This window comes from Leptospira bandrabouensis (genome assembly GCF_004770905.1).
Taxonomy (GTDB): Bacteria; Spirochaetota; Leptospiria; order Leptospirales; family Leptospiraceae; genus Leptospira_A; species Leptospira_A bandrabouensis.
Window position 1 is genome coordinate 57,672 of sequence record NZ_RQHT01000001.1, and the last position, 53,087, is coordinate 110,758.

Consider the following 53,087-nt stretch of genomic DNA (forward strand, 5'->3'; position numbering starts at 1 on the left):
CTCAATTTGCCATTTCTTGGAAATCATGTCGATTTCTATAGTGTAGGAACCAATGACCTTTTACAATACCTTTTGGCAGTAGAACGTAACAACCACTTGGTGGGTGATCTTTACAATCCTTGGCAGGTTGTCTTTTTATTGTTATTAAAAAACATAGCCGATGTAGCCAATGCCCAGAAAAAACCCATTAGCATTTGTGGGGAAATTGGTAGTGATCCTATGTTTACCGCCGTTCTTATTGGTCTTGGATTTAGAGATTTGAGTTCTGCCCTGCCACTGATGCGAGAAGTAGCAGAAAAGGTACAAGAAATATCTTCTTGGAAAGCAAAACTTCTCGCCGAACAAGTGATTGGTCTTGCAGGCGAAGAAAAATTCGAAGAAATTGAAGCCTTAGTTTTAGAAACGAAAGGATAGATACATATTATACATTACAACTCAGATGTTTTTAGATCGATCCAAATCAATGATCCTTACGATTCACTTCATTTTATGATGTGAGGATGGTTTTATCTTCTTCCTTACTTTTTAGTAAACCTAAGATAGATTTCTTTTTTAAAGAATAAATGGCATATAAAACGAAAGCACCAAAAAAAGAACAAATTACAAAGAATCCATAAAAGTTTTTCATACTTCCCCATTGGTTTTGGTACCCTGACAAAATCCCCGCCGCGTAATGACCAAAGGCATTCGATAAAAACCAAATCCCCATAAGGAGAGAGGCATATTGTGTTGGAGCCATTTGACTGACAAAGGACAATCCTACCGGAGAAAGACAAAGTTCGCTTAAAGTATTCCAAAAATAGACAAAAACCAAAAATAGAATAGAAACAGAAACCCCAGTTTCTGCGTATCCTGCAGCCACTACCATCACAAGAAATCCAATACCCAGTAGTACCAAACTCAAAACAAACTTAAGAACAGGATTGGGGTTTTGATTCTTTTTAGAGAGAGTCGTCCAAATCAAAGAAACAATGGGACCTAAAAGCAGAATAAACAAAGGATTAATTGACTGTAATACGGAAGCTGGAATTTCAAATCCAAACAAATATCGATCGGTGTTTCTCAAAGCAAATAAGTTAAGAGAAGTCCCCATTTGTTCAAACGCCATCCAAAAGAAAATACTAAAAAAAGAAAGTAAAACAATGAGTAAGATTTTTGATTTTGTTTTCGGATCTACCGAACTTGGATGGACAGAGTTTACCTTATGATTTTGTTTTAGCCAAATCGATTCTGGCAATCGTCTACTTCCAAAATAAAATACGATCATTCCCATCGCCATTCCAACACCAGCCGATAAAAAACCTAAATGCCAATCTACCCTTTCCCCTAAACTACCGCAAATGATAGGACCAAGTAGGCCTCCCAAATTGATCCCCATATAAAAAATAGTGAATCCACTATCTCTTAAATTTGGTTTTTCATCGTACAATCTTCCAAAGATCGTAGACATATTGGGTTTAAAAAATCCATTTCCTAATGCGAGTAAAACAAGTCCTAAATAAAAAAAATAAATACCAGAAAAGGCCAGAGAGATATGCCCACATAACATTAAAAAACTACCTAAATAAATGGAAAATCGATAACTAAAGAACCTGTCGGTTAAGTATCCTCCAAAAACGGGCGTTAGGTAAACAAAACTAGTATAAAACGCATAAACGGCTCCCGCATCTGCATCCGAAAATCCAAGTGAATTTACCAGATACAAAACAAGGAGAGCCCGCATCCCATAGTAACTCAAACGTTCCCACATTTCTGTGAGAAATAGTGGTGTGATCCCTTTTGGGTGAGTATTTAAGTGGATTTCGTTCTGCTTTTCCAAATGGTTTCCTCATTTCCAGTAGAAAAATTCGCAAACCGAGCCGCAACAAAAAGATAATCAGAAAGACGATTGAGATAAATTCTTAAATCAGTATGGATTTCTCCACCAGATTCAATGTAAACAAGTAAGTCTCGTTCCAATCTACGACAAATGGTACGAGCAATATGCAAACTGCTAGCAAGAGAACTTCCCCCCGGTAAAATAAAAAACTTAATTTCGGGAAGCACTTCCATTAGCCGATCAATTTCCTTTTCTAAACTTTCCACATCCGATCGCAAAACAACAGTTCCTTCCTTAGATTCTTTTGGTACGTAACCGGCAAGTTCCGATCCAATCTCAAAAAGAAAACTTTGAATGCCTTTTAAGTAATTTAAAAATGTTGGTTCGAGTTTTAAGTCCTTCGCAAAAGAAAGAGCAAGGCCAATGGTGCTATTCAATTCGTCACAACTTCCGTAGAGATCCACTCTCCTATCTGTTTTGGAAACTTTGATGCCGGAGGCCAGGTAGGTTTGCCCACCATCTCCGAATTTGGTGTAGATTTTCAATTTCCCACTCCTTTAGAGCTTAAATTTTCTTTACAGACCTCAGTTTTCTGGTATAGAATCATCTGGAAAGGCAAAATTCATGGAAGAACCAAGGGCAGGCAACCCCTTCTCTTCTCGATGGAAACGGACTCCTGGGCAGTGATTTTTACTTTTCTCCGCATGTAGGGAAACAGGCGGGTCATGGACACACAGGAGGGTGTGACAATGATTATCAATCACAACATCAGCGCGCTTGTGGCAAAACGAGCGCTCACAAACACGGGCCGTGACATGGACAAGTCCATGGAACACCTAGCGACCGGTATGCGAGTCAATAGACCTGGGGACGATTCCTTGGGATTCGCAGTGTCCGAAAAATTAAGATCACAAATTCGTGGCCTTGGCCAAGCAGAACGAAATACCCAGGATGGTATGTCGTTCCTTCAAGTCACCGAAGGATCTTTAGACCAAGTAAACTCTATCTTACAGAGGTTACGTGAACTTTCCGTTCAATCTTCCAACGGAATATATTCTAACGAAGACAGAAAACTCGTCCAGTTAGAAGTATCCCAACTTGTTGAAGAAGTGGAGAGGATCGGAACTTCTGCAGAGTTTAACAAAATCAAACCGTTGGATGGAAGGTTTTCTCGATCTTCCAAAAATCCAATGACTTTGCAAGTGGGTGCAAACGGAACAGAGAAAATAGAACTCTACATCAATACGATGACGAGTTCTTCTTTGAAACTAAAAACAGCTGGAAGTAAGTTGACACTATCAACTCCAAACAAAGCTTCCGACTCACTGCAAGTCCTGGATGATGCCATCACCAAAGTCAACCGTTTGCGGTCTGACCTCGGTGCCTATTACAATCGATTGGATTTAACATTGAAATCACTGAGTAACAACTACGTGAACATTGTTTCTGCCGAATCGCAAGTAAGAGATGCTGATATGGCTACGGAAATGGTAGAATATTCCAAAAACCAAATCCTAGCCAAATCGGGAGTGGCGATGCTTGCCCAAGCAAATCTAAGACCGGAATCCGTAGTAAAACTCCTCACGGACAGATACTAATTCCGATAAAAAAAGAAACAGAAATCCTCCTTGCAAACAGGGAGGATTTCTTCAGAATTTGTCCTTATACTTAGTAGAGAGTGTAAGCGAGGACAATCACTTTGAAACAAATCATCTCCGGAATTCTTTCCCTATCATTACTTTCCACAATCTCTTGTGGACTTTCCGACAACACAAAAAGACTAATCTTAAGTACGTCCATTGGATGTGGTGTAGGTCTTGCTCTTGGTGCTGTTTATGATGAGGCACAACGTAAAAAAGATACAAAAGACAAAAAGAACGATATCCAAAGACAAATTAAATCCTCTCTAGCAATGGAAAAGAAAAAACCACAAAACAAAGGTAAGATTGTGGGTCTTGGTGCCGGTTGTTTGGCAGGACTTGGAACAGGTTTTTATCTCAATACCATGTATGACAACATGGCTGAAGAAATGAAAAAACAAGGAATCACTCTTACAAAAACGGAAAAAGGTGGAGAAACTGTGGCTCTCACTGCTTCTATGGACGGGGGAATTGCCTTTGAAGATGGAAAGGCAGACCTGAAAGGAAAAGGAAAGGAAAATATTGATAAATTAGCAGAAGCGCTAGCAGCTTACCCTGAAACTAAAATCAATATCTCTGGACATGCCAACCGCACAGGAGCAGAAGATTTAAACCAAAAATTATCACAAGACCGTGCGATCACTGCCAAAAATGCAATCACTGAAAATGGTGTCGAAAGCAAACGAATTGGATCGGTGCAAGGTCTTGGTTCTACAACACCGCTAAAAGGTGTGGATCCAAAAGACGGATCGAACCGCCGTGTGGAAGTAGAAATCGTTCCTGCAAGCTAAGCAAAGTAAGACATAAAAAAGGGACAATCTGTCCCCTTTTTCTAACGATAGAAAAGCCTACAATGTTTGTAGGCTTTTTTGTTTTCAATTAGTTCAAAACCTATTTACATACCGAATCCAGGAAAACCACCCATAGCCTGCATTTGTTTGGCGGCTCCCGCTTGGGCATCCTGTAAAGCCTTTGTGTAAGCTTCCTGAATGGATTTTTCTAGCAGGTTTTTGTCTTTTTTCTCAATCAATTCATCTTCTATTTGGATGGATTTCATCTGGAATTTTCCATCCAAAGTGACAGAAAGGAGTTTGTTTTTTGAAATTCCCACGAAATTGAGGCCCGCAAGTTCCTTTTCCATCGTTTTCACCTGCGACCGCATCTTTTTCATCTGTTTGAGCATATCAAACTTGTTTCCACCCGCTCCACCGAACATAATCACCTCTTTTCCATTCAGGATTTTTTTTCTTTAAAAGAAGGCAAATATAAAACTTACCAATGTCGATACTGTAAATATGATCCATCCAAATTCTCCATACAAACGAATCTGGGATCTTTTTGTTTTTATTTGTATTACCTATTTTGCCGTCGAAGTCCCCATCCGCCTCGTCTTTCATTATAAACTTTCAGCAGGTGTGAACTACTTAGAAAGGGGGATCCAAATTGTATTTGGAATTGATGTCCTGCTCAATTTTAACACCGCCATCTTAAAAGACAGACTTCTCATTCAAAACCGAAAGATAGTTTCTAAAACCTATTTACGTTCCTGGTTCTTGATTGATTTTTTATCAGCCTTTCCTTTTGACCTATTTGGTGGATTTTTTTTCAGGTACTTTGGTGTTACCGATAGTTTAAAAATTCTGCGGTTACTTCGTTCTGTTCGAGTGTTTGAACTTTTTAAATCTCTCCGAATGCTAGCTCTCGGGTCCGATTCTGATGAGCGTTTTAAATTGATAGAAGTCATCAATCCAATGACCTTTCGATTGATATTTTTTGTGTATTGGACAAGTCTTTTTGCTCATTGGGTTGCTTGTGGTTGGATCTACTTAGGACCTGATTTTTTACCTGATAAAGATATGGTCACAAGATATGTTCGTGCACTGTATTGGTCAGTTACTACGCTGACAACCATTGGATACGGAGACATTACACCTGTTACTAATATACAAACCGTTTATACTATGGGTGTCATGATCTTAGGAGTGGGTATTTACGGATACGTTATTGGTAACATTGCTACTTTGTTATCTAATTTAGATATTTCGAGAGTTACTTTCCAAGAAAAATTAAATACAATTAATACATTTATAAAATATAAAAAGTTACCTCCACACCTTGCCAATCGAATCCGTTCCTATTATGTAAATCTTTGGGAAAACAAACACGGGATTGACGAATCCGAAATTTGGGACCAACTTCCATCGGGTATTAAAATTGATGTATCCTTATTCTTACATAACCATTTAATTTCAGTTGTTCCCTTTTTTAAAAATGCACCAGAAGAATTAAAAAGAGAAGTGGTTTTGGAATTAAGACCTGCATTTTATATGAAAGGCGATATTATCTTTAGAGAAGGTGATGTTCCTCATAATATGTATTTTCTTTCGAAAGGTCATGTGGAAGTGATTAAGGAAAAAACAGGAGAAATCCTTGCGACACTCAATTCAGGATCATTTTTTGGAGAAATGAGTTTAATCGATGATTCTTTAAGAACGGCAACCATCAAAGCAGGTTCCTATTGCGATGTGTATACTTTAGGAAAAGACAGGTTTGCGGAGATTTTAAAACACCATCCTGGGTTTGCCAAACACATCCAAACAATCGCAGAAGAACGTAAAAAAAACCAAAGCTCAAAAACACATTATCCAGAATGATCGAACACAATGGTATTTATTGTCTAAATATCAGTTAGCCATCCATTATTAATACCAATTAAGGTTTCATAGTTAGAATCGAATTCTCGGGGTCCACCAAAGCAATCGATTCATCTGCTAACAAATCAAAGGCGTGCCAAGCATTGCTGTCTTTCTTTAAACTTTCTTGTTTTTCCGTTTTCGTTTTGATGGTTTCTGATTTTGGAATTTCAGCCAAACAAGGAATCTCTTCAATTTGTTTTAATTTATCCAGTAAGTCTCTATGTTTTTTGGATGGACCAAACCACGAAGGAACAAAGGCAATTTTTTTCTTTTGGCTAAAAATGGTTTCTGTTTGCGTGATTTCATCCAAAAGTAAATTCACAGCGCGGATGGTCCATTTGCTCGGAGTCACAGGAATTAGAATCAACTCAGAATTATAAATAGCGGTCGTCAGTTCGTGTTTGGCAGAACCAGGAGTATCAATGATTACAAACTTATATTTGTTTCGTACTTCTTCTAATGCTCTTTTGAACTGTAGAGAAAGACTTGCCGAATCTGGATTGTATTTGGTGAGTTTAGCTAGACTTAACGTGGATGGCAGTACGTCGAATTGTTTGGTTTCCCTAATGCAGTCAGTGATTTTTTTCATACCAAGAAGGACACTCATCACACTTGTTTCTTCTAGTTGAGTTAAATCCAAATCCGGTAAACAATAGTCAGTCAAATCACCTTGCATATCCATATCTACCACTAAGGTTTTTCCTCGTCTGGCTAAGGCACAGGCTAAGTGGGCGGCTGTAGTGGATTTCCCACTTCCTCCCTTGATATTGGAAACAGAGATAACCTTCATGGGGCATAGAATGCTCTGAATTCCCCAATTGACCACTGATTTTTTTTTGAATTTTCCTTGGAATGGACTTCGGTTACCTTAATTTGGGTTTAGTTATGGCATTTACAATTCGATTCCGTGTTTGGGACAAACAAGAAAAAGAATTCACTCAAAAAGGATTTAGTTTAACCCTAGATGGGAAACTTTTAAAGTTTGGGCAACCTATCTCGAACGAAGATAATTATGTAGTTAATACTTTTACCGGACTAAAAGACAAATACGACAAAGATCTATATGAAGAGGACATCATTGAACACACAGTTGCCAAAGGTGGAAACCTTACACAACATACAGGTGTTATTCGTTACAACAACGAACATGGAGCCTTTTATTTAGAAAACGGACCTCCTCTATTACAATTGTTTTCCATACGAAAAGTGGGAAATCCCTACGAAAATCCCGTCTTATATGATTTGTATTTAAAAAGTAAATCTTGAGATTTCTATTTTTAACTTTCACATCCCTATTTTTAATATCTTTTCCTCTAAGAGCAGGTCTTTTAGAGGATTATTGGAAGGCCATCCAAAATACCAAAGAGAAATTTGATATTGAAGACCATAGTCCCAAACGGTTTAGTTTTCGGTTGGGAGGTGAAATTCCAGGAGTCTTACATAAAGAATCTCTAAACCATGAAATCTTTTGGTTTTGCCAAAAATACATTGATAAATACCACGCAAACTACCCTTACCCAAGATATAAAGATGACATTAGATCTCACCTAACTGATTTATACGGAGATCCATCTCAAAATTTTTTAAGTGGGAAGTTATCCTTTTCCTGTTTTTCTGGTTGGAAAGAAGGAAGTTCCCTTTTAAAACTCTCGTTTTTTATGAATGATGATGAGTTTAATCCTTATCGTTGGGATTATTACGATTCCAAAGGACAATTGTTTTTAACCGAAGAAGATGAAACAAAAAATGGGAAAAAAGATAGTTTCACTTATTATTCACATTCTGGTTGTCCCAAAGAAATCACAAAAGACAAAAACGATTTTGGTGCCATAGATGAATGGTGGTATTATAAAAACTGCCAACTGGTTCGTATTGAATATGATGCTAACGAAAACGGATTTCGGGAACGAATTTGCCATTATGAAAATGGAAAAGAATCGTATTGCGAAGGTGTGGGCGAAAAAGAAGAAAGAGAAGCCATCCAACTAGAAAATAATCAAAAATTCCAAGAAGCACTTTCGTATTATCGAAAATCGTTAAAGGAATATAAAAAAGAAGTTCCGAATGGAACCTCTCGAACCTGTTCCCTATTAAAAAAAATTGCCAACATAGAATACAATGAAAGAGATTTTGTTTCATTTACAAAAACATTAGATGAATTTTTTTCCTACCGTGCTTGTGAATCTGATTCCTTGGACGTATTAATTTATAAATCTTATTATTATTTATATGTACTTGGTGACTATAAAACGGCAAAAGATAGTTATCAGAAAACATCAGAAATTTATAGAAAAACCAATGGGGAAATTAGTCCTGAAATTCTTTTGAACTTAGCTTATGCACAATTTATGGACAAAGATCCTTACTCTTGTTTAGCCAGTTTAGACAAACTCAATAGCCGAAGACTCACAGCCTATCCGCGATTTTTTCTCTTCTATTACCGGGGTTCCTGTGAACTTAGTCTTGGTCGTTTTGAGGATGCCTACACAAACTTAAAACGAGCACAGATTTTGGGTGGTGAACGAGAATTTTTGCCAGTGGTATACTACAAATTAGGAAGGGCTTCGTTTGCTACCAATAGGGAACAAGAAGGAAACCTTTGGACTCACCAAGCACTTTTATATGATTTTGAATTATTTGAAAAAATGGAATCAGATCCTCTATTTGCTAACTTCTTTGAATCAGCCAACGGGAAATCGCACAAAAGAAAATATTACTTGAACAAACAAAAAAAACAATAAAATTCAGCTCCTACGGAGACTAAAACAATCAATGAAAAATTTTACGACGCTGAATGATGTTTTTTATTATGCGAATCGAGCATACGGAACCAAAGAAATGTTCTTTGGAAAAGATGCAGGAAAAAACTTTTTGGGTCGTACGTTTTCGGATATCTTTCATAAAGCAGAAAACCTCGCTTTATCTCTGTTACAAATGGGTTTACAACCAGGGGATAGAATTGGACTTATGGCTGACAACAGAACCGAATGGGCAATTGCAGACATAGCCACTCTGTTAAACGGTGCAGTGAATGTACCAAGAGGGTCCGATTCCACACCGCAAGAAATTGAATACATTCTAAGCCACTCCGAAAGTAAATACTGCTTTGTAGAACATGAGAAATTATATGAATCTTTAAAACCTGTCCTTTCCAATACAAAAGTAGAAAAAGTAATTATTTTAGATCCAGGATTTCGCTCTAGTGACAATCTCGCCGTTCCCATGGATACATTGATTAAAGAGGGAGAATCATTTAGAAAAAATCTTCCTTCCTTGGAACTTCGATCCAAACAAGTGAAACCAGATGATTTATTTACCATCATTTATACTTCAGGAACCACGGGAATGCCAAAAGGTGTGATGCTCACTCACCAAAACATGGTATACAATGTGGTTATAGTTCCGCCCCGTGTTGGATTAAAAACATCCGATAGAACTCTATCGATCCTTCCTGTATGGCATATTTTTGAACGTGCCATTGATTATGCAATTATTGCGGAAGGTGCATCCATTGCTTATACGAACATTAGGGATCTAAGAGACGATTTCCAAAAAATAAAACCAACCTTTATGGCTTCGGCTCCGAGACTTTGGGAAAACCTCTATCTGGGCATCAAACAAAAGTTAGAAAAAGCACCGGAAAACAAACGTAAACTTTTTGATTTTGCCTATGATGTCTGCAAAAAATTTAAAGACGGACAAGACTACCTTGCGGGAAACAAACTCCTAACAAAAGAAGAGTCTCCCTTTGAAAGAGCAAAAAATACGGCCCTATCGCTTGGATATGTATTCAATCTATTTTTACTCGCAAAAGTTTTAGATGGACTGGTATTTTCAAAAATAAGAGATGTACTTGGTGGTCACCTAACGGGTACTATTTCCGGTGGAGGTGCCCTCCCCGCTCATGTGGATGAGTTTTTTAACGTAATTGGAATTCCTGTGTATGAAGGTTACGGAATGACAGAATGTGCACCAATTATCTCTGTTAGGTCTGTTGGGAAAGTAGTCCAAGGCTCTGTGGGAAAATGGCCGGATGGAACGGCAGTGAAAATTGTGAATGAACAAGGCGAATCGGTTCCGAAAGGAAAAATGGGAATCATTCATATCAAAGGCCCACAGGTAATGAAGGGATATTATAAAAATGAAGAAGCAACTTCCAAAGCCATTCACGACGGTTGGATGAATACTGGGGATTTAGGATTCATTTCCTTTAACGACACTTTGTCTGTGCGAGGAAGAGTCAAAGACACCATCGTGTTACTCGGAGGAGAAAACGTAGAACCTGTCCCTATCGAAAATTTACTTTTGGAAAATCCTCTCATCAACCAAGTAATCGTTGTTGGACAAGATCAAAAGTCCTTAACGGCTCTCCTTTGGCCTGATAAAGACAGAATGAAAGAAGTAGGACTGCAAACAAAAGAGGGTGAGGACCTAAACCAAAACAAAGACGTCAGACTCTACTACCAAAACCTTATCAAAAAACAGATCTCCTCTGAAAATGGATTTAAATCTTTTGAAAAACTTTCTGACTTTCGTTTTTTGCCAAAGCCAATGGAAGTGGGCGAAGAACTGACGAATCTTTTCAAAATGAAAAGAAACGTCATTCACGATAAATACAAAGATCTTATCAAATCAATGTATAATTAAAGAGAATCTAAAATAGTACCAAGAACTTCTCCCAATTCTTTAGAAAGATGGGGGAGGTTCTGGAGTTTCATTAGTTCCCTTTTTGCCATTTTCGGTAGGTCTCCCTTTTGTTTAGATACAGGTGAAAATAATTTAGTTAAAGCTGCGGCCATTTGCGGATTGATTTCATTGAGAACGCCTATCCTTTCTGCAATAAAAACGTAACCACTCCCATCTTCTTTATGAAAACTCAATGGATTTCTCGCCAAACTAAAATACAAGGAACGGACTTTATTAGGATTACGTACATTAAACTGGGGATGTTTTTCTAATGTTTCTGCCACTTGAGTGCGATCCTCTCCAGAACTTACTTGAGCAGCAAACCATACATCTAAAACCAAATTGTCCTTTTTCCACTTTTCAAAAAAAGAATGAACTGCGTTTTCTTTCTCCTTCGATTCAATTTCTAAAAGATATCTCATGGCAGAAACTTCTTCACTCATATGTTTTGCTTCTCTTTGTTCCATAACTGCCAATTTTTCAAACCTTTTAGATGGATCGTATAACAAGTAATAAAGAGCCGTGTTTTTTAATTTTCGTTTCCCAATTTCTTCTTTGGTTTGGATGGGGATGGTTTTTCTGTTTTCCTCAAGTAAAATTTGGAAATTTTTGGTGAAGGTAGTGGCAATCGTTTGAAGGGCCCAAACTCTTAGTGTTTGAATTTTGGTAAATTCATAACAATTCAGATTTTCACTGATTTGTGTTAAACCTGGAAAGGATAGATAAAAACTCAGATACGTTTTTTCCCAGTTTTGGGTAAAAGATTCTGCAATCGTTTCTAAAATTTGTGAAAAGTTTTCTTCCTTACCAGAATTAAGAGACTTACGAAACCAATCGAAGATTAAATTTTGAAAGGCAAAAAACCTTGCCACACCATCTGTTTCTACCCTTGCTAATGTTTTAATTTCTTCTTCGGATTGGTTGTAATCCAAACGCACCGGACTCGAAAGGGATCGAAATAAAGAAATGATTGGTTTTGTTCCTATCGTATCTAAAGCAGGAACTTTTATTTGATCCCTTTCTCCAGACATTATCCTTTTATCTTCTGAAATAAGGTTTCCATGCAGATCAAAAACAGCGAAAGAATTTGAAAATACCAAAGGATATTCTCCCGCGCCTGTATCAATGAGATCAAAATTCCATTCATTTGATTCTTTTGTGTAACTTTCTTTTACAGAAATCAATGGAGTTCCCTTTCGGTGATACCAATTACGAAGGTAAGGAATGGATTTACCGATTACCTCTTCCATGGAAGAAATATATTCTTCATAAGTTACTCCCTGACCATCATACTTAGTAAGGTAATGTTTTAATCCTTTTTTAAAATTTTCTCTACCAAGAAGTTCCGAAATCAAACGAATGACTTCGGCTCCTTTTTCATAAACTGTCACAGTATAAAAATTATTCATCTCCTTATAGGATTTAGGAAGGATGGGGTGTGACATGGGACCTTGGTCTTCTGGAAATTGAAATTCTTTCAAAAATAATACATCTTTGATTCGTTTGACAGCGGGATCTGTCATATCCTCCGTAAACCATTGGTCACGAAATACAGTGAGACCTTCTTTGAGTGTTAGATTGAACCAATTTCTAAGAGTAACACGGTTTCCTGTCCAGTTATGAAAATATTCATGAGCAATCACGGCAAGAATGGATTCAAAACTTTCATCCGTTGCTGATTTTTTATCAGCTAATACCAATTTTGCGTTAAATAAATTTAGACCTTTATTTTCCATCGCACCCATGTTAAAATCTTCAACGGCAACGATCATAAATAGATCCAAATCATACTCTAATCCGAAAGTGTCCTCATCCCATTTCATTGCTTTTTTTAATGAATCAAAAGCAAATCCAACTTTCTCTTCGTTTCCTTTTTCTACAAAAATCTTAAGAGTAATCTCTCTACCTGATTTCGTTTGAAAGGAATCTTTGGTCTCAATTAGTTCGCCGGCAACGAGTGCAAAAAGATAAGATGGTTTTGGAAAAGGATCTTCCCAGATGACTTCTCGTTTACTGTCTCCCATTTGGTTTTCACCCACAAAGTTTCCATTGGACAACATCACTGGAAATAGTGATTTCTCGCCGGCAATGGTGACACGAAACCGCATCATATTGTCAGGTCTATCGATCGAATAAACGATTTTACGAAATCCTTCGGGTTCGTTTTGGGTACAAAGCATAGATCCCGATTTGTACAAACCTTCGAGTGAAGTATTTTTTGCCGGACAAATCCGGTTTTCTACAGTGAGTTGAAATTCTTTCTTCGGAGGGTGGGAAATAAGAATCCCTGAATCCGTAACTTGGTATTCGTTTGGGTCAAGAATAGCCCCATCCATTCGGAGAGATAAAAACTCTAAAGATTCGCCATAAAGAAATAGTGGTTCAATGGTTTCGGCTTGAAGGATTACATCATATTCGGCTCTGACAACTGTCAGGTGCAAATCTAAATCAAATCGTAAATTGACTTTGGGAGTAAGCCATGGGCAAGGTTTGTAGTCTTCTAATTTGTGGACGAGAGAGGAGGATGAGGATGAGGTCATCCTCCTTCTTTATAGGATGACCTATCCCGGAAAAGTGAATTTTAGTTCTGTTTCTCTTTTCTTTTATCCTCGGCAAAGGTAACCTTTAAATTCCTTCCATCGACAGGTTGTCCATTCATCTGGGTTACCGCCTCTTCCGCTTCTTCTGGATTCGCATAGGTGATGAAAGCAAAACCTCTAAAATTTCCAGTTTCCCGATCATGAATCATTTTCAGATCTTGAATTACTCCGTAAACGGAGAAAATCTGGCGTATATTTTCTTCCTTAAGGGAAAATTTTAAATTTCCCACATAAATTTTGTTAGAAACCATTCCTGTCCTCGTAAAACACAATGCACGCCCCAATGTCCTGGGAGCCGGGTCGATTAGATACAATGGAAAGAAAATGTCAACATCAAATATTTCTTGCATATTCTGAAAGATAACAATTTATTTAAAACGCTTCCCAGGTATCCTCTTGAACGAAAAACCCTATATCTTATGTATCGATGACGAATTCTTCATTCTTTGGAATCTAAAGGAACAATTAAAGAAAGTCTTTGGGTCCAGTTTTACCATCGAAACTGCTGAAAGCGCGGAAACAGCAAAAGAAATTATGAAAGAAATTGCGGGCACCTCCGCAGACCTAGCCGTTGTGATCTGTGATCATGTGATGCCTGGTCAAAAAGGTGATGAATTCCTCATTGAAATGCAGGAGAGCCATCCTCGAACTAAAAAAATAATGCTGACAGGTCAGGCACCGGCCCAGGCGATTGGAAATGCCCTAAACCACGGTTGTTTGTATCGTTACCTTTCGAAACCTTGGGATGCGCACGATTTAGAACTAACCATCAAACAAGCCATTGACGCTTATTTCCAAGAAAAGTCCTTAGAAGAAAAAAATAAGGAACTGGCAGACAATCTTTATTTTCACAGAGATACCAAGTATCCTAATTTTGAATCTTTGGTGAAACAATTAAAAGCGGAAGGAGATCCTAACAAAAACCATTCTATTGTACTCATTAAAGTTGTTAGTTTCCCAATCATCATCAAAACATTCGGTATCGAAGTTTACAGAAAGCTGTTTAAAAAATTATTACAGCTGCTCACCGTTCATTTGCAAAACGAAGAAAAAGTTTTTCATATTGATTCCGATGAAATTGCCGTTTTATCCGATCTCCCCGAACCAAGCTTAGTAGAAAAGATCCGGAGTTTTTGTATGATTTTAAAATCGGATGATTTGGTTTTGGATGGAGTGGGATTTCATTTGGATTGTCGTTATTCTTCGGCCGCAGGGCAAGAGGATTGTTTTTACAAAGCAAAACTTGCCTTATTTCGAGCAGAAGCACAAGGATCTTCTGATTTTGTCTCTTATACAGATGAACATTCCATAGACAATCATCTACAGAACTTTCAACTCAGTCAAAAAATTCAATCGGCTATCACAAAAAAACAAATTGTTCCCTACTTCCAAGGTATTGTGGACAACCAAACAAAACAAATTAGAAAATTTGAATGTTTAGCAAGAATCAAAGATAGAGATGCCATCCTAACTCCAGATTCCTTTCTAAATTTAGCAAGAGTTACAGGAAGCATTCGTATGATTGGTTTGCAGATGATCGATGAATCCATGAACTTTTTTTCTGATAAACAATTTGATTTTTCGATTAACCTAACAGAATCAGAATTAGAATACAAAAGTTTTAGCAAATGGGTAGAATCAAGGTTATCACATTACAAAATTGACCCAAGCCGAGTTACCTTTGAAATTTTGGAAGATATAAGTTTTTCAGAAAACAAATATAGTTTATCCACCATTCGTGACCTAAAGAACATTGGTTGTGAAATTGCCATTGATGACTTTGGTGTCCAGTATTCAAACCTTGCCCGTTTGTTAGAATTCGAACCTGATTATTTAAAAATTGATGGCCAATTTATTAAAAACCTACCGGAAAACAAAACCGCATATCTCCTTGTACAAGGGATTGTAGAACTGGCGCGAGGAATTGGTGCCAAAGTGGTAGCAGAATTTGTGGATCGCCCTGCCATTCAGGATATGATTGAAACCTTGGGAATTGAATATTCCCAAGGATATCTGTTTATGAAACCTTCGCCTGCTCTTCCGACAGCGGCTAATTTACAGTTGTAAGGTGACTCCGAAATTAACCTGACGAAACGGTCCTGGTTGGATTCCTTCCGGCAAACGCGAAGAAATGTACTTTCGATCTTGTAGGTTTTTTCCAGAAAGAAACACCGACCAATTGTCTTTTTTGTAGCCAATGTTTGCATTTACTAATTCGTATGCAGGAATTTCTCCGTCTAACCCGGAAACATCAGATTTAATACCAACATAATTCAAAATCGTTCTATTATTTGCTGTGGTACCTGCCGTATCATACCAACTCACAGTTTTAGAATTTTCTAAATCGTGAAATTGTTTTGAAAAATATTGCCATTCCACTCTAACATAAAATCCAGTGCTTCGGCTTGAGATTCCAAGTGAAAGTGTAAGGATATCTCTTGAAACATAAGGAAGGCGGTTTCCATTTGTGTCTACATGTGCGAATGGATTGGAATCACCCTTGGACCAGGCACCAAGGTTATAAGTATATTGGTTTGATTTAGCTTCTGTCCTTGTGTAAATAATATCTAAAGGAATTTGATAGTCTAACTTCCAAAATTGTCCAAAGTCAAAAGTCATATTGGTTTCCACACCACGGTGAATGGATCTACCTGCATTCACAGGCCTTGACCCTAAGTTTCCACCAGCTGCAGAACTATTGATGATTTGGTCTTCGAAGTTTAATAGATAACCAACCAATTGACCACTGAAATATTCGGTAATATCTCCCCTAACACCCGTTTCATAGTTCCAAGAACGTTCTGGCTTTAATACTAAATCTTCTGCTGTAGGTGAAATGGCAGATTCATACCGAGGCGGTGAAAATCCTCTATGAACACCCGTAAACCAAGTCATATTCTTGGCAAAATCCAAAGTAGTTCCAAAACCAGGTAGGACAATTTGGTTTTTAGCTGTGGCAGTTTTATCTAACTGCACAGTAGGATTGGTTCCCGAAAAATAATCAAATGTAGCTGGATCAAAATCTCTTCTTGCACGATTGATAGAGCGTGTTTGCGTAAAGGACTCATATCGCACCCCAGGGATTACAGAAAATTTTTCTGTTAGGCGGATCCTATCCTGCAAATAAACAGAAACTGCTTTTGCAGACCTTCTTTCATCATCTCGAAGTTCTCCACTATTAGCCAAACTTGTTTGAGATTGTAATAAAACAGCAGGCGTTGATCCCACTCCATTCGGATAGATTACAAAATCAGGGGTCGTTGGACCATTCAAAAGTTGTACTTTTGCCATATCTAAATGGTAACGTGTTCCCAAATCAATTTCGTGTTTGATTGAACCTGTTTCGATTTCAGTTTGTAATTTGGTTTCGATGCCGGCAAACTTATAGGTTCTGTCTCTATGAGCGTTAGTTCCCCTCATCCAAATGGTGTCCCCTGGTCTATCTGTATAAGGTTCTCCATCATAGGTCGCAAGTGTGTCTGTTGGTTTGGTGCTCCCCCGTGAATTTCTTGAATAATTCTGTCTTGCCCAGTTCCTTTCAGTATAGGCTGAATACACACGAGTGATGAGTTTTGTTTTTTCGGAAAGGCTCCACTCATGTCCTATGGAAAAACTATAACGTTCAATGGTTCTTTTATCATTTTGTGCCGGGTTGTCTTTAGGATTGTTTTGAAACATTCCGGTAGTCAGACCAACATAGGTGGCTTGGGATTCTTGTTGGTGGAATCCTACTTTAGTAGTAAGGTTATGTTTTTCATTTAATTGGTGTATGGTTTTCAAATTGGCTTCATTGACAAAGTAACCTTGGTTGGCACGAAACCCATCTCCCTGTTTTCTAAGTACGTTAACGTCAAATCCAGTATTACCAAAGGTTCCCCCGTAGTTTACCATTTGGCTGAAATAAGCATTTTCACCCCCTATGGTTTGAATATTTAATGTAGGATCTTTAGGAGGACGTCTAGTGATAAAGTTTACCACTCCGCCAATGGTAGATGGTCCAAAAAGAATGGAACCGGAACCCTTTACCACTTCAATTCGTTCCATTCTTTCAATTGAAGGAGTATAATACATCTCTGGTTCCCCATAGGGGTTTAGCGATGTAAAGAGTCCATCTTCTAAAATAAGAACCTTTCTGGATACTTCTCCGCTCACACCACGAAACCCTAAATTCATAGTAAGACCTGCAGGATCTTGGTACCGAATGTTGGCTCCTGGTACTCGGCGTAAAACTTCCATATTGTCAGTGGGTCTTGTTTCTTCTAAAAACTTTTTAGTGATGATAGTGGCAGAACCGGGAATTCTTTTTAGATCTTTTTTATCCCCAATCACTCGAATTTCTGCTTTCTTCCATTTCGGATCCTCTGGATTCTCTTCTGGAATTTCTTGTGTTTCCTTAGGTGTTTGATCTTGCGATTCTGAATTTGGTTTCGTGTTTGCTTCTTGTGCCTGTAACTGTATGGTTTCAGGAACGGCAATAAGGGCTAGGACCAAAATACAACTGAGAAGTAGTTTCATTTTCATATAATTTTAATACTGAGACTAGAATTCATTTAAATAGATGGGGAACAACTGAAATTTGAGACAAGGAAGCTTTATGAATCCAAAAAAACGCTATTTAGACCACAGATCCAAAAATACAAAACTAGCCCACCGAATCTTATTTTGTTTTGACCTGCTTGCCCTGGCAGTCCTGATTCCTGTCCTCTATGTTTCTGGACTTTTAGAAGAAGATCCTTTGGTTCTAGTTTTTGCATTGGGAATGATGGTTATCTTTTTTGTTTCTCCTCATCTCCTACTCTATATTTTTTTAAAACCGAAATGGTCAGACTTTGATACAAATAAGTGTCTTGTCCAACTTGGTGAAAATAAACAAATTCTTAGAACCATTCCATTTGATTCGATCAAGTTCATTTCTTTATCAGAATATACTTATACTGTGAATACTAAAAACGGATCTAGAACAATCACAGTCTTTACCGTATTAGGTCATTTAGATGGGGAATCTTTACCTCTAGCGGAATCTACAAACTACCCAGAGATTCGGATCATAAGTGAAACCATCGCAAAATTATTACAAACTTCTATTCAAAACGAATCGAAAGAAATGATCTCCTATACAGACCTTGACCTACCGATTCACAAAAGAAAAAGGCCAAAAGAAATATTGGAATCTGAATTCACCTTTAATCCCCATTCAAAAATCTCAGCCCAAAAAACGAATTCAGAGAGCCTCCTTAAATCCAAATACCAACCAAAAATTTTTGTATTTGTTGGAATCTCAGTAAGTTTTGCGCTCACTCTGATCATTCATTTTGTTTTAGGTTCTGCTTTAGAACTTTCCATAGATTCCTGGCAAACATTTCCTCCCAATAATATCCAATTGGGATTTTTAATAGTTTCCTTATTTTTTGGATTTTTCCCCATTACTTACGTTTGGTGGAATTATAAAAAAAGAAAAGAAATTCGAATCACAAAAGATACAATCTTTTGGAATGACAAAACATACCGATTTCAAGAATGGGAAGAAATTTTACTCAAAGAAAATGTATTATATATTGTGAATGATTCAGAAACCAAAAAACATTCCTTATTTTTCTTTTGTACACCTGGAGATTATTCGACAGTGTATCATTGGATATTAAAAGAAATTGTCTTTTGGTCGGGAGAGAGTGCGGACTTTAGTAGGTTTTAAATTAGTGGGTGAATCAAACCTTACGATTCTTCTGTTTGGAAAAGTAAGGTTTGTTTTTTTGTTCCTTCGAACGAAAAGGAGAATTACTGACCAGGAACGGCTGGCACTTCTTTTTTCTTTTTATCCTTAGAAAGTAATCCCTTTAGTTTTTCTTGGGTCTCTGGATCTTGGAGTTTTTCTTTTCCCATTTGGATCGCTTTTTGGCCTTCTTCCGAATTGGCTTTTTCAATGATTTTACTCATTAAACCTGGTTCATCCGTTGATCCCTCTTTGGACTCTGCACTCGCACAACTAAGCGAAAACAGTAGAATGATAGCAATTAAGATGGTTTGGTGTTTCATTTTCATTTTTTCCATAACAGGAGGACTTTAAGTACAAAAAATCAATTCGTCAATGGAAAAACAAAATCGTTTGTAGAAAACAAGGCAGTCTCTAAAACCATTCCTGGATCAACATTACAAACAAATGCCAAAGGATCATTCATGAATCAAAAATCGATGGATCAGGATACAGCACAATTAGAGGCTTTAGGACTGAGGTCCGAGTTTGACCGCAGTATGAGTTTTTGGGAAAATTTTTCCTTGGGATTCACTTATCTTTCACCGGTTGTGGGTGTGTATTCCGTATTTGCCCTAGCCATCCAAGCCGGTGGACCTCCCATGATTTGGAACTACCTTCTCGTTGGTTTTGGCCAATTTTTAGTTTGTTTGGTATTTGGTGAAATTGTTTCCCAGTATCCTATCTCGGGTGGGATTTATCCGTGGTCCCTTCGTTTGGTGGGAGAACGTTGGGCTTGGATGTCGGCTTGGGTGTATGCCTGGGCATTATTTACAACTGTGGCTGCGGTAAGTGTGGGTGGAGCACCATTTCTAAGCCAACTGATCGGAATCGAATTTGGGAATTCTGGATTTATTTGGATCGCCATTCTGATGATTCTTATATCTACAATTTTAAATTTAAGTGGAACAAGACTCCTTGCTCAAGTTGCATTCTTTGGATTTTTATGTGAACTGATTGGTGCAGTTGTTGTTGGTGGTTATTTATTATTTTTTGCAAAGGTAAATTCAGTGTCTATCCTTTGGAATACTTTTTCTTTTGGCGAAGGTGTGAATTATTTTCCAGCTTTCCTTGCTTCCTCTGTGGCAGCTATGTTTTGTTATTATGGATTTGAAGCTTGTGGTGATGTTGCCGAAGAGACACCAAATGCAGGTTCTGCGATTCCAAAGTCCATGCGAATGACAATCTATATTGGCGGTGGTGCCGCCACCTTTGTATGTTTAGCACTCTTACTTGCCGTTCCTAATATTGATAAAGCCATTTCAGGGGAGGATAGTGATCCTGTCACCACTACCCTCGTTTCTGCAATGGGAATGACTGGTTATCGTATAGTCATTATAGTTGTAATGATTTCTTTTTTGTCTTGTTTACTCAGTCTGCAAGCCGCCGCTAGTCGCCTTTTGTTTTCTTTTGCAAGGGACGGAATGATTTTTGGAAGCAAATACTTAAATCATCTTTCCAAAGCAAACAAAGTTCCAGTAAATGCTCTCGTGATCACAGGGCTTATCCCTATTTTAATTGCAAGTATGGGTCATTGGTTACAAGATGCAGTCACTACCATCATTAGTTTTGCTTCTGCTGGAATTTATATTGCCTTCCAAATGGTAGTCATTGCTGCCTTATATGCCCGGTATCAAGGTTGGAAACCATCTGGTTCCTTTACATTAGGGAAACTCGGTGTTTGGATCAATGTTTTGGCTTTGTTTTACGGAGTAACAGCAGTTGCTAATATGGTTTGGCCTAGAACTCCCGAAGAACCCTGGTATATCAATTACGGAATGATTTTTACAACTTTCATAGTAATCTCTACGGGGATGTTGTATCTATTAATCAAAAAACCTCATTTACAGAGGAAAATTTCTTAAACATAACTTTTATAAAGTTCCAATTTGATTTGGGAAAGAACCTATTCTCTTTCCCAAACTAAGAACTCACCACAGGCAATTTCTTCCTTTAAAACAATACGGAATCCAGCCAAAAAACTTCCACCAAACCCATGAAATGTGATTAGTTTTGTTCCTGAATTTAATTGGTAGAGTTTCCTTTTTAGGATTTCTAAATCTTTTAAAAACTGATTTGCCGATTTAATTTTCGTAGAATCGATAGAATGACTTCCCTTCATAGTTTCATACAAAGGATTAAAACAGTAATAATGAGAGTGACCATAAGGAAATTCATCTAAAAAATTTATATTTTTGAAATTCACTTCTGGTGTATTCCAAAGTGCTTTCAATGACAGAGACAAATCCACTAACTCTTCTCTATCTTCTAATCCCAAAATATTTATAGATCGATTTGCTAATATTGAAAGGTAAATACAAAACTTACCAACTCCCGAACCTAAATCCACAAGAGAAGTAACTTCTTTTTCTAAGGAAAGATATTTCCAAGTCCTTTCAATGACAGGAATGGGAGTCCATTGGAATGAAGATAGTGACTGGAATTTTTTCGGAAGATAAGAATCCCAAAGTTCATCTGTCATTGGAACCCCTACGTCCATTTTCTTTCCTTTGTAAAAAAATTGGTTTCTCATTTTATTCCATTATGTTAAAACTTTGGTTTATGGACCAAAAGATACAGTATTTGAACCAAATGATCGAAATCATCGATAATAAAGTTACGATTTTTAAGAAAAACAAGTCCAAATTGCCGCAAGCTGCCTATACTGCAGAAAAACAAGTCCTCACACGCACCATCCAAGATACGATCCAACTTGCAGAAGAAATAAAACCAGTTCCTTTCTCTCTCATTAATGATTTGAAAACTCTAATCAAACAATTATAATTTTTAACAAACCTCATAAACCGAGTTTGTATGAATCCAAACGATTGTTACCAAGTACCTGTGGTTGTGGGAGCAGGAATTTCCGCAGCCACCGTAAGCATGTTACATCCAGATGTGGTAGTTTTTGATAAAGGTAAATTTCCTGGAGGAAGGTTATCAAGCAAATTTATAAATGATATTTCTCCCTTTGATTTTGGGGCCACCATGTTTTCAGACAAAATGAAAATTAGTTGGTTGGGACAAGAAACAAATTATTCTATTTCTGAAATTTGGAAATCAAACTCAGTCCGTATACCAATCAAGCCAATCTATGATGATACTCATTTTTATCCAGAACAAGGTATGGTTCACCTAGTCACTTCCATGTTAGGTGATAAAAAATCTATTCAGAGCCATACTTTAAAGAATATAAAATTGACAGAGGATAAAACCTGGCATTTAAAATTTTTAATTTCCCCCGATAAACATATAAAATCAATATTCGCAAAAAACATCATCTTAACACTTCCCATACCCCAAATTCTAGAAATTTTTCAAAATTCCGAAAATAATCAAAATCTCAAACGTTGGTGTGATTTTTTAGAAAATTACAATGACTATCGTAAAACTTTAGTTAGTTATTTTTATTGGAACAATTGGAAACCAAACTGGAAAGAAATTTTATTGGACCCGCTTGCTCCCATTCCCATTACAACGACACTGAATCGAGGAGAGAATTGGGAGTATCAAAGTTGGGAAAGTATCAAGTATCCTAACCAAATTCAAACTGACTCTGGTCTCCTTGTACAATTTGGAGCTATTTTTTCTGAAACTCATTTTGAGGATTGGATGGATCGGAAAAAAAATCCAACACCTAAATCCAAAGAGATACTGGTGCAAGGATTAAAAAACTTTTTTGGTGCACCGGAACCGAATCTAATTTGGTTACATAGATGGAAATATGCACAAGCACAGATCCCTCTATTAGGAAAAGAAGGATCGCTTGATCTGGACTCAGAAAAATTTGAAGAATGGAAAAAACTCTGCAAAGAAACAGGAATCACCATTCTCGGAGATTGGCTTTTTGGAGCCAAAATAGAAAGGATCGTCGGAGGAATTTCCTTTTTATCTCACAACAACTTACTATATTAGTATATCAAATTATTCTTTTGCGAGTAATTCTCTAAACTGATTCACACGTCTCCGATTGGCAAAGATATCCCATAACCCTAGTATGGATTGTGACCTGATTTGAGCTTCTTGTTTATCTTCCGGGAAGTAAATCTCCACCCGATCTGGAAACCTAAATACTTTTGTGAAAAAAATCACACGAATGTATTCCCCTTCTTTTTCTTCACTGATCCAAATGTTTTCTGATTCATGGAAATATTTGGAGATTCTCTCATAGGCGACTTGCCTTGAAGTTGTATAAGTGATGGGGTCAATTTTATGTATGAAATTGTACTGCATACTCTGGCTAGAAACACAGTTAGGTGATGGCGGGCACCCTCTCAATTCCCCATCTGTCACTCCAGAGAGTGGACTAAGAACACTCATACAACAAATAAAAAAAACGGATAAGGCAGCTTCCATACTTCCTAAATTTAAAAACATAGGAATTTTTACTTGCAGAATTTCTAAAAATTCTTATTTTAAATCGCTCATGAAACGAATTCAAAAGTATTTATTTTCTGCTTTGATGATTAGTATCATTTTACTTTTCATTGCATCTTATTATTTTTCTAGTTTGGTTCTTTATCCAACAGTAAAATGTAACTTGGAACACCATGTTTATTGTAATGGGCCATCGGAATTAGGGTTAGAGTTCCAAGAAGTGGAAATTAAAACCGAGGACAAACTTAACCTTGTTAGTTACTGGATTCCAACGAAAAATGCAAAAGCCACCATCCTCCTTGTGCATGGGCATGGAGGTCAAAGAAACGAAGGCCTTAGGTTTGCCAAAAGTTTACACAATGCAGGATACAATTTACTACTACTGAGTTTACGGAGAAATCATGGCGGTTTTGCCTCAATGGGATTTCATGAACAAAAAGATGTGGAGGCTGCCCTTTCTTTCCTAAAAACAAACGGATACAATAAGATAGGTATTTTTGGATTTTCTATGGGATCTGCCACAAGTATCATCGCCATGGCAGACCATCCAGAAATTCAAGCAGGCATTTTTAGTAGTGGTTATGGAAGTGCGATTGATGTATTAGTTGAATCTGCCAATCGAGATTTCGGAATCCCCTATTATCCACTCATTCCTTTGGTAAAACTGGCGTTAAACTTTCGTGGGGATATGGACATAGATTCCGTAAGGCCCATTGATAAAATTGCATCCATTAGTCCAAGACCGATAATCATCTTTCACTGCACCAAAGATGATTACGTGGATTACCATCACGCTTTAGATTTATTTGCAAAAGCTGGTGAACCAAAATCTCTCTGGTCTCCTGAATGTAATCGGCACGAACGACTTTGGAATTTTGCACCTAAAGTAGCGGAATCTAGAGCGGTGGGATTTTTTCAAAAGTATTTACGATAAAACTTTATGAGAAAGATAATTGCCGCAATCAATATGACACTGGATGGATTTTGTGACCATACATCAGGGATCGCTGACAAGGAAATACATCAGGGATCGCTGACAAGGAAATACATCAACATTATGCTGACCTGCTACGAACTGCTGATGCCGCATTGTATGGAAGGATCACTTACCAGCTTATGGAGTATTGGCGAACTGTTCTCGAAAAACCAACAGACGATCCAGAGATGAATGACTTTGCCATCGCCATAGATGGAACTCCGAAAATTGTTTTTTCCCGGACACTAAAAAACCTAGATTGGAAAAGTGCAAAATTAGCAACGAGAGATCTAAACTCAGAAGTTTTAGAACTGAAACAACAAGTAGGTAAAAACGTTTTTGTCTGCAGTCCAAGTTTGATTTTAGCTTTGACAAAAGCAAAGCTTATAGACGAATTCCAACTTTGTGTGCATCCAATCATCGCAGGAAGTGGTTTAGTTTTATTTGAAGATATTAAAGAAAAAATAAACTTACATTTAACAGATACCAAAAGGTTTGGCTGTGGTGCAGTCATTCTATATTACAAACCGAAACACCTAGGGTAAACGGACTTACTATCTTGAGGTTGAATAGTTTAGAGCGAGGTAACTCCGAAACCGTACTACAAGTTAGGGCTTAATTCGGCGCCTCCTTTCCTGAGTCGGCTTATCTGAATCACTTCTCCCTATGGGTTGCAAGCGAATCGGCTTAAAAAAACTGTTCTGTGTCGATTTAATTGTATAATGATTGTTCTGCGATTGATTGGGATTTTGCTCGAAGGCCTACTAGGTCTATAGCACACACTAACCCAATTAGAAGCTCCCTCAAACCCCGCAAAAATAAACCCTTCAAGAACTACACAAACCCCCTCAAAGCTTCACCTGAACTCGACAAAATCTATGCTACAAAAACCCTAACGATCCTCTCAAAGCTATTCCCCAAAACTTGTGGCTGTGATAACCCTAATTTAGTTTTCCACAAATTCAAAAACAGACCTACAATGGCAAGATGTAGTAACTGTTATAAACAAGTCAGCATAACAGCTAACACCCCTTTAGATAGATTCAAACTACCCCTATCCTATTTTTCATATATCCTAGAAAATCAAATTCTAAGTTACCCTAAGTCTTACACTTCTAGCGAGATTTCCAGAAAGTTAAATTTACCGTATAAGTCTAGTTATAGACTCAAAAGACGAATTCAAATCTTTTGTTCGCTACTTAATGATAAACTAAGGGAACAAATGTATCGGGAACTAGATGAACATTATAAGAAAAATCCAATCACACTTCCAAAGGAAGGAAGTTATAAAGAAATAGCTAAGGAAAACCCTGTTTGCGTAGCAGATTCAGTGATTTTGTTCAGTTCAAGTTTGAGAGCAAACTCATTCAGATCCAGAAGATATAATACAGGCGTTAGTTCAATATACCTTTCTAATTCAGTCAAGAATGGGGAACAGAAAGGAATCCTTTGTCATACTACTGGAGTCGTCGGCAAGTGGACATTTTACACAAGTTTACCATTAGCGAATAGTTATTACCTTCAAAAAGATTTAGAAGAAAAATTTCCTAAGTCTTCAATACTTTGGACTGACCAAGGTTATGAATTCCTTTGGGACTATAAAAATCATAAATCAGTAAATCACTCTAAGCGAAGTAATGACCCACGATGGAATATGTCAAGGGAAAGATGGATCACTAAGCAAGGGGTAACTAGCAATTCAGCAGAGGCGAAGAACGCACTTATTAAGGGAAGCTTTAAGGCTTACCAATATATAACTCCACGCCTCTCAAAATTGTATATGGATGAGTTCTCTTTTCTTTCTAACGTGAGGTTTGCAGAACACTTGAGAGAGCTTCTAATTGGGTCTAGTGTGTTTGAAGGAGATAAGTTTTATTCACCATACATAATAACAAAAAAATTTCAAATTTCGGATTTCATCTATGTTCCTTTAACTTTAGAAGAACGAACTAAACTTAAAAATAGAAAACTTATAAACCAATACAAAGAGGAAGACGTATCAAAATATAACAAAGATTATAGATCGGCAATACTCCAGAACGATTATTACTGGAAATTTTTCAATGAAAAAGATAGAATGAAAAATGAGGTAGAATATAACCATAGAGCATTTAAGATCTATAATACAATAGAAACAAGGAAATGGTGTGATGTGGATTTAATATCCAGGGAACTAGAACTAGATAAACGTGAGGTTTTATTTATTATTAGAAAATGGAATGAATATGGCATAGCCGAAATCATTGAGAGAAAGGAGCGATACAGGAAGGTAATGAAATTTAAAGTTAAAAACGTAAAACTGTATTATCTATTATATTCAAATTTTATGGAGCAAAAACTAAATGGAAAAATTTAAACTAAGAGCTGGTCACATTCGCACCTTATTACAGGAACAGAAATTTAGATGTTACATTTCAGGTTTGGAATTAACCTATGATAACATTGAAATAGAACATATTATTCCCCTAACTATGGGTGGCAATCATTGCCTAGAAAATCTCTGCCTTGTGGATCGTTCGCTTAAAGAATTGAAACGATTCAAAACCAAAGAAGAAATTATTGAACTTTGTAAAGTTATTTTAGCGAATGAATTACAACTATCATATCATTAAATCAATCATAGTTAATCTAGAGAATAGAGTATTAACTCATGAACTGGAGGAAATCTACGTTTCCCCTAATTCTTGGCGTAAATCTGCTTATAGGTTATGTAGAAAGAATTTTGAAAAACAGGAACGGACACGGATGTCATATAAGTATTTCAAAATCAAAAACAATTGCTATTTCAATGAAGCTGAAAAAGGAAAGTGGAACCGAAAAATTAGTACGCTGGTTTCTACTAATATGGCTCTAGCAAATGATGAAGATAGAATTCATAAGATAATTCTAAAACTGGAGAGGAAAAGAATTGAGACATCCAGCAAAGTTCCAGAGCCAATACCCCTTTCGAGGCTCGTTGAAAATTTCAACCGACGTAAAACCGATGTTACCCGTGATGAATGGGACATTCCAATTTTACACCTAGTAAAAAAATGTAATTGGAGAAATTTTTAACCCAACTTCCCAGAATGTGTGGTATGTCGCCTTATGTCGCTCTGTTAGTGGTTGACAGTCCCGTTAGGTGAGATATAATTTAGGTTTTTAAGAGGTATCTATGAAAAATGAGTTTTTGGCATTCGAACTAGAGGAATCAGATTTTACTGACAATTATATTCACGGAGATATAATAGAAAATGTTGAAGACCCCATTTTAGGAAATTTAAACATCAGAGTCATAGAAATAAGCAGAATTAGAAACGTTTCATTTAGGAAGCGGTTACAAGATAAATTTGAAGGAACTTCTCAAATAGTCATGGCCTATGATGACACCAATAAGTTAGTTTATGCTTTATTTCCAGATAAAAAATTTTTACTAACATCAACTAAAGAAAACCATATCCCTTTCAAAAAGTATTTAGAATCAATAAGTAAAAACTTATTGGTATAAAATGAATTTTAAAGAATTAAAAAAAGAAATACATTTACTAAAATTAAATAGAGAGTCTCACCTCTTCAATCTAATTGAGGAAGGACGGCTCCAGTCTTATTGCGGGCTACATTCCGTCCCCAACTACTCTCCGAAGAATTTAAAAAACATCTTCTATAATCCGATTGAACTTAACGATTATATACTAAACAAACGTCCAACTAACTTCTGTGATATTTGCCGAATCAAATTTAACCGACTCACATAAAAAATTTTCAAACCCGAATTAATTATTCACTCCATAGAAGAAATCGTAGTGGTGACAGAATCGCCACAATTGAATTTTACCAAATTCTTAAATTAAAAAGTCGAACCTCAAAAATAAATTGATAACTCAAAACTGAGTGACCACTATGACAAAAGGACAGGTCGGATTATGTCAAATCCGTCTCCAGGAGATATAAGGAAAGGTTATGAAGATGTTCAAAAAATAAGAAAGGAGGCTCATCATGAAGCCTAAAAAAATTAAAACAAAGGGGACTAGCCGAAAGCGTGTTAGTCAAAAATCGGGTATTTCTACTAAGGGAAAACCCGTAGATTGGATACTAGTATTCAGGATAATTTCTGATTTCTGGAAGATTGGTATCTGGATTAAAGAGACAGTAGAACGGATAAAACAGGGAGATCTGGACATCCCCCTGTAAAACTTCCATTTCATTTTCCACTGGAGAGCGTAAAAAACTCTCCGTTTTTTCTATATACTGAATTATTTTTATTTATTATTTTATGTCAAGTATTTTTGTCCCAGGTTTTGTCTGCCAACTTACCCGAAAAGGGTCTCTTCTCTATTGTGGTCTACCTCTATAGTCTCGTCTGGTGCGAACTGATAAAGTAAATCAGTTATGTCTTTCGGATTAGTTACCTTCGGGTCTAGCCATGCGTCTTGGAAATGGTCTGGCATAACTACAGGTTGGCGGTGTTTGTTGTCCCCGCTATTGTGGATTGTCTTCATTTTCTCGTTAGCTACCTGAGTAAGAATCGTAATCCATCTTTGTCCGTCCTCCTCTCCCCATATCCCAGCGAAGAAAGTATTAGGATTTTTGAACGTGATTTCGAACTTATGCTTCTTGCCCGTCTTCTGTGCCTGCCACTCTACGAACGAATGAACGGGAACTAGTATCCTGTTCTTTGTAAACTTCCCCCAAAAAGGAGAGGCTATTAGTTTTTCAGACTTAGTATTCGTTAGAAGGTCTGGACACCATGAGGGTTTTGTTCCCCAGTGATCCGTCGATGATATGACAGACTCTCCTACTAACTGGAACGATTGAACCTGAGATTTCGGATATTTGAATTCAAAAACTTGACCAGACTGTTTTAAAATTTCATCAATTGTCTCCTTGGGAAGATGGTTGAACCAGGGTTCTTTCGGCTCATTCGCAAGAAACAATCTCCACGATAACAGGTTACACATAGGGAAGAATTTTAAACTATCCGAGTATCTACGTCAATTCCAAATCTCTACTGAATTGTTCCCACTCCATAGCCTCAAACCCTGATTCAGTGTAACCCTGTATCCAATCATTAAGAACAGATTCCCAAAATTCTCCAATCTCTATAGGCATAAAAAAACCTCTCATGGAACATTCTCCAGAGAGGTCATTTACTCGTCAATAATGTTTAACACCCGTTATTTGTTATTTTCCCTTGACACTTTTTCTATAAGACGCTTAAATTCATTTCGTTCTTTCACGTAATCCTTATATTCCAAATATATCATACAACCAAAGACCACTACTAAGATTAACAACCACACTATCCCAAACATAATTTTTTACCTTGTTCGATATATGCAGAATCATATAAGGCTTGTTTTCCTATTCTTGTAATGTGAAGTTCTTCTACTTTGTTCCCTGATATTCTACAGGCTCTTTCTTTCGAAACTTCTACCCATTCGTTCGCTAAAAATACGTTGGCGATAATTCCAGATATCGTACATAACTCTACATTAAGAGCCTTAGAGATTTCTTTCCTTGTCATAGATTCTTCTTCTAAAAGATCGAGAATCTTGATTTCTAATTCTGAAAGATCTTTTGAGTAAAACTCATTGAAGGCAGTAGCTTTAGTTTTGTTCTTTGGTGGTCTGTTATATTTTGTGACAGCATTCAATACGTGAACTTCATTGAAGTTTGTTTTGTTGTTTCGGTTATACTTAATTATCTCTCTTAAGATAATTGCGTTAAGGGACTCTAGATGTGATTCATCCAAAGTTTGTTTTGTTTTAGTGTCCATAATAGGCTCCATTTAATTTTAGTTAAATGGCAATTTACCTTAGCCTATCCTCTATGAGAGTTTTACCTCTCTAGTTCAAATCCTTATATAGTTAGTAGCTCTCTAAAATTTAAATTTCTCTATTTCAAAAAAATTACCAACATTTCGCCTAAATCGCCGAATAATTTATGAAAGTCGGTTAGTATCGGAAGGTTTTGCCGACAATATAATAGGGAATGAGTAATTTTTTAAAAAAATACTCAAAATAGAGCAAGGGAAGTCTGTCCCCACTGTTTCGGTTGTCCGTTTAATTCGCTGTGGACTCCTGAACGTGAGGTTTTTTCCTCAAAATCAATAATTTTCAGCATTTTTTCAAAGTTTTTGGAAAAATAATATAGGAGCAAATTTATGGGTAAAAATATCAAAACCTCGTCAAAAAGGTACTTCCAAAAACAAATTCATTTAGATAAATATAGAGAATTTATGCGGGATTGGGAATGGAACGGTTTCCAAGATGATTTTGGGATAAACACATATAATCGATTATCTAGATTTGACCTTCTCAAAGCCTTGAAATGTAATTTCGACAATAAGGGAAATATCTCTAAGTATTATGCAGAATTTATAAATAATTATCCAGAATGGTTTATATGACAGGAAATTCCGTCATTGTCATTTTTTGACCGCCGTCTAAATGGTATGATTAACTATTTATACAACCAACTTTTTCGACGGGTATTTCAGGGTAAGAATAAAAACCTCTTATGGCTAAACGACAATTACAATAAAAAAGGAATTATTTCTTTAATACTCCTTCCTATGATAATGGAACATTGTATTAAAGAGTTCGAATTGTAATTATCCAACGTTCTCCTTTAACCATTGAACCATAGAGAATGATCCAGGCTCGTTTAGATGCTCATCCCGAGCGTCTACGATCTCAGCCGATTTGCGGGAAGGAACACCTTCCTTAATCATCTTCTCAAACTCCTGGAATTTCCTTCTTTCAAGGAAGCTTTCTTGGTATTTTTCTTTCATGCGTCTATCCCTCTCATAATCACTAACTTGTTTTTCTAGAAAATGTCCAAATCCATTTTGATGAGGTATTCTAACCTCTCTGTTATTATTATTAGTATGTATCTTGAATAGTTCTCTATTAAGGGAGTGCTTTTCTGTTCCAGGATTATAATCAATTATCCCTAAGGTGAATAACATATCGATATAGATATAATCTGTAGTTTTTTTATTAATTTTGGAAAGGAATTCTTTCTCAGTTAAACCATTCTTATATCTTCCAAGAAGTTTAAGCTGTTTCTTGTTTTCTAAAATGACTTTTTTGATATTCTCATCCGAAAACATTTGAATTACTTCCTCTCGATGTTCTCCCATTCTATACATCATATCAGCCTTATGTTTTTCGAAAATATAATTGGATGGTTTTTCCTTTCTCTTTTCTGCCTTCGAAACATCTAGCTCTTTAGCTTTCTCAATTTTCAAAATGAAATCATGAGTATCAGCTATAAATCTGTTATTTTCTTTTCTTAGAAATCTTAAGAAAACTAACTGATTAACTTTATCTCTTAATGAATTAGTTTTATTTTTTAAATTAGGAAATAGAGAATAGATCTGATCCATAGTCATTCCATTAGGATTAGATTGAATTAACCAGAATAGCTCGTTACCTCGTTTACCTAAAGATTTAATGTTAAGAAGTTCACTCTTAAAGAATGGAGTGGTTACCTTGTTTTTTAAGGTTACTAAGTGACTGTTGTCTTTTAATACTATAGATTCAAGATACTCAGGTTTGATTCCTTTCTTAAGTTCAAAATTATACTCATCAAGAGTTATCTCTTTCTTCTTTAATCTTAATGCTAATTCAGTTTTGAGTTCCTCATTCTTCTCTTTATTCGTAAAAACTACAGTTATTACTCCTTTATCATTCATAAGAATAAGGAGCTTCTTAATCGTAGCATGGCCTATTTTAGTTTTTGTTTTAAGTGAAAGGTTCTTAAAGGACTCAAATAATATCGTTTTAGATCCATTATTTTCAGCAATTAAACATAATGCTTGATATAACGCTCTAACAGAACTAGCCGACCTTCCGAATAATTTCTCAAAATCAATTAGGAAACTATTTTCATGAAGTATAGATAAATATCCCAAAAAGCTATTAGATTCTGGAGCTACATTATATTCTAAAGCTAGGTATTCTTCCTCAAGAGTAGGGAGGATTGAGCCATAAATCTCCTCGGAAATAGCTTTTTTTAGCTCATTTTTAAGTAGATCTAAAGGAATTGAGGAGCGAATACTTCTAACTATATAGGCTCTAATCCAATTAATTTGATGTTTAGGATTAAGTAATTTTTTTGGATCTTGAGTTATTATATTTGAGATAAACCTCTTAGGAGTTAGCGAGTATTGAACCTTCCTCTTATGATCATACTTACGTATTAGAGTCTCTGTTTGACTTGTACATTCGTTAATGTAAAGATTAAAATTCTCATTATATCTTTTGTTATCCTCAAGGAAATTGATTCTTTCAATTACCTTATCATAACAAAATTGAGTATAATGCTCATCTTGAACCTCTAAAGTTAAAGAATTAAAGTATGTATCAAGTAATGATTTGAGAGTAGGATCTTGATAATTGTCTAGATTATTTATATCAAAATCTAATGTGTTAAATGTTTTTTCCATTTTTGTAACCTTTAGGGTAACTGTCAGATTTCCCTATTTAATTAGTAGAGGTACAAAATACTGGTTTAAAAAAGCAAGTATAAAATAACCTAACAGAAGTTTGTCAATTAAAATTATGTTAATGTTTAATAACGAAAAAACAGTGTAATTTTGCTAGTTACATCGAAAATAAGTTGAAAAAATGTTTAATACATGATACTAATATAATATAAATGTTTCTTTATCATAGAAGAACCTTTTAAAAAAATTACTGTCTATAAAAACCCTCTGGATTAACCTCTAGGGGGTTTTTTGTTTCTTCACCTACAAAAAAACAGGCAAATTACGCTAGTGAATCAAGTTTGGATCTACTAAACTTCGGATTATGGAATAAGTATTTGATAACTTATACTCCAATAAGTAACTGGAAAATAGGAATCTAAGGTAACTATGGTAATAAGTTCTTTCAATATAGTCTTAAAATCTCATAGGTAAGCTCTAATTCCTTTAAATTTGTTTCATTCGGAGCTAATCGCTCCTCATTCCACCCTTTAAAATCTACTAAACTTACCTATGTATTATACATACTATATATAATAGGTAAATTTCGTAGATTAGTCAAAAACCTTTAAAAGTGAAAGGAGCGAAGCGACTGGAACGATTTAATGATTAGTTAAACCTACGAGGTAATCAAAAATTATTTTGAGGTAACTTATCTAAGCGAATTTACTCTGATTTTTATTCTTTAGGGTGGAGTGAGATCCGTAAGGATCGAGCGAATTTATGTTCAAGTTAATCAATACTTATTCCACAGCCCGAAATCCTGTAGATCCTTTCTAAATGGATTCTAGTGTGTTTTAAGGGTATTTTTTTATTCATATAGAAGTAATAAAAATCAAATTATAATCATCTACTAATAATGTATAATCCTTCCTTCTACAGCCATTGAACGAACGATTACCTTTTAAATTTTAAAACCTTATTAAAACTGGTAGGTAGTGTAAAAGCTATCTGCCATTTTTTTTGACCCTACTAATTATATACAATCGTGATACGAACGCATTTTCCTCAAAAAATGTTCCTACTCAGGTTTAAAAATACTATTGATTAAAGCCCTCTGGAAATTCAGTCATCCAGGGGGTTTTTCATTTTCGTCAATGTAAAATTTATTTTTTCTTACTGGTATATGTCTCAAACGTTGTTAGGTGGTGCTTCTAAAAGTTGTCAAGAAAAATTATTGCATTAACGAAAGTTAACTTTTTTTGATCTTACAAAATAAAAATTGATTGCAGATTCCCTAGAGAAAACTATTCTGAGTATAGAGGAACTAACCAACTGTCTACCATTGTAGATTAGATGTTCCTCGAACCAGTGAGTTAGTTTGCTGTGATCGTTAACGTAGGGATTATTCTCATGCGTAGGTCAAGACCATCCTAGGATTGGATCTAACTTAAATTTATACTATTGTAGATTAAAAAAATGTGAACGAAAGAAGAAGCCTCTGGAGTAAAATCCAGGGGTTTTTTTATGCCCTGAGAGTTCCCCCGAAATTCAAAACATTTAACACCTACTAATTAACTGTGAGTGATTCGTACCCCTTGATCGAACTCTCATAAACTACCTTAGGGCGTTATACATGACATACATTAAGAATTTTCTAAATTCAATTAATCTCATCACTTCAGACAAAAAACTTTCAATCACTACCCTTCTAATCTATATTCTAACAGCTCGAGTTACCTTTACTCATGACATTATTGATTTTCTCATTTTTGGACTAGTTCTTCTTAACTATGCTCACAAACGATATATCAATTTTAAGTCCGAACGCATTGTAACTAATAGAGAACTTATAGAATCAATAAAACAAGAGTTTGAGACATATAAAACAGAAACTTCTAAAAAGATCCAATCTATAGAACTCCAAGAATCAAAATCTTTGGAAAGAATTCGTAAACTTGAAAATTTCTAATGCCAGCTCCAAAGAAAACCAAGGAGAAGACTTCAAATCTTCCCAAGGTTAAATCTAAATCAAAACCTAAAACCAGGGGTCAAACTGTAGAAATTGAACTCCGAACCGTAGAGATAGCAAGAAAATTCGAAGAAGGCTACTCTTCAGATCAGATTATAGAGTGGATAGCTCGAACTTATAACCTCTCGGATGATAGAGCCTATAGGGAACTTACTCGAGTCTACGGCCTTTTCAAAGAGAGAACTAAAGATGAATTAGATACTCTTCATAAGAGAATCTCTACAATGTATCTCTCCCTTTACAGGAAGGCAATGGAGGATGAGAATCCAATCCTAGCACTAAAGACATTAGAACTCTATAGTAATTTCGCAACTAACAAAGATATTATTAACATTCAGGTAATCAATGATACTCAGGTAAACTTAAACCTTGAATCATTTACGGATGATGATCTAGAAAAACTTCTTACAGGTGACACTGTAAAGGCGGTTCCTAATGGCTAGGATGCTTTCGGCTTTTCAACCAAGGAATGAAAAGGGAAAATTTGAAAAGGCTCTAATAACTAAAGCTCAAATTACTAGGGAACTTTGGAAACGAGGTAATCTTAAATTCAAAATTAGAGAATATCAAATACCATTATTCGAATCATTACATACAATTGAGGCTCGTCACTCATCTAGAGTTATACTCTGTTCTAGAAGGTGGGGAAAGACTTATTCTATTATAACTTATATTGTAGAAGAATGTATTAAAAATGAAAAGTTTATCGCTCGAATTGTAGCTCCTAACCTTAAACAGCTCCGTAAAATTCTTAAACCTATCTTTAATAAGATCCTTAAAGATTGTCCTTCTGAGTTAATTCCTAAATTCAATGTCCAGGATCAAGCCTACACTTTCCCGAACGGTTCCGAGATTCATCTATATGGCTCTGATAATAACTCTCACGAATCTATAAGAGGAACAACCTCTAACCTTATTCTATTGGATGAGGCTGGTTACATAGATCAATTAGACTACGTTCTATCATCCATTATAATGCCTTCTACGTTCGATACTAACGGACAAGTAATCATATCTTCTACAAGGTCAAAGGATATTACTCATTTTTTTGAACAGCTTGTAGATAATGCAGAAGCCGACGGAACTCTACAAATCTATGATATTCATACCAGCGACTATTCGGAATCAGTTATATTTCGTTACCGTGAGGAAGCGGAAAAACTCGAAATAGGTTCTTGGGATAGAGAATATCTTTGTAAAAGAATCATAGATCAAAAACGTCATATTGTTCCTGAATTCAACGAATCTATTCACGTTAGATCTAGAACAATAGATCAATACAATCAATTCCATCATAGATACGTTATGGCTGATTTAGGATTCAGTGATTTCACCGTTTTTCTTTTTGGAACTTATGTATTTCAAGAAGCTACATTATATATCGAAGCTGAATGGGTATCTGAAAATGAAAATAACACTTTAACAACTGACATTATAGCCTCTAACGTTCAGCGAGTAGAAAAGGAAACCTTTGGAGGAATTCAACCTTACAAGCGAGTCGGTGACAATGATAACCCATTACTCTTCTCGGATCTAGGAAGGAATTACAATTACTACATTTATCCAGTAATCAAACAAACTAAAGAAGCTATGTTGAATAGACTGAAGATTATGTTTTCAGAGAATCGAATAGCAATAGATCCAAAATGTAAACTCTTAATAACAACCTTAAAATCTGCTTTATGGAATGTTAATAGAAGCGACTACCAAAGAAACAAGGTTATAGGTCACGCCGACGCTTTATCTTCTCTTATTTATGGAGCAATCTCTCTAGATACATACTCTAACCCTATTCCATTGATTCAAACTCTAGATCCAACCAAGGATTATCACATAGTTTCCAACGGTAATACTAATTATCAGAACCACTCTCGTTTCGACGCTTTAAAGAAAGCATTTGGAAGGGATGAGTAATCAGATAACAGGAATTATACATGGAACCATATTGGGCTTTACTAACAGGACAAGAATTAGGCGAAAAATTAGATACAAAAATTGAAAACTATTACCGAGCCGTAACTTCTAGCGGACAATTAGCTACCTGGAAAAAAATATACACCGAACTAAATACAGTCGTTACCGATGGAGCCTCAATTAAAAACCGAGGAAGAAACGGAGAATATAAAAAGATAAAAATTAATAATCTTCGATCATTTAAGACAAATTTAACATCACTAGTAACAGAGGTTAGACCTAAATTCACAGTCCAAGCAACCAATACAGATTTTCAATCCCAAACTCAAACCAAACTTGCAAGAGGACTATTAGATTATTATCTATCTGAGAAACGTCTTGAGGTTATACTCAAAGATGTAATTTCAAATGGTTTAGATTATGGTAGAGGATGGATCTCCTTAGAATGGTCTCCCACAATCGGAAATATCATTTCAGTCGATGAGAATGGAAAACCTGTATATGATGGAGATTTAAAATTCACAGCTCACAATGAGTTAGATGTAATTCGACCCATTCAAAAACAATCAGATGGAGAGCCTTGGGTCATCATTCGAAAAAAAGTAAATAAATATGATCTTATAGCGAGTTTTCCAGAGTTTGCCGAAGAGATTTCGGGACTAGAATATGACTGGAAAGACATCGAACGTAACATCTATACAGAACATACTTCTTTCATTGAGGATGACGAGACTGTAGCCTTATATGAATTCAGACATAAAAAATGTGAATCATTACCTGAAGGGAGATTAGTCCAGTTCTTAAACTCAGAAATTATTCTTATAGATACTCCACTTCCTTATGACAACATAGCGGTTTTCTCATTTGACACAGCACCTCTACAAGACATTACATTCGCCTATTCTCCGTTATACGACCTACTGCCACTATTCGAGGCATACAACAAACTAGTTTCGACAATTTTAACTAACCAAGCGAACCTTGGATCAACTAACATTGGAATACCGAAAGGTTCAAACTTCGACTATCATACAATCAGCGAAGGAATGAATATCTTAGAGTATGACACAAGTGCAGGACAAATCACTCCTATAAATTTACTTCAAACTCCAGGAGAAATCTTTCAATTTATAAATTCTTTAGAGCAAATGGCGACTAAGATCTCAGGGGTCAATCCAGTTCGTAGGGGTGAAACAGGAGCCTTGGGAGCTAATGCTTCTGGTAGTGCCTATGCGTTATTTGTCGCTCAATCAGTATCATTTAACATTAACCTCCAGCACTCTTACAATATGCTCTTAGAGTCTGTAGGAACCTGTCTTGTTTCGATTCTCAAGAACTTCGCTACAGTTCCGAGAATCGCTAACATTTCAGGAGTTAATAACGAATACTATGTGAAGGAATTCTCTGGAGATGACTTAAAATTAGTAAATAGAGTTAAGGTTTCTATCGGGAATCCTCTATCTGATACCATTTCAGGTAAAATCTCAATCGCTCAAGACTTAATGAGTAAAAATGCTCTAACTCCTCAAGAGTATATTCAGGTAATCACTACAGGGAACCTAGATACAGTTTTAGATTTAGAAGAATCCACAAACATATTCATACAACAAGAGAACGAATATATGTTAGCGGGTAAACCTGTAAGAGCAATAGTCACGGACGACCATTTACTTCACAAGCAAGGCCACCTAACATTACTTAACAACCTTGAGACGAGGAACAATCCAGAGCTTACAGCACAAATACTAGATCACATTGCCGAACATGACAGGCTTATGGCAGATATATCACAGGCACAGGGTAACATTGATTTATTCAACCAAATGTCAATGCAGAAGGTCAATCCTACACAGGGAACAAGCCAACCTATTCCAATGAATGGAAATAGACCGCCAATGATGGCAAACACACAACCAGCGAACCAACCAGTAATTGCAGGAACAGACCAAAGATATGAAGCACCCGCTCCAGTTACAGGTACTTCAAACGGAAATATACAATAAATATATCACAGGAAAACAAAATGGAAAATGAAATTGAATTCGACGATTCTACCTTAGTAGATGAATCCACCGAAAACACGGAACAAATAGAACAAACAGAGGATGAAGATGAAATAGATTTCGCTTCAATGTCTCCAGAGGAAAAAGCGGATTACATAGCTTCCCAAGAAGAAAAAGAGCCTCAAGAGGAAGAAGATAAATTTCCAGAAAAGGAAGTTAAAGACGAAACTCCTAAAAAAGAACCTCAAAAAAAAGAATCTTCTAATGATACTATTAAAGTAAAAATAAATGGTAAAGAAGAAGAGGTTAAGATCCAAGATTTGGTTAATACTTATCAAAAGGATCGTTCAGGAGATGAAAACTTTAGAAAAGCTTCTTACGTGAAAAAACAAGCCATTGAAATTCAAAAAGAAACTAATGCTTTAATCGACAAAATCAAAGATCATCCATTAGAAGTATTAAGTCATTTAGGAATAGATATAGATGAACTCGCTGAAAAAAGGATCTGGGAAAAAATCCAATACGAACAGATGACCGATGAAGAGAGAGAAACTTACGAGGCCAAACAGAAACTTAAATACTATGAGGAACAAGAAAACGTAAGAAGACAGCAAGAGGAATATCATCGAAACCAACAGGCGAAACAGTTTCATTTAGAGCAATTCAACAAACAAATCCTAACTGAAATTGAAAAAAATAACCTTCCTAAAGATACCTCAACGTATAAAAAATTTGTAGTGATTGTACAGAAAGCAATTCAAAATCAACTCCCCGTTACCTTCGCCGACATAGCACAATTAGTCAAAGAAGATCTCGAAAAAGAAGATAGACGCTTAGTGGAAAGATATAAAAAGAAAGATGTAAATTCTTTAATCGAAGAACTTGGAGAAGAAACAATCAAGGCTATTCAACAAGAGCAAATCAAAAAACTAAAAAATCCTTATGTAACTACAGTCAATCCAACTAAAGGGACGATGACTAAGATTAAAAAGGGAAAAGGATCTTTAGATGATTGGTTCAATGGTTTAAACAACGGATACTAAACCCAAGCATTCAAATCACTTACAAGAGGGAGCCTTTAAGGTTCCCTTTTTTATTTCTACACACTCAAAACTAAAAATTAATTTATACATCCCTACTAATTTATTAATCCCTCAACTAACCATTGAGAGTTAATAGATAACGATTCTATGGATGCAAGACTACCCTTATCTAATTCTATTTTGTAACTGAGTTTAAGGAAACTGAGAACGTCACAAGACTATTCAATGTTAAACGAAACAACGTGAGGAAGGTTAAAACATAAAACAAAACAGGAATATATAATGTCAGGTTCAAATATAAATGCTTATTTTAAGCAAATTTACGGAGATGCGGTTAACTTAGTACCGAACTTCGCAGTAATACAAAAAAAACATAAGTTTATTGGAGCAGATAAACAAACAGGTAGAGAATACGTTTTTCCAGTAAAAATCAGTCATGTAAACTCAATCACGTACGCGGCTCCAGACAATGGTGGTGTAGTTGAATACGAACCCCTTAACGGGATGAGTACGAAGTCAGTAAAAGTTCAAGGAGCTTCAATCTATCTAAGAGATAGAATTTCCATCGAAGATTTTAACAGAGCCTCTACAGGCGTAAAAGCTTTCGAAAAAGGAACTTCCTTACTAGTTAAGTCGATGATCGAAAGTGGTTCTGCAATCGTAGAATCTCAATTGCTTTATGGTGACACAACATTAGGAGTAATCGAAGGCTCAACAAACGTAAGTGCAACCAGAACAACTCTTCAATTCTCTTCAGCTTCTTGGGCTAGTGGATTATGGGTAGGTGGTAAAGGAAAGAAATTAGAAATCTACAATACAGCCGATACAGTTAAAGTCACAGGAGTATCTTTTGTAACTATCGTTAGTGTAGACTGTGAAAACAGAAGACTTACAGTAGATTCTACAGCTCCAGAAATCACAGCATTAGATACATATCTAGATTCTAACTCTGCACACGTCTACGTGAAAACTGCTAAGGGTCAATCTATGGCAGGACTCAACAAAATCCTTACCAATACAGGAGAATTGTTTGGAATAGATGCTGGTGAAGTGGATCTTTGGAGATCTTCTAGCTATAACGTAGCTGGAAACATTTCTATGGCTAAGGTCAATGATGCTATCGCTGTAGCTATGGGTCGTGGATGTATGGAGGACTTAGATTTATATCTTAACCCTAGAGCATTCAACAAGTTAATGTCAGATCAAGCAAGTCAAAGAAAATTCGATGGTTCTTACTCTTCTAAAGAAGCAAAGAACGGATTCGAGGCTTTGAAATTCTTTTCAGCTAACGGAGAAATTTCTATTCTTCCTCATGCTATGGTGAAAGAAGGTGAAGCATTCTTGATTCCACCTAAACAGGTAAAAATCATCGGTGCGAATGATTGGCAATGGACTGAAAAAGAGGGAGATTATTTCCACACTCAAGAAACAAGTCCAGGTAAATTACTATTCCTAAACTATAATGGAGCAGTAATCTTGCAAAACCCTTCACTTGCTGTAAAACTAACAGGGATTACTTATTCTTAATCGTTAAGTAACAACCTTTAACTAAGAGGGAGTCCATGAGGCTCCCTTTTTTATTTTATAGACCACTACTAATTAAGTAATGGCCTTATCTGTTACACTTAACGAAATCAATTATTCAATTCCCGAAGAGCAAGAGACTGGATATGGATTAACTCTCACAACATATCTTTCCGATCTAGCAGACTACCTACAAAACGGTTATCTCGGAAATGTTAGTGTCCGACTTAAACTATTCACCAATGATTCTACTGGAACTATTAACAACCTTAACACCAATAATCAATCTTTCATAAGGTTGACCGATGCAACAAAAATCACGGGGATTGGTAACGTCCAAATTGGAAAAATTGTTCACCTAATTAATGCTAGTTCTATTGATATAGAGATTACTAATGAAGACGAACTATCAGAACTAAACAATCAGATAATCACTACTGACAATCAGTCTTTCTTTCTAGTTCCGAATGGTATTGTATCATTCTACTATGACAGCTCCGAAACCAAATGGAGACTAATTAACTCTAACTCCCTTCTAGCTGAAAAATACGCTGTAGATGACTCTAGTGGAGTAATTACCGACCTAAATACAATCAATAGAACATTCATTAGATTAACTCAGGCAACAGAAGTAAGAAGTCTTTCTAATCCAGTAAGTGGTAAAAGAATCCTTATCCTAAACGATACTGGATCTACAATCTTCCTTAGAAATGAAAATGGAGACTCTACAGCCAATAACAGAATAGAGACCTCCAATGGTTATGATTACGTTCTTCTTAATGGATATTCGGCTCAATTAACCTACAATGAAGGTTCCCAAAGATGGATTGTTCTAACTAACGACTCCATAAGAAGAGATAAAATAGAGGTAATCACTACTTCAGGAATAATTAACAATCTTGATATATCTAGAGTAGCGGTTGTAAAACTTACTCAAGCTACAGAGCTAACAGGTTTAAATTCTAATGAGGAAGGAAGAGAGCTTGTAATCTTCAATGATAATACTACTCCATTAACAATTAAGAACGAATCTACTGACTCTACAGCCTCAAATAGAATTCAAACAGATACTAACTCAGATGTAACCATTAGGCAATATGGAACAGTAATACTTAAGTATGATACAGTTAGCTCTCGATGGAGAATTAAATCCAGAACTATAGATAACTCTGAATATGATGATACATATCAATTAAGATCTGAGAAGGGTGTAGCGAATGGATATGCTTCTTTAGATGTAAGTGGAACAGTTCCAGTTAACCAAATAGATCTAAGCTTTTTTGATCTTAATGATGTAACAGCTACTACATTCGTAGGCCAAAAGACTAAAGTAGTTAAAGTAAATAATTCAGAAACTGGATTAGAATTAGGATTAGCTAATAATAGTTCGAACAACTACATTCAGTTCCCCACTGCTATCTATTCAGATCCTTTAACTTTAGGGTGGGAAGTATATAACGATGGAGCTACTCCTCCGATAGACGGACAGGGAGGAACTCCTACAATTACTCTAGACTATAGGAATGGAGCATTGGGAGGAATTATTTACGAAGATCTCAATGGTGAGGGATCTTCAGCTCCTTCTGACTGGTATGTCCTAAGAGGATCTAATGGAACAGGAGAGGGAGCTAGTTATCCATTTACGATACAAGCTAATCATAGAGCTTCTATTCTAGAGATTTCTTTCGATTACTACTTCAGATTCGATGGAATTCCAGGTTTCACGATTAACGCTGATGTAAGATGTTATATCATTGATGATTATACTGGAGAAGTAATTCAACCAAGTAACCTTTATATCGTACAACCTCCTAACTATGCTGGATCTAACAACTTAAACATTCCAAGGAAATACATAGGAACTTTTCAAACTTCATTAACTTCTCAAAACTATAGGTTATGTATACATGTAGCTAACTCATTAGGATCTCGATCCTTATTTTTTAAGAATGTTAAAATATGGAATCAAGAAAAAAACTACGGAGCGATTATTACAGATTGGCAAACATACACTCCTGTTACTCAAGGTTTGGGAACAATAAGCAACTCATCACTACGATGGAGAAGAGTCGGAACCAATTTAGAAATTAGAGGAAATTTTAGAACAGGAACAGTTAATACCGATGAACTACGAATAGGATTACCTAATGGTTATGTAATCGAAACTCCTATTACTGCCAGTGCCGACGTAGAGGTGTGTGGGTATATGAGTAGAGACGCTTCAACTATCCTTAGTAACATGGCTGTTTTATCTAAAAATGGTCAAAACTATTTAACGGTTGGTTTTATCGGATCAGATGTCAATAGAAATCCTATGGCATCTGTTACGGGTAATGGTGCGTTAGGTTCTTCCGAAGATATCTCATTATACGCTTCTGTTCCAATTACTGGTTGGGGTGGAACGGTTCAGTTATCTTCTCAAGTAGGAGATGGTCGTTCGGTTGTCGCTAGGTATTCCACATTATCAGGAACAACAGCATTATCAGGAAGTACATTAGTCTATGTAAATAAACAGTTTGATTCACATAACGGTTATAATACGTCAACAGGAGTTTATACTATTCCTGAAAGTGGAGTTTATCTTATTCAATGTGCGGATTATTTTACAGCTAGTGGGAATGGTATAGATATTTATGTTAATGGGGTTATCTATCGAAAATACGCTTCTTATGGAACATCTGCATACAGTAATAATTCCGTTGATTTAATTTCGTGCAACTCAGGAGACCAAATAACCTGTAGAGTAGCCTCTGGAACATTATCCACTAATGGTGGAACTCCTGTTCAATTTTTTTCAATTGCGAAACTAAACTCAGGTAATCAGGCATTCGCTAGAGAAGAATCTGTAGGATGTGAGGCATATTGTGCGACCAATAGAACCATAGATTCATCTACAAATCTAAGATGGGATACTGTAACTAAAGATACTCATGGAGCAATGAATACTACTACAGGAGTTTATACAGCTCCTCAAAATGGTTGGTATTCATTAACAGGATATATACAACCAACGTCTAGTAATTCTGGATTTATTAACATCTATAAAAATGGATCTCTTTATAAAGCGATTTGTTTTTTACATTCAACTTATTCAAATCCTGGATTCTCCACAATCATTTACCTATTGTCAGGTGATACTTTGTCAATCAGGTCAAACAGTTCATTCACTGCTACAGGTGGGACACTAAGCACGGCTAGTACTGCCAATATATCAATTTTTAAGATAGGAAATTAAAATGAAAATTATAAGCATCAAAAACAATAACGGGGATGTAATTTCCCCTGGTAACATTAAATCTGATGAAGAATTAGATTCTTGGATTAATCAATGTATCTCTACAAAAGTATGGGGTGAACCTGAGAGAATCGTAAGAGCTAAGGTTCAATTGGAAGATGAATCCTTTTTATTTCCCGATGAAGTCTATGATGAATCAGATGTATTAGAGACTATAGAGGCTACAGAGCAGTTAGAAGCTATGGTTAGACTCAAAGCTGAATACACTATTGAAATTTCAGATTATAAAAAAGTTCCTAAGTCTGTAACTAGGAGACAATCACGCCGTGCATTACATCAGGCTGGTTTATTAGAGGCTATTGAAAACTACATGGTAACGGCTCCGATGGAAATCAAGATTGATTGGAGTGAATCACAAGAGATTCAAAGAAATTGGTCATCACTTCCCATTGTCGCTAATGCATTAAACCTAACAGAGAATCAAATAGATGATCTCTTCATACTAGCGGAGACTCTATAATGGAAATCTTTAACGGAATAGAATTAAAAGACTGGTTCGCTCTGTTTAATCTTCTAACCCCTATTTTCTTTTGGGTAGCGAAAAGATACATTCAAGATGTTGTAACCGAAGTTAAAAAAGATATTGAGAAAGCAATTGAAGACTTAGAGGAAAAACTCTCAGAAGATCAAATCAAAATAAACGATAAGGTCAACGAGATTGAGAGAAGAGTTTTAATCATAGAAACTAATTATACTAACAAGAATGAATCTATCGAAAGAATCGAAACTAACATTGAAAAGCTATTCGATAAAATAGAAGAATTAAAAAACGAAATCTATAGAAATAACAGGTAAGGAATTATATATGTTTGATGAATTTGATATAAAAAAATCAGTAATTGAAAAAATGCTTAGAGACCTTGAGGAACGGGAAGGAGACGACTTAAAGAGCCGCCTAAAAATCGGAATCAAGGAACCAGAAATCACAGAGTTTAAATCAGAAGACGGAATGTCTGGAGGAAAACTCGTTAAAGGTGGTGGAACTATCCAGGTAACTAAAGGAACATTAAATCCAGAAGATGACGAGATTCCTGATTCTATTAAGCGATTAATGGGAATCCATGAAATGAACTCTCTACACGATGAAGATGAGGACGAATCCGAAGAAGATCCAACCGACATTCTTTCTAGATTAAAGAAGATAGCTAAGAAGGGTTAATAGTAATGTTGACCACAGATGAGTTAATCAGTGACTTAAAACTGAGAGCCTCAATTCCCGAAACTCAAGCCCTATTCTCTACTGAAAGATTCATACAAATCTTGAATTCAGAAATGAATACTAAAATCATTCCTCTTATAATGAGGTTGAATGATTCACATTTCGTAACAAATAAGACTGTAACATTACCTTTCGATAGAGACTACATATCATTCCCTAGCGATGGTCTCGGACAATCTATTGTAGATATATTCATTAATAAGGGACGAGTAGCTTTAATTCCACTTACCGAAAAAGAAAGGTTTTGTGGTGGGAATGGAATCTACTTAGAAGGCTATAAGATTAAATTCATTAATCCTTCACAGTATCACAATAAGGATATAGTAATCTATTATCACAAGAGACCTCTTCCCCTAATCTCAACTTCTAAGACCGCAAGAGTGACCTCAATAGATACAAACATAATAGATGTAGATACCAACGTGTCTTCATTTGTTCCTTCATACCAATTAGAAGTTATTTCCTCAATAGAACCTTTTGAATCTAAAGGAATAGTAACCATTTCAGCGAAGAACAGTAATAAACAATATGTTTTAGATAATATAACCTTTCTAGAAGTCGGTGACTATCTATCGCCGAAAGGATATACTCCAATCCCTCAAATTCCATTAGAAGCTTTTGAGTTACTATCTCAAAGAGCGGTAATCAAATGTCTTGAAGCTTTAAAGGATGGTGAAGGTTTAAAGAATGCAATGTCTGACTATGTAGTTATGGAAAGGGAACTTCAGACCCTCTTATCTCCGAGAACAGGAAACATTCCTAAGAAGATAGGATCTTCTAACTCCCTTTGGAATAGCTGGTAAGTAAATGTCTAAGCAGATTCTAACAGTCAATCTACAGGGATTATTTATAAATAATAACCCTATCAATGGAGATACAGCACCTCTAGGAAGTTGTAAGGAAGCTCTTAACACTGTAGTATCTAGACAAGGAATTATCTCTTCTAGACGAGGTTTTAGTAATTACTCTAATCAAATCATAGGTGGAGACATTTCATCTATTTTTCTTTATAAAAACAAAAAAGTTATTCATTCTGAAGACAGAATCTTTCGTGATGACGGAAACGGTGTATGGTCTGAAATAGCTTCTAACATTGAACTCGCTGACATTAGTTACAAGTTACGTTCCGTACAGGCCAAGAATAACTTATACTTCACAAGTAGCAAAGGGATAAAAAAACTAGAGTCCTTAACCAGTCCAGTTAAACAAGCAGGTATTCCCAAGGCATTAAATGGTAATGCAATACTTATAGATACAGGGGCTACTTGGTTAGCTTCGGGAACTAATGTAGCTTATAGATGTGTAATCGGAACTAGAGACGTAAATAATAACCTTTTACTAGGATCTCCATCACAAAGATTAGTAATTTCAAATACTGGTTTCAATGAGGCTTATGTTGACTTAACTTTTAACCTTCCAGATGGATTAACTACTGATTATAACGTAGAAATCTATAGATCCGAAGCTTCTGTAAACCTAGATGTAGAACCCTCGGACGAATTAAAACTTGCGGGTGTCCACAATATAACATCTACAGACCTAACTAATGGTTACATTAATTTTCAGGATAAGACAATTCCTGAAATGTTAGGAGTAAGTCTCTATACAAATCAAAGTCAAGAATCTCTAGTCAATGCTAATGATCCTCCACCCTTCGCAAAAGACATGACTCAATATAAAAACTTCACTCTCTATGCTAATACAAAACTTGTAGGTAGAGCCGAATTCAATTTCTTAGGGGTCGGTGGAGATGGTTTCAATCCTTCAAATACAATCACTATAGATAATGTAACTTACATAGGATCAACTGGAAACATTTCAGCGTTAGCACAATTCGAAATAGTTACTTCTGGAACTCCAGCTCGTAACATAGAAGAGACAGCTTATAATTTTGTAAATGTTGTAAACTCATATCCTGGAAATACTTCTCATTACGCATTCTATACCAGTTCGGCTAATGACATTCCTGGAAACGTAACAATAGAAACTAGATCTACTGGAGCCGATGCAATTAGTATAACCTCAAACAAAGGGACGGCCTTTCAACCTGATTTAACTACTCCACTTCTAACGGATAACGATACTTCACCGAATAAGATCTATATTTCCAAAGCAGACCAACCAGAAGCAGTTCCTCCAGCTAATTTCGTAACTTGTGGATCTAAGAACTTTCCAATCAAACGAATCATAGCATTAAGAGAATCAGTATATATCTTCAAACAAGATGGTATTTTTATGTTATCAGGAGAAGACTTTGTTTCATTTAGAGTAAACCTTCTAGATGATTCAACGCAATTAATCGCTCCGAATTCAGCTATATCATTTAATAACTCAGTTTTTGCATTTACAGACCAAGGAATTATTTCAGTCAGTGATTCAGGAGTGGAAGTAGTTTCTTATGACATAGAATCTCCTTTAATTCAATTATTATCTAATTCAAACATTAATCTATCCTTTGGGGTCGGTTATGAATCCGAGAGATCTTACATTCTTTTTGTTCCTGAAACGTCGGATCTTACAGCGTGTAATATCGCCTATGTCTTCAACCAATTCACGAATACATTCACAAAATGGAACGTAGGATTAGTTAAGGCAGGTGTTTTAGACAGAGCCGATAACCGTTTATATTTTGCTAAATCAGACAATAGATTACTCCGAGAACGTAAAGACTATAAATCTTCAGATTACTACGACCAAGAAATTGAATCTACTTTAGTTTCCTACTCAGGTAACGAACTTATTCTAGATGATATTCTAAACGAAATGAAGGTTGGTGACTCTGTATTCCAAGGATCTAGAAACGCACTTATTACCGAAATAGACATTAACACAAAAACTATAACAGTAGATAAGACATTAGATGGTTGGCTTGTAGATGAAGTAATAAAAGTAGTTAAACCTATAGATGTAAAGATAATTACGAATCCGATCACGGCAGGTAATCCCGCTAAAATTAAACAATTCATAGAATCTACCTTTCTATTTAATAACCCTTCATTTAGAAAACTAACTCTATCTTTTAATACGAACTTTAACGAGACATTTGTTAGAACAGACTTAACGTCATCATCTAGAGAAGGATGGGGGGAAATTCCTTGGGGACAAAACTGGGGTGGTAACACTGTTTCAACTGCATCATTCAGAACTCTTTACCCCGCAAATACACAAAGGGGTTTATGGTCTTCAATAAGAATCGAATCTAAACAAGCATTTAACTCATTTGAACTTATGGGAATCTCTGTAATTTGTTCTGATATTTCGGAGAGGTTCAAATAATGGCAAACCTACCATCACAAAAACGAATCCTAGAACAAGACCTTGGTTCGGACGTTCCTTCATGGACTAGAAAGTTATTAAGTCCTCTTAACTCATTCTTCGAGAGTTTATATTCTGCATTTAACCGAGACATTACTTTTCGAGAAAACATTAGGTGCGATTACAGAGACATTATAGTTACTACTACGGCAAACTATGACTCAAGAGAATTTACTCCGATTAAATTTAAGAACAACTTAAAAGAGAGAGTAGATACAATCCTAATCTCTCAAATCTCAGAGGATAGAGCTGTATTTACTCCAGTGTATGAATCCACTTCACTCGCTTGGAATGAGTATAACAAAGAAATAACTATTCACTATATTTCAGGACTCGAACCTAACAAATCTTATAAACTAAAACTATTATTATTTTAAATTACTAATTAACAGGAACTTATTATGGCATATCTAAGAGCGAAATCAAAATCAGGACAACCAGGCGAACTAGGACAACCAAACACTAGTCTTTCTAATACTGAAAACTCTACAATCCAAGGAACATCTAGTCAAACAGGAACCCCTTCTCCTAACAAGACAAGTAATTTTGTCGATATGAACACGTACTTAAAAAATAACGAAAAACAAATCAATGAGTTTGCAGATAAGTCAACAAGTGGAATCGTTAATAAGGCAAATACTATTGAATCCAACATTTCCGACGCTGACAGTAGATTTAAACAATCAGTAGCTAAAGATACATTCACAGAGGACAAATCCTGGTTAGATAATATATTCAATGATCCTTCTAAGTTCACAAAAGAGAAACCAAACGTAGATAGATTTCATACAATCAGAGACGACAAATGGTCTGGAGACACTTCATTAGAAGATCAACTTTCTGGATACGAAACTAGAAAGGACATTGATTACGTAGATGATCGAGCTGAAGCGTTTCAATCAAGGGAAGGTAGAGAAGGAATTTTAAAAGAACAAAATAAAGGGACTAGATACAGTCCGAACCTTTCGAAACTGGATGGAGCTTTACTACAGTCTTCTGATACGGCTCGTAACACTTTCATTGATAGAGGAAAAAACATTCAAAACAAAGACCTTCTTGGAAACCTTATAGGTAAGGAAGTCGATGCGAATAACCTATATAGAGATACAAAGAAAAAAAATACTGAATTCTCTACAGAAGCAAAGTCTAGATTTAATCCAACTTATACAGATCACAAAAACCAATTAACTGGATATGCTAACGAAGTAAATAAGAACGCTAAAAACCGTGATGATTGGGCTACAGGAATGAATATGCAATCACAGCCTGTATGGGTTCCAGATTATAATTATTCAGATGCTAATGGTTCTACAGGTACTTGGGTCAATATGCCAAATGCAGTAAATCCTTTCGAGTTAGGCGATCCTATGGGGGATCAAGAATTCAAAAACAAACTAAATTCACAACTTGGAGTAGATAACAAGGCCTACGATATAATGAGAAACAGAGATTCAGCGAATATCAATACTGTATCTACTCAAGAAGATTTAGCAAAATTACAGGCGTTAAATGAATTAGGTGGTGAAGAATTCGCTCAAGATTATTTAGATCCTAACGCATACAGAAACAGATCTCTTAGAAACTTCGGAGATAAAACAAACCCAAATCTATGGGATCAAATAATGGCTATTGATACAAATAGACGTTATTCTCCATCGAACTACTAATTAAGAGGAATTATAATATATGTTTGATAAACTAGCAGGTCTCGTCGGAATCGGTAAAGGTTACGGAAACGCTTTAAACCAAAACAATCAATTAATGCAAATGATGGGAGCAATCAATAAGCCCTATCGAATAGATAAAAATGAATACCAAGACGTTCAATTCGTCGATCCAAAATATGCAGGAGATCTAGAGGCAGAACTTCAGGGAGAAACTGCATTTAATGACATTAGCGATGATCCAGCCGTAAGGAATGCACAATTACAAGCCTTATCCGAAATGGAACAATTGGCAGATAAAGGAATCACTCTACAGGATGAAGCTAACCAAAGAAAATTCATAAACAGAGCAAATACAGAAGCAAGAGCAAATAGAGAGGCAATAGACCAAAACATGCAGGCACGGGGTCTCGGTGGTTCTGGTTTAGCATACACGTCAAAACTTATGGCAGATCAAGAGGCTTCCAATAGATTAGCAGAACAAGGAACAGACTTAGCTTCCGCTAATGCTGACAGAAGATTTAACGCAATACAAGGACTAGGAGATATGTCAGGAAGCGTAAGAGGACAAGATTATCAAATAGCTTCCAACAAAGCTGGAGCAAACGACGCTGTTAATAATTATAACACGAATTTAAAAAATCAAATTAACCAGGTTAATAACTCTAACCAACAAACATGGAATAATAACGTAGCGAACACACGTAACGACCAAACTAGATATAACCGAGACAACAAATTAAAAATTGAGGGAATCAATGCTGGTTCTGTATCTAATGCGAACAATACAACTACTAGTGGATTAACTTCTCTAGCTGGTTCCAATGCTAATCTACAAGTTGGTAGAGACCAAGCGATCGGTAATTTTGCAGGCTCTCTTTTGAGCGGTGGAGGAATGTTAGCTGGTGGAATGATGACAAAATCAGATAAGCGAGTTAAAAAAGATATTTCAAAACTAAAACCTTCAGAGGCTCTACGAGAATTAACAGGTCATAAGTTCAAGTATAAAGATTCGTTCGATGATGGAAACGATCATGTAGGATTCATGGCTCAAGATTTTGAAAAAGTTATTCCGTCGGCTGTAAGTAATGATGAAGACGGTTTCAAATCTATTGATTATGGAAATCCAGAAGTTCAAGCTATCCAACTATCCGCAATTTCGGAACTTCTTAACAAAATTGATAAAATTGAAAAGAAGGTAGCATAATGGCATTACTTAACAACCAACCAATACAAACGGGACGAGTTACTCCAGAGCAAAGAAATTCTATTAATGATTACTTAATGAAAAAACATTCTTTGAACTTCTTACCAGCTAATGGAGATCCTTCTTTAATTAATAAACTAAGTAGCGAAACTCCAGGGGAACAAATAGCAGTAACTCCAATAGAATCCAGATTGTCCGACATGGCAATGAATCCAAATAGACAGGCTAGTATTACCGACTCTTTAGATTATTCCAAGACAGTTCCTAGCGTTCAATCTAAGGTCGATGTCCCTACTCCTAAACCTATTAATCCAGAAGTTAAAGCTTATGTCCAAAAAAAGATGAATCCTCAATCTGAAACATCCAAACCTTCTGAAGCGAAGAAAGAAGATGAAAACCCTTTCGATTGGTCTTATGTTGCCCAAGGTATTTCCTCGTTAGGTGATGCTATGAGGGCGGGTTCTGGAGGTGCTTCTAACCAAGGTCAAATCGCTTCTACATTCCAAGGAATGAGAGATTCAAGAGACGCAAAAATAGAACAAGCGAAACTAAATGATCCGAATAATGAGAAAGCCGTAGAGTATAGAGATTTTATTAAGAATAACTTTAACCCTAAACTCTTAAAGGATGTAGACCTAAACAAAATGTCACTCTCTGACATGCAGTCTATGTATGGTCAAATTAAAGACCGTGAAGGTGCGGACTTACAACGACAAATGATGATGGCTAAAGCTGGAGCTGGGAAATCAGTTAAACCACCTACAGAGAATCAGGCGAAGGCAAAAACTTTCGGTGATAGAATGGCAATGTCCAATAAGATTATTTCACAAATTGAAACTAAAGATGATGGTTATAATCCTGGACAAATGAGTTCATTCGGAATGACTCCAGAAAGATGGAAATCTGATGATCGAAAAT

The 53,087-nt window shown here is 36.1% G+C and carries 47 protein-coding genes (1 of these 47 only partly in view); 34 read left to right on the plus strand and 13 right to left on the minus strand.

Features of this window, described 5'->3' with window-relative positions; translation table 11 throughout:
- A protein-coding gene (ptsP, locus tag EHR07_RS00240) for a phosphoenolpyruvate--protein phosphotransferase (protein ID WP_135743213.1) crosses the window boundary here: on the plus strand, positions 1-414 show its final stretch. Its footprint begins 1,314 nt before the window's first position; only the last 414 of its 1,728 coding nucleotides appear in the window; the start codon falls outside the window, past its left edge; the stop codon is at positions 412-414.
- A gap of 73 nt (positions 415-487) precedes the next feature.
- Here ptsP and EHR07_RS00245 read toward each other — a convergent pair whose 3' ends face one another.
- Positions 488-1,819 carry a peptide MFS transporter gene (locus EHR07_RS00245; protein ID WP_135743214.1) on the minus strand — a complete coding sequence of 444 codons (1,332 nt, stop codon included), beginning with the start codon at positions 1,817-1,819 and terminating at the stop codon, positions 488-490.
- Entirely contained in the window at positions 1,792-2,364 is a 573-nt protein-coding gene (locus EHR07_RS00250) for a cob(I)yrinic acid a,c-diamide adenosyltransferase (RefSeq protein WP_135743215.1), read from the minus strand. Before EHR07_RS00250 ends, EHR07_RS00245 begins: the two co-directional genes overlap by 28 nt.
- Positions 2,365-2,568: 204 nt before the next feature.
- Between EHR07_RS00250 and EHR07_RS00255 the strand changes: the two genes are divergently transcribed.
- Positions 2,569-3,417 carry a flagellin N-terminal helical domain-containing protein gene (locus EHR07_RS00255; RefSeq protein WP_135743258.1) on the plus strand — a complete coding sequence of 283 codons (849 nt, stop codon included), beginning with the start codon at positions 2,569-2,571 and terminating at the stop codon, positions 3,415-3,417.
- 101 nt (positions 3,418-3,518) lie between these two features.
- Positions 3,519-4,250 carry an OmpA family protein gene (locus EHR07_RS00260; RefSeq protein ID WP_135743216.1) on the plus strand — a complete coding sequence of 244 codons (732 nt, stop codon included), beginning with the start codon at positions 3,519-3,521 and terminating at the stop codon, positions 4,248-4,250.
- A gap of 104 nt (positions 4,251-4,354) precedes the next feature.
- On the opposite strand, the gene EHR07_RS00265 is transcribed toward EHR07_RS00260, so the two are convergent.
- Positions 4,355-4,675, minus strand: coding sequence for a YbaB/EbfC family nucleoid-associated protein (locus EHR07_RS00265; protein WP_135743217.1), 321 nt, complete (start codon positions 4,673-4,675; stop codon positions 4,355-4,357).
- A gap of 79 nt (positions 4,676-4,754) precedes the next feature.
- Here EHR07_RS00265 and EHR07_RS00270 point away from each other — a divergent pair, with 79 nt between their 5' ends.
- Entirely contained in the window at positions 4,755-6,113 is a 1,359-nt protein-coding gene (locus tag EHR07_RS00270) for a cyclic nucleotide-binding domain-containing protein (protein ID WP_135743218.1), read from the plus strand.
- 58 nt (positions 6,114-6,171) lie between these two features.
- Here the strand turns inward: EHR07_RS00270 and EHR07_RS00275 are convergent, their stop codons facing one another.
- On the minus strand, positions 6,172-6,945 hold the full coding sequence (locus EHR07_RS00275; RefSeq protein WP_135743219.1) for a ParA family protein: 774 nt from the start codon (positions 6,943-6,945) through the stop codon (positions 6,172-6,174).
- 95 nt (positions 6,946-7,040) lie between these two features.
- On the opposite strand from EHR07_RS00275, the gene EHR07_RS00280 reads away from it, so the two are divergent.
- From EHR07_RS00280 to EHR07_RS00290, 3 genes are read left to right on the plus strand one after another with little or no spacing between them, the layout of a single operon-like run.
- Positions 7,041-7,421, plus strand: coding sequence for a YopX family protein (locus tag EHR07_RS00280; RefSeq protein ID WP_135743220.1), 381 nt, complete (start codon positions 7,041-7,043; stop codon positions 7,419-7,421).
- The gene (locus EHR07_RS00285) at positions 7,418-8,896 is read left to right on the plus strand and encodes a tetratricopeptide repeat protein (protein ID WP_244288890.1); all 1,479 of its coding nucleotides are present in this window, start codon (positions 7,418-7,420) and stop codon (positions 8,894-8,896) included. The genes EHR07_RS00280 and EHR07_RS00285 overlap by 4 nt, the downstream gene beginning before the upstream one ends.
- Before the next feature lie 31 nt (positions 8,897-8,927).
- The gene (locus EHR07_RS00290; RefSeq protein WP_135743221.1) at positions 8,928-10,802 is read left to right on the plus strand and encodes an AMP-dependent synthetase/ligase; all 1,875 of its coding nucleotides are present in this window, start codon (positions 8,928-8,930) and stop codon (positions 10,800-10,802) included.
- On the opposite strand, the gene pepN is transcribed toward EHR07_RS00290, so the two are convergent.
- Complete coding sequence (pepN, locus tag EHR07_RS00295) at positions 10,799-13,381, minus strand: aminopeptidase N (protein WP_135743222.1); 2,583 nt, start codon at positions 13,379-13,381, stop codon at positions 10,799-10,801. The genes EHR07_RS00290 and pepN overlap by 4 nt on opposite strands.
- Positions 13,382-13,422: 41 nt before the next feature.
- Positions 13,423-13,692, minus strand: a complete 270-nt coding sequence (locus EHR07_RS00300) for an RNA recognition motif domain-containing protein (protein WP_002974517.1) — start codon at positions 13,690-13,692, stop codon at positions 13,423-13,425.
- Between the two features lie 145 nt (positions 13,693-13,837).
- Between EHR07_RS00300 and EHR07_RS00305 the strand changes: the two genes are divergently transcribed.
- Entirely contained in the window at positions 13,838-15,508 is a 1,671-nt protein-coding gene (locus tag EHR07_RS00305) for an EAL domain-containing response regulator (protein ID WP_135743223.1), read from the plus strand.
- On the opposite strand, the gene EHR07_RS00310 is transcribed toward EHR07_RS00305, so the two are convergent.
- Positions 15,497-17,962 carry a TonB-dependent receptor family protein gene (locus EHR07_RS00310; RefSeq protein WP_135743224.1) on the minus strand — a complete coding sequence of 822 codons (2,466 nt, stop codon included), beginning with the start codon at positions 17,960-17,962 and terminating at the stop codon, positions 15,497-15,499. The two genes, EHR07_RS00305 and EHR07_RS00310, sit on opposite strands and share 12 nt — an antisense overlap.
- Before the next feature lie 73 nt (positions 17,963-18,035).
- Here EHR07_RS00310 and EHR07_RS00315 point away from each other — a divergent pair, with 73 nt between their 5' ends.
- Positions 18,036-19,133 (plus strand): hypothetical protein, encoded by a 1,098-nt coding sequence (locus EHR07_RS00315; RefSeq protein ID WP_244288891.1) that lies wholly within the window; start codon positions 18,036-18,038, stop codon positions 19,131-19,133.
- Positions 19,134-19,216: 83 nt separating this feature from the next.
- Here the strand turns inward: EHR07_RS00315 and EHR07_RS00320 are convergent, their stop codons facing one another.
- The gene (locus EHR07_RS00320; protein WP_135743225.1) at positions 19,217-19,474 is read right to left on the minus strand and encodes a hypothetical protein; all 258 of its coding nucleotides are present in this window, start codon (positions 19,472-19,474) and stop codon (positions 19,217-19,219) included.
- Between the two features lie 141 nt (positions 19,475-19,615).
- Between EHR07_RS00320 and EHR07_RS00325 the strand changes: the two genes are divergently transcribed.
- The gene (locus tag EHR07_RS00325) at positions 19,616-21,055 is read left to right on the plus strand and encodes an APC family permease (protein ID WP_135743226.1); all 1,440 of its coding nucleotides are present in this window, start codon (positions 19,616-19,618) and stop codon (positions 21,053-21,055) included.
- A gap of 41 nt (positions 21,056-21,096) precedes the next feature.
- On the opposite strand, the gene EHR07_RS00330 is transcribed toward EHR07_RS00325, so the two are convergent.
- Positions 21,097-21,690 carry a methyltransferase gene (locus EHR07_RS00330; protein ID WP_341867192.1) on the minus strand — a complete coding sequence of 198 codons (594 nt, stop codon included), beginning with the start codon at positions 21,688-21,690 and terminating at the stop codon, positions 21,097-21,099.
- A gap of 44 nt (positions 21,691-21,734) precedes the next feature.
- Between EHR07_RS00330 and EHR07_RS00335 the strand changes: the two genes are divergently transcribed.
- A complete protein-coding gene (locus EHR07_RS00335; protein ID WP_135743228.1) occupies positions 21,735-21,974 on the plus strand; it encodes a hypothetical protein in 240 nt (79 codons plus the stop codon).
- Positions 21,975-22,004: 30 nt separating this feature from the next.
- The gene (locus EHR07_RS00340) at positions 22,005-23,105 is read left to right on the plus strand and encodes an NAD(P)/FAD-dependent oxidoreductase (RefSeq protein WP_135743229.1); all 1,101 of its coding nucleotides are present in this window, start codon (positions 22,005-22,007) and stop codon (positions 23,103-23,105) included.
- A gap of 9 nt (positions 23,106-23,114) precedes the next feature.
- Here EHR07_RS00340 and EHR07_RS00345 read toward each other — a convergent pair whose 3' ends face one another.
- A complete protein-coding gene (locus EHR07_RS00345; RefSeq protein WP_135743261.1) occupies positions 23,115-23,546 on the minus strand; it encodes a DUF1499 domain-containing protein in 432 nt (143 codons plus the stop codon).
- Between the two features lie 70 nt (positions 23,547-23,616).
- On the opposite strand from EHR07_RS00345, the gene EHR07_RS00350 reads away from it, so the two are divergent.
- From EHR07_RS00350 to EHR07_RS00375, 6 genes are all read left to right on the plus strand, one after another.
- The gene (locus EHR07_RS00350; protein WP_135743230.1) at positions 23,617-24,501 is read left to right on the plus strand and encodes an alpha/beta hydrolase; all 885 of its coding nucleotides are present in this window, start codon (positions 23,617-23,619) and stop codon (positions 24,499-24,501) included.
- A gap of 131 nt (positions 24,502-24,632) precedes the next feature.
- Positions 24,633-25,088 (plus strand): dihydrofolate reductase family protein, encoded by a 456-nt coding sequence (locus EHR07_RS00355; protein WP_244288893.1) that lies wholly within the window; start codon positions 24,633-24,635, stop codon positions 25,086-25,088.
- A gap of 677 nt (positions 25,089-25,765) precedes the next feature.
- Positions 25,766-26,899, plus strand: coding sequence for a hypothetical protein (locus EHR07_RS00360; RefSeq protein ID WP_135743231.1), 1,134 nt, complete (start codon positions 25,766-25,768; stop codon positions 26,897-26,899).
- The gene (locus EHR07_RS00365) at positions 26,886-27,155 is read left to right on the plus strand and encodes an HNH endonuclease (RefSeq protein ID WP_135743232.1); all 270 of its coding nucleotides are present in this window, start codon (positions 26,886-26,888) and stop codon (positions 27,153-27,155) included. The genes EHR07_RS00360 and EHR07_RS00365 overlap by 14 nt, the downstream gene beginning before the upstream one ends.
- A 133-nt stretch (positions 27,156-27,288) precedes the next feature.
- Positions 27,289-27,597 carry a hypothetical protein gene (locus EHR07_RS00370; RefSeq protein WP_135743233.1) on the plus strand — a complete coding sequence of 103 codons (309 nt, stop codon included), beginning with the start codon at positions 27,289-27,291 and terminating at the stop codon, positions 27,595-27,597.
- A 100-nt stretch (positions 27,598-27,697) separates the two neighbouring features.
- Positions 27,698-28,030 carry a hypothetical protein gene (locus tag EHR07_RS00375; RefSeq protein ID WP_135743234.1) on the plus strand — a complete coding sequence of 111 codons (333 nt, stop codon included), beginning with the start codon at positions 27,698-27,700 and terminating at the stop codon, positions 28,028-28,030.
- Positions 28,031-28,832: 802 nt separating this feature from the next.
- On the opposite strand, the gene EHR07_RS00380 is transcribed toward EHR07_RS00375, so the two are convergent.
- From EHR07_RS00380 to EHR07_RS00390, 3 genes are all read right to left on the minus strand, one after another.
- Complete coding sequence (locus EHR07_RS00380; protein WP_244288892.1) at positions 28,833-29,456, minus strand: SOS response-associated peptidase family protein; 624 nt, start codon at positions 29,454-29,456, stop codon at positions 28,833-28,835.
- Between the two features lie 365 nt (positions 29,457-29,821).
- Positions 29,822-30,298, minus strand: coding sequence for a hypothetical protein (locus EHR07_RS00385; RefSeq protein ID WP_135743236.1), 477 nt, complete (start codon positions 30,296-30,298; stop codon positions 29,822-29,824).
- Between the two features lie 837 nt (positions 30,299-31,135).
- Positions 31,136-32,974 (minus strand): hypothetical protein, encoded by a 1,839-nt coding sequence (locus EHR07_RS00390; RefSeq protein ID WP_135743237.1) that lies wholly within the window; start codon positions 32,972-32,974, stop codon positions 31,136-31,138.
- Between the two features lie 1,615 nt (positions 32,975-34,589).
- Between EHR07_RS00390 and EHR07_RS00395 the strand changes: the two genes are divergently transcribed.
- The 16 genes from EHR07_RS00395 to EHR07_RS00475 all read left to right on the plus strand — a co-directional run.
- On the plus strand, positions 34,590-34,925 hold the full coding sequence (locus tag EHR07_RS00395) for a hypothetical protein (protein WP_135743238.1): 336 nt from the start codon (positions 34,590-34,592) through the stop codon (positions 34,923-34,925).
- Positions 34,925-35,428: a hypothetical protein gene (locus EHR07_RS00400; RefSeq protein WP_135743239.1), complete on the plus strand. Its 504-nt coding sequence runs from the start codon at positions 34,925-34,927 to the stop codon at positions 35,426-35,428. The genes EHR07_RS00395 and EHR07_RS00400 overlap by 1 nt, the downstream gene beginning before the upstream one ends.
- Positions 35,421-36,899 carry a terminase large subunit domain-containing protein gene (locus EHR07_RS00405; RefSeq protein ID WP_135743240.1) on the plus strand — a complete coding sequence of 493 codons (1,479 nt, stop codon included), beginning with the start codon at positions 35,421-35,423 and terminating at the stop codon, positions 36,897-36,899. The genes EHR07_RS00400 and EHR07_RS00405 overlap by 8 nt, the downstream gene beginning before the upstream one ends.
- Positions 36,900-36,919: 20 nt before the next feature.
- A complete protein-coding gene (locus EHR07_RS00410; protein ID WP_135743241.1) occupies positions 36,920-38,902 on the plus strand; it encodes a hypothetical protein in 1,983 nt (660 codons plus the stop codon).
- Positions 38,903-38,922: 20 nt separating this feature from the next.
- Positions 38,923-39,945, plus strand: a complete 1,023-nt coding sequence (locus EHR07_RS19040; RefSeq protein WP_167483338.1) for a hypothetical protein — start codon at positions 38,923-38,925, stop codon at positions 39,943-39,945.
- Between the two features lie 282 nt (positions 39,946-40,227).
- Complete coding sequence (locus EHR07_RS00425) at positions 40,228-41,472, plus strand: hypothetical protein (protein WP_135743244.1); 1,245 nt, start codon at positions 40,228-40,230, stop codon at positions 41,470-41,472.
- A 79-nt stretch (positions 41,473-41,551) separates the two neighbouring features.
- Positions 41,552-44,704: a hypothetical protein gene (locus EHR07_RS00430; RefSeq protein ID WP_135743245.1), complete on the plus strand. Its 3,153-nt coding sequence runs from the start codon at positions 41,552-41,554 to the stop codon at positions 44,702-44,704.
- Position 44,705: 1 nt separating this feature from the next.
- Positions 44,706-45,224, plus strand: coding sequence for a hypothetical protein (locus EHR07_RS00435; RefSeq protein WP_135743246.1), 519 nt, complete (start codon positions 44,706-44,708; stop codon positions 45,222-45,224).
- Positions 45,224-45,559 carry a hypothetical protein gene (locus tag EHR07_RS00440; protein WP_135743247.1) on the plus strand — a complete coding sequence of 112 codons (336 nt, stop codon included), beginning with the start codon at positions 45,224-45,226 and terminating at the stop codon, positions 45,557-45,559. Before EHR07_RS00435 ends, EHR07_RS00440 begins: the two co-directional genes overlap by 1 nt.
- Positions 45,560-45,569: 10 nt before the next feature.
- Positions 45,570-45,923 carry a hypothetical protein gene (locus tag EHR07_RS00445; protein WP_135743248.1) on the plus strand — a complete coding sequence of 118 codons (354 nt, stop codon included), beginning with the start codon at positions 45,570-45,572 and terminating at the stop codon, positions 45,921-45,923.
- A 5-nt stretch (positions 45,924-45,928) separates the two neighbouring features.
- On the plus strand, positions 45,929-46,786 hold the full coding sequence (locus tag EHR07_RS00450; RefSeq protein ID WP_135743249.1) for a hypothetical protein: 858 nt from the start codon (positions 45,929-45,931) through the stop codon (positions 46,784-46,786).
- 4 nt (positions 46,787-46,790) lie between these two features.
- Complete coding sequence (locus EHR07_RS00455; RefSeq protein ID WP_135743250.1) at positions 46,791-49,259, plus strand: hypothetical protein; 2,469 nt, start codon at positions 46,791-46,793, stop codon at positions 49,257-49,259.
- Positions 49,259-49,675, plus strand: a complete 417-nt coding sequence (locus tag EHR07_RS00460; RefSeq protein ID WP_135743251.1) for a hypothetical protein — start codon at positions 49,259-49,261, stop codon at positions 49,673-49,675. Before EHR07_RS00455 ends, EHR07_RS00460 begins: the two co-directional genes overlap by 1 nt.
- Positions 49,676-49,699: 24 nt before the next feature.
- A complete protein-coding gene (locus EHR07_RS00465) occupies positions 49,700-50,965 on the plus strand; it encodes a hypothetical protein (RefSeq protein WP_135743252.1) in 1,266 nt (421 codons plus the stop codon).
- Positions 50,966-50,984: 19 nt separating this feature from the next.
- A complete protein-coding gene (locus EHR07_RS00470) occupies positions 50,985-52,169 on the plus strand; it encodes a tail fiber domain-containing protein (protein ID WP_135743253.1) in 1,185 nt (394 codons plus the stop codon).
- On the plus strand, positions 52,169-53,087 hold a 919-nt coding region (locus EHR07_RS00475), incomplete at its 3' end, for a hypothetical protein (protein WP_135743254.1). The genes EHR07_RS00470 and EHR07_RS00475, both read left to right, overlap by 1 nt.

Excerpts from the sequence above, each read along its gene's own strand:
- EHR07_RS00255 (WP_135743258.1), top strand. The coding sequence starts at position 2,569 with ATGATTATCAATCACAACATCAGCGCGCTTGTGGCAAAACGAGCGCTC.
- EHR07_RS00265 (WP_135743217.1), bottom strand. The coding sequence starts at position 4,675 with ATGTTCGGTGGAGCGGGTGGAAACAAGTTTGATATGCTCAAACAGATG.
- EHR07_RS00270 (WP_135743218.1), top strand. The coding sequence starts at position 4,755 with ATGATCCATCCAAATTCTCCATACAAACGAATCTGGGATCTTTTTGTT.
- EHR07_RS00275 (WP_135743219.1), bottom strand. The coding sequence starts at position 6,945 with ATGAAGGTTATCTCTGTTTCCAATATCAAGGGAGGAAGTGGGAAATCC.
- EHR07_RS00280 (WP_135743220.1), top strand. The coding sequence starts at position 7,041 with ATGGCATTTACAATTCGATTCCGTGTTTGGGACAAACAAGAAAAAGAA.
- EHR07_RS00290 (WP_135743221.1), top strand. The coding sequence starts at position 8,928 with ATGAAAAATTTTACGACGCTGAATGATGTTTTTTATTATGCGAATCGA.
- pepN (WP_135743222.1), bottom strand. The coding sequence starts at position 13,381 with ATGACCTCATCCTCATCCTCCTCTCTCGTCCACAAATTAGAAGACTAC.
- EHR07_RS00300 (WP_002974517.1), bottom strand. The coding sequence starts at position 13,692 with ATGGTTTCTAACAAAATTTATGTGGGAAATTTAAAATTTTCCCTTAAG.
- EHR07_RS00310 (WP_135743224.1), bottom strand. The coding sequence starts at position 17,962 with ATGAAAATGAAACTACTTCTCAGTTGTATTTTGGTCCTAGCCCTTATT.
- EHR07_RS00315 (WP_244288891.1), top strand. The coding sequence starts at position 18,036 with ATGAATCCAAAAAAACGCTATTTAGACCACAGATCCAAAAATACAAAA.
- EHR07_RS00320 (WP_135743225.1), bottom strand. The coding sequence starts at position 19,474 with ATGAAACACCAAACCATCTTAATTGCTATCATTCTACTGTTTTCGCTT.
- EHR07_RS00325 (WP_135743226.1), top strand. The coding sequence starts at position 19,616 with ATGAATCAAAAATCGATGGATCAGGATACAGCACAATTAGAGGCTTTA.
- EHR07_RS00330 (WP_341867192.1), bottom strand. The coding sequence starts at position 21,690 with ATGGACGTAGGGGTTCCAATGACAGATGAACTTTGGGATTCTTATCTT.
- EHR07_RS00335 (WP_135743228.1), top strand. The coding sequence starts at position 21,735 with ATGTTAAAACTTTGGTTTATGGACCAAAAGATACAGTATTTGAACCAA.
- EHR07_RS00340 (WP_135743229.1), top strand. The coding sequence starts at position 22,005 with ATGAATCCAAACGATTGTTACCAAGTACCTGTGGTTGTGGGAGCAGGA.
- EHR07_RS00345 (WP_135743261.1), bottom strand. The coding sequence starts at position 23,546 with ATGGAAGCTGCCTTATCCGTTTTTTTTATTTGTTGTATGAGTGTTCTT.
- EHR07_RS00350 (WP_135743230.1), top strand. The coding sequence starts at position 23,617 with ATGAAACGAATTCAAAAGTATTTATTTTCTGCTTTGATGATTAGTATC.
- EHR07_RS00360 (WP_135743231.1), top strand. The coding sequence starts at position 25,766 with ATGTATCGGGAACTAGATGAACATTATAAGAAAAATCCAATCACACTT.
- EHR07_RS00365 (WP_135743232.1), top strand. The coding sequence starts at position 26,886 with ATGGAAAAATTTAAACTAAGAGCTGGTCACATTCGCACCTTATTACAG.
- EHR07_RS00370 (WP_135743233.1), top strand. The coding sequence starts at position 27,289 with ATGTCATATAAGTATTTCAAAATCAAAAACAATTGCTATTTCAATGAA.
- EHR07_RS00375 (WP_135743234.1), top strand. The coding sequence starts at position 27,698 with ATGAAAAATGAGTTTTTGGCATTCGAACTAGAGGAATCAGATTTTACT.
- EHR07_RS00385 (WP_135743236.1), bottom strand. The coding sequence starts at position 30,298 with ATGGACACTAAAACAAAACAAACTTTGGATGAATCACATCTAGAGTCC.
- EHR07_RS00390 (WP_135743237.1), bottom strand. The coding sequence starts at position 32,974 with ATGGAAAAAACATTTAACACATTAGATTTTGATATAAATAATCTAGAC.
- EHR07_RS00395 (WP_135743238.1), top strand. The coding sequence starts at position 34,590 with ATGACATACATTAAGAATTTTCTAAATTCAATTAATCTCATCACTTCA.
- EHR07_RS00400 (WP_135743239.1), top strand. The coding sequence starts at position 34,925 with ATGCCAGCTCCAAAGAAAACCAAGGAGAAGACTTCAAATCTTCCCAAG.
- EHR07_RS00405 (WP_135743240.1), top strand. The coding sequence starts at position 35,421 with ATGGCTAGGATGCTTTCGGCTTTTCAACCAAGGAATGAAAAGGGAAAA.
- EHR07_RS00410 (WP_135743241.1), top strand. The coding sequence starts at position 36,920 with ATGGAACCATATTGGGCTTTACTAACAGGACAAGAATTAGGCGAAAAA.
- EHR07_RS19040 (WP_167483338.1), top strand. The coding sequence starts at position 38,923 with ATGGAAAATGAAATTGAATTCGACGATTCTACCTTAGTAGATGAATCC.
- EHR07_RS00425 (WP_135743244.1), top strand. The coding sequence starts at position 40,228 with ATGTCAGGTTCAAATATAAATGCTTATTTTAAGCAAATTTACGGAGAT.
- EHR07_RS00430 (WP_135743245.1), top strand. The coding sequence starts at position 41,552 with ATGGCCTTATCTGTTACACTTAACGAAATCAATTATTCAATTCCCGAA.
- EHR07_RS00435 (WP_135743246.1), top strand. The coding sequence starts at position 44,706 with ATGAAAATTATAAGCATCAAAAACAATAACGGGGATGTAATTTCCCCT.
- EHR07_RS00440 (WP_135743247.1), top strand. The coding sequence starts at position 45,224 with ATGGAAATCTTTAACGGAATAGAATTAAAAGACTGGTTCGCTCTGTTT.
- EHR07_RS00445 (WP_135743248.1), top strand. The coding sequence starts at position 45,570 with ATGTTTGATGAATTTGATATAAAAAAATCAGTAATTGAAAAAATGCTT.
- EHR07_RS00450 (WP_135743249.1), top strand. The coding sequence starts at position 45,929 with ATGTTGACCACAGATGAGTTAATCAGTGACTTAAAACTGAGAGCCTCA.
- EHR07_RS00455 (WP_135743250.1), top strand. The coding sequence starts at position 46,791 with ATGTCTAAGCAGATTCTAACAGTCAATCTACAGGGATTATTTATAAAT.
- EHR07_RS00460 (WP_135743251.1), top strand. The coding sequence starts at position 49,259 with ATGGCAAACCTACCATCACAAAAACGAATCCTAGAACAAGACCTTGGT.
- EHR07_RS00465 (WP_135743252.1), top strand. The coding sequence starts at position 49,700 with ATGGCATATCTAAGAGCGAAATCAAAATCAGGACAACCAGGCGAACTA.
- EHR07_RS00470 (WP_135743253.1), top strand. The coding sequence starts at position 50,985 with ATGTTTGATAAACTAGCAGGTCTCGTCGGAATCGGTAAAGGTTACGGA.